48 protein-coding genes and 1 pseudogene (2 of these 49 running past the window's edge) are annotated in these 57393 nt (G+C 60.5%); 23 read left to right on the top strand and 26 right to left on the bottom strand.

The window, feature by feature from the left end; all coding sequences use genetic code 11:
• Nucleotides 1-628 carry the 3' portion of a DNA-3-methyladenine glycosylase I gene (locus tag BMH52_RS20120; protein ID WP_073844828.1) on the top strand. It extends 23 nt beyond the left edge of the window, so 628 of the gene's 651 nt are visible here — the last part of the coding sequence; its start codon lies beyond the left edge, outside the window; its stop codon occupies nt 626-628.
• A 129-nt stretch (nt 629-757) separates the two neighbouring features.
• Here the strand turns inward: BMH52_RS20120 and BMH52_RS20115 are convergent, their stop codons facing one another.
• Nucleotides 758-1159, bottom strand: coding sequence for a cupin domain-containing protein (locus tag BMH52_RS20115; RefSeq protein ID WP_014718320.1), 402 nt, complete (start codon nt 1157-1159; stop codon nt 758-760).
• Between the two features lie 84 nt (nt 1160-1243).
• A complete protein-coding gene (locus BMH52_RS20110) occupies nt 1244-2677 on the bottom strand; it encodes a PLP-dependent aminotransferase family protein (protein ID WP_019820194.1) in 1434 nt (477 codons plus the stop codon).
• A gap of 160 nt (nt 2678-2837) precedes the next feature.
• Between BMH52_RS20110 and BMH52_RS20105 the strand changes: the two genes are divergently transcribed.
• Nucleotides 2838-6206: a calcium-binding protein gene (locus tag BMH52_RS20105; RefSeq protein WP_073844826.1), complete on the top strand. Its 3369-nt coding sequence runs from the start codon at nt 2838-2840 to the stop codon at nt 6204-6206.
• Between the two features lie 24 nt (nt 6207-6230).
• A complete protein-coding gene (locus BMH52_RS20095; protein ID WP_177345101.1) occupies nt 6231-7961 on the top strand; it encodes a hypothetical protein in 1731 nt (576 codons plus the stop codon).
• 51 nt (nt 7962-8012) lie between these two features.
• On the opposite strand, the gene BMH52_RS20090 is transcribed toward BMH52_RS20095, so the two are convergent.
• The 5 genes and pseudogenes from BMH52_RS20090 to BMH52_RS20070 all read right to left on the bottom strand — a co-directional run bounded on the left by BMH52_RS20090 (nt 8013) and on the right by BMH52_RS20070 (nt 12017).
• A complete protein-coding gene (locus tag BMH52_RS20090; protein WP_014718324.1) occupies nt 8013-8780 on the bottom strand; it encodes an SDR family oxidoreductase in 768 nt (255 codons plus the stop codon).
• A 21-nt stretch (nt 8781-8801) separates the two neighbouring features.
• Nucleotides 8802-9869, bottom strand: coding sequence for a phosphotransferase family protein (locus BMH52_RS20085; protein WP_034126012.1), 1068 nt, complete (start codon nt 9867-9869; stop codon nt 8802-8804).
• Between the two features lie 129 nt (nt 9870-9998).
• Nucleotides 9999-10952 (bottom strand): 2-hydroxyacid dehydrogenase, encoded by a 954-nt coding sequence (locus BMH52_RS20080; RefSeq protein WP_014718326.1) that lies wholly within the window; start codon nt 10950-10952, stop codon nt 9999-10001.
• Between the two features lie 148 nt (nt 10953-11100).
• Nucleotides 11101-11514 carry a hypothetical protein gene (locus BMH52_RS20075; RefSeq protein WP_073844820.1) on the bottom strand — a complete coding sequence of 138 codons (414 nt, stop codon included), beginning with the start codon at nt 11512-11514 and terminating at the stop codon, nt 11101-11103.
• 90 nt (nt 11515-11604) lie between these two features.
• A pseudogene (locus BMH52_RS20070) lies at nt 11605-12017 on the bottom strand (DUF4822 domain-containing protein).
• A gap of 415 nt (nt 12018-12432) precedes the next feature.
• Between BMH52_RS20070 and BMH52_RS20065 the strand changes: the two are divergent.
• Nucleotides 12433-13710, top strand: coding sequence for a serine/threonine transporter (locus BMH52_RS20065; RefSeq protein ID WP_014718329.1), 1278 nt, complete (start codon nt 12433-12435; stop codon nt 13708-13710).
• 52 nt (nt 13711-13762) lie between these two features.
• Here the strand turns inward: BMH52_RS20065 and BMH52_RS20060 are convergent, their stop codons facing one another.
• The 5 genes from BMH52_RS20060 to acnB form a co-directional block, all read right to left on the bottom strand.
• Nucleotides 13763-14341 (bottom strand): acyl-homoserine-lactone synthase, encoded by a 579-nt coding sequence (locus BMH52_RS20060; protein WP_072434521.1) that lies wholly within the window; start codon nt 14339-14341, stop codon nt 13763-13765.
• 28 nt (nt 14342-14369) lie between these two features.
• Nucleotides 14370-15095 carry an autoinducer binding domain-containing protein gene (locus tag BMH52_RS20055; RefSeq protein ID WP_073844818.1) on the bottom strand — a complete coding sequence of 242 codons (726 nt, stop codon included), beginning with the start codon at nt 15093-15095 and terminating at the stop codon, nt 14370-14372.
• A gap of 117 nt (nt 15096-15212) precedes the next feature.
• On the bottom strand, nt 15213-16484 hold the full coding sequence (locus BMH52_RS20050; RefSeq protein ID WP_019820177.1) for a glycosyltransferase: 1272 nt from the start codon (nt 16482-16484) through the stop codon (nt 15213-15215).
• 25 nt (nt 16485-16509) lie between these two features.
• Entirely contained in the window at nt 16510-17403 is an 894-nt protein-coding gene (locus tag BMH52_RS20045; RefSeq protein ID WP_014718333.1) for an alpha/beta fold hydrolase, read from the bottom strand.
• 364 nt (nt 17404-17767) lie between these two features.
• Complete coding sequence (gene acnB / locus BMH52_RS20040; protein WP_003190828.1) at nt 17768-20377, bottom strand: bifunctional aconitate hydratase 2/2-methylisocitrate dehydratase; 2610 nt, start codon at nt 20375-20377, stop codon at nt 17768-17770.
• 395 nt (nt 20378-20772) lie between these two features.
• Between acnB and BMH52_RS20035 the strand changes: the two genes are divergently transcribed.
• Nucleotides 20773-21240 (top strand): DUF1289 domain-containing protein, encoded by a 468-nt coding sequence (locus BMH52_RS20035; protein ID WP_003190830.1) that lies wholly within the window; start codon nt 20773-20775, stop codon nt 21238-21240.
• A 134-nt stretch (nt 21241-21374) separates the two neighbouring features.
• Here the strand turns inward: BMH52_RS20035 and BMH52_RS20030 are convergent, their stop codons facing one another.
• Complete coding sequence (locus BMH52_RS20030; protein ID WP_014718336.1) at nt 21375-22238, bottom strand: universal stress protein; 864 nt, start codon at nt 22236-22238, stop codon at nt 21375-21377.
• A gap of 150 nt (nt 22239-22388) precedes the next feature.
• On the opposite strand from BMH52_RS20030, the gene BMH52_RS20025 reads away from it, so the two are divergent.
• On the top strand, nt 22389-22991 hold the full coding sequence (locus tag BMH52_RS20025; RefSeq protein WP_014718337.1) for a tRNA-(ms[2]io[6]A)-hydroxylase: 603 nt from the start codon (nt 22389-22391) through the stop codon (nt 22989-22991).
• Here the strand turns inward: BMH52_RS20025 and BMH52_RS20020 are convergent.
• Complete coding sequence (locus tag BMH52_RS20020) at nt 22947-24146, bottom strand: MFS transporter (protein ID WP_073844816.1); 1200 nt, start codon at nt 24144-24146, stop codon at nt 22947-22949. The two genes, BMH52_RS20025 and BMH52_RS20020, sit on opposite strands and share 45 nt — an antisense overlap.
• Nucleotides 24147-24303: 157 nt before the next feature.
• Here BMH52_RS20020 and BMH52_RS20015 point away from each other — a divergent pair, with 157 nt between their 5' ends.
• On the top strand, nt 24304-25011 hold the full coding sequence (locus tag BMH52_RS20015) for a response regulator (RefSeq protein WP_014718339.1): 708 nt from the start codon (nt 24304-24306) through the stop codon (nt 25009-25011).
• On the top strand, nt 25012-26289 hold the full coding sequence (locus BMH52_RS20010; RefSeq protein WP_014718340.1) for an ATP-binding protein: 1278 nt from the start codon (nt 25012-25014) through the stop codon (nt 26287-26289).
• 136 nt (nt 26290-26425) lie between these two features.
• On the opposite strand, the gene BMH52_RS20005 is transcribed toward BMH52_RS20010, so the two are convergent.
• The 3 genes from BMH52_RS20005 to BMH52_RS19995 form a co-directional block, all read right to left on the bottom strand.
• Nucleotides 26426-27217, bottom strand: coding sequence for a MipA/OmpV family protein (locus BMH52_RS20005; RefSeq protein WP_032902151.1), 792 nt, complete (start codon nt 27215-27217; stop codon nt 26426-26428).
• A gap of 16 nt (nt 27218-27233) precedes the next feature.
• A complete protein-coding gene (locus BMH52_RS20000) occupies nt 27234-29057 on the bottom strand; it encodes a serine hydrolase (protein WP_069868454.1) in 1824 nt (607 codons plus the stop codon).
• 116 nt (nt 29058-29173) lie between these two features.
• A complete protein-coding gene (locus tag BMH52_RS19995) occupies nt 29174-30073 on the bottom strand; it encodes a LysR family transcriptional regulator (RefSeq protein ID WP_014718343.1) in 900 nt (299 codons plus the stop codon).
• Between the two features lie 274 nt (nt 30074-30347).
• Between BMH52_RS19995 and BMH52_RS19990 the strand changes: the two genes are divergently transcribed.
• The 8 genes from BMH52_RS19990 (at nt 30348) to dctM (ending at nt 38982) form a co-directional block, all read left to right on the top strand.
• Nucleotides 30348-31166 (top strand): MaoC family dehydratase N-terminal domain-containing protein, encoded by an 819-nt coding sequence (locus tag BMH52_RS19990; protein WP_073844842.1) that lies wholly within the window; start codon nt 30348-30350, stop codon nt 31164-31166.
• Nucleotides 31167-31194: 28 nt separating this feature from the next.
• Nucleotides 31195-32358: an acyl-CoA dehydrogenase family protein gene (locus BMH52_RS19985; protein WP_060767458.1), complete on the top strand. Its 1164-nt coding sequence runs from the start codon at nt 31195-31197 to the stop codon at nt 32356-32358.
• A 10-nt stretch (nt 32359-32368) separates the two neighbouring features.
• Nucleotides 32369-33718, top strand: coding sequence for an MmgE/PrpD family protein (locus BMH52_RS19980; protein ID WP_019820158.1), 1350 nt, complete (start codon nt 32369-32371; stop codon nt 33716-33718).
• A 10-nt stretch (nt 33719-33728) separates the two neighbouring features.
• Nucleotides 33729-34922 carry a CaiB/BaiF CoA-transferase family protein gene (locus tag BMH52_RS19975; protein WP_073844814.1) on the top strand — a complete coding sequence of 398 codons (1194 nt, stop codon included), beginning with the start codon at nt 33729-33731 and terminating at the stop codon, nt 34920-34922.
• Between the two features lie 14 nt (nt 34923-34936).
• Nucleotides 34937-35755 (top strand): CoA ester lyase, encoded by an 819-nt coding sequence (locus BMH52_RS19970; RefSeq protein ID WP_073844812.1) that lies wholly within the window; start codon nt 34937-34939, stop codon nt 35753-35755.
• A gap of 131 nt (nt 35756-35886) precedes the next feature.
• Complete coding sequence (gene dctP, locus BMH52_RS19965; RefSeq protein WP_014718349.1) at nt 35887-36870, top strand: C4-dicarboxylate TRAP substrate-binding protein DctP; 984 nt, start codon at nt 35887-35889, stop codon at nt 36868-36870.
• Nucleotides 36871-37069: 199 nt separating this feature from the next.
• A complete protein-coding gene (locus BMH52_RS19960) occupies nt 37070-37702 on the top strand; it encodes a TRAP transporter small permease (RefSeq protein ID WP_019820154.1) in 633 nt (210 codons plus the stop codon).
• Nucleotides 37702-38982: a C4-dicarboxylate TRAP transporter large permease protein DctM gene (dctM, locus tag BMH52_RS19955; RefSeq protein ID WP_003191042.1), complete on the top strand. Its 1281-nt coding sequence runs from the start codon at nt 37702-37704 to the stop codon at nt 38980-38982. Before BMH52_RS19960 ends, dctM begins: the two co-directional genes overlap by 1 nt.
• Before the next feature lie 47 nt (nt 38983-39029).
• Here dctM and BMH52_RS19950 read toward each other — a convergent pair whose 3' ends face one another.
• Complete coding sequence (locus tag BMH52_RS19950; RefSeq protein ID WP_019820153.1) at nt 39030-40664, bottom strand: methyl-accepting chemotaxis protein; 1635 nt, start codon at nt 40662-40664, stop codon at nt 39030-39032.
• Between the two features lie 226 nt (nt 40665-40890).
• Between BMH52_RS19950 and BMH52_RS19945 the strand changes: the two genes are divergently transcribed.
• The gene (locus BMH52_RS19945) at nt 40891-41721 is read left to right on the top strand and encodes an undecaprenyl-diphosphate phosphatase (protein ID WP_073844810.1); all 831 of its coding nucleotides are present in this window, start codon (nt 40891-40893) and stop codon (nt 41719-41721) included.
• A complete protein-coding gene (locus tag BMH52_RS19940; RefSeq protein ID WP_014718353.1) occupies nt 41718-42101 on the top strand; it encodes a DUF1294 domain-containing protein in 384 nt (127 codons plus the stop codon). Before BMH52_RS19945 ends, BMH52_RS19940 begins: the two co-directional genes overlap by 4 nt.
• Here the strand turns inward: BMH52_RS19940 and BMH52_RS19935 are convergent.
• Together BMH52_RS19935 and BMH52_RS19930 are read right to left on the bottom strand one after the other, a co-directional pair.
• A complete protein-coding gene (locus BMH52_RS19935; protein ID WP_014718354.1) occupies nt 42090-42446 on the bottom strand; it encodes an MmcQ/YjbR family DNA-binding protein in 357 nt (118 codons plus the stop codon). The genes BMH52_RS19940 and BMH52_RS19935 overlap by 12 nt on opposite strands.
• Nucleotides 42443-43351, bottom strand: coding sequence for a LysR substrate-binding domain-containing protein (locus tag BMH52_RS19930; protein WP_073844808.1), 909 nt, complete (start codon nt 43349-43351; stop codon nt 42443-42445). Before BMH52_RS19930 ends, BMH52_RS19935 begins: the two co-directional genes overlap by 4 nt.
• Nucleotides 43352-43476: 125 nt before the next feature.
• Between BMH52_RS19930 and BMH52_RS19925 the strand changes: the two genes are divergently transcribed.
• Both BMH52_RS19925 and BMH52_RS19920 read left to right on the top strand, forming a co-directional pair.
• Nucleotides 43477-44088, top strand: coding sequence for an FMN-dependent NADH-azoreductase (locus BMH52_RS19925; protein ID WP_073844806.1), 612 nt, complete (start codon nt 43477-43479; stop codon nt 44086-44088).
• 191 nt (nt 44089-44279) lie between these two features.
• The gene (locus tag BMH52_RS19920) at nt 44280-45317 is read left to right on the top strand and encodes a dienelactone hydrolase (RefSeq protein WP_032874017.1); all 1038 of its coding nucleotides are present in this window, start codon (nt 44280-44282) and stop codon (nt 45315-45317) included.
• Here the strand turns inward: BMH52_RS19920 and BMH52_RS19915 are convergent.
• From BMH52_RS19915 to BMH52_RS19900, 4 genes are all read right to left on the bottom strand, one after another.
• Nucleotides 45311-46483 (bottom strand): MFS transporter, encoded by a 1173-nt coding sequence (locus tag BMH52_RS19915; protein ID WP_019820141.1) that lies wholly within the window; start codon nt 46481-46483, stop codon nt 45311-45313. The two genes, BMH52_RS19920 and BMH52_RS19915, sit on opposite strands and share 7 nt — an antisense overlap.
• Nucleotides 46484-47036: 553 nt before the next feature.
• The gene (locus tag BMH52_RS19910) at nt 47037-48623 is read right to left on the bottom strand and encodes an ABC-F family ATPase (RefSeq protein ID WP_003191057.1); all 1587 of its coding nucleotides are present in this window, start codon (nt 48621-48623) and stop codon (nt 47037-47039) included.
• Between the two features lie 142 nt (nt 48624-48765).
• Nucleotides 48766-50004: an MFS transporter gene (locus tag BMH52_RS19905; protein ID WP_014718358.1), complete on the bottom strand. Its 1239-nt coding sequence runs from the start codon at nt 50002-50004 to the stop codon at nt 48766-48768.
• A gap of 290 nt (nt 50005-50294) precedes the next feature.
• A complete protein-coding gene (locus tag BMH52_RS19900) occupies nt 50295-50681 on the bottom strand; it encodes a TIGR03067 domain-containing protein (protein WP_019820134.1) in 387 nt (128 codons plus the stop codon).
• A gap of 340 nt (nt 50682-51021) precedes the next feature.
• Between BMH52_RS19900 and BMH52_RS19895 the strand changes: the two genes are divergently transcribed.
• A complete protein-coding gene (locus tag BMH52_RS19895; protein ID WP_014718361.1) occupies nt 51022-52347 on the top strand; it encodes a Wzz/FepE/Etk N-terminal domain-containing protein in 1326 nt (441 codons plus the stop codon).
• Nucleotides 52348-52610: 263 nt separating this feature from the next.
• Nucleotides 52611-53510, top strand: coding sequence for a lipid A hydroxylase LpxO (lpxO, locus tag BMH52_RS19890; RefSeq protein ID WP_014718362.1), 900 nt, complete (start codon nt 52611-52613; stop codon nt 53508-53510).
• 18 nt (nt 53511-53528) lie between these two features.
• Here lpxO and ligD read toward each other — a convergent pair whose 3' ends face one another.
• Complete coding sequence (gene ligD / locus BMH52_RS19885; RefSeq protein WP_038450033.1) at nt 53529-56042, bottom strand: DNA ligase D; 2514 nt, start codon at nt 56040-56042, stop codon at nt 53529-53531.
• A 24-nt stretch (nt 56043-56066) separates the two neighbouring features.
• Nucleotides 56067-56906 carry a Ku protein gene (locus tag BMH52_RS19880; protein ID WP_014718364.1) on the bottom strand — a complete coding sequence of 280 codons (840 nt, stop codon included), beginning with the start codon at nt 56904-56906 and terminating at the stop codon, nt 56067-56069.
• A gap of 185 nt (nt 56907-57091) precedes the next feature.
• Between BMH52_RS19880 and BMH52_RS19875 the strand changes: the two genes are divergently transcribed.
• Nucleotides 57092-57393 carry the 5' portion of a hypothetical protein gene (locus BMH52_RS19875; RefSeq protein ID WP_014718365.1) on the top strand. Its footprint extends 7 nt past the window's final position, so 302 of the gene's 309 nt are visible here — the first part of the coding sequence; it begins with the start codon at nt 57092-57094; the stop codon falls past the right edge of the window.

Below are 57393 nucleotides of genomic sequence, written 5' to 3'. Positions count from 1 at the left end.
CGACGAAGCAGGGCGCATGTATTGCGCCTGGCGCACTGCAGCGCCTGCGTACCTGCATTACCACGACCACGAGTGGGGTGTGCCGGTGGCGGATGACATCGCGCTGTACGAGAAGATCTGCCTGGAGGGGTTTCAGGCGGGGATGGCGTGGATTACCATCCTGCGCAAGCGCGAAAACTTTCGGCAGGCGTTCGAGGGTTTTGATTTTCGCCGGGTGGCGCAGTACGGCGAGACGGACATCGAGCGGTTGATGAGCGAGCCGGGCATCGTGCGCAATCGGGCGAAAATCATCTCGGCCATCAACAACGCACGCCGGGCCTGTGAGCTGGTGGAGGAGACCGGTTCGCTGGCGCGCTGGCTGTGGGCGTTCGAACCCGGCGCGCAAGAGCGGCCGGCAGTGGTGGACATGGCTTACTGGACGGCCAATCCGACCTCAGCGGCTTCGGTGCGCTTGTCCAAGGCCCTGAAGAAACGCGGCTGGACCTTCGTCGGCCCGACCACGATGTATGCGTTGATGCAGGCGATGGGAATGGTCAATGATCATCTGGAGGGTTGTGAGTGCCGCCAGCGCATTGAACACCAGCGCAACCTGTTCAAACGTCCCTGGACCACTGGCAGAGCAGGTTAAAACTGTGGGAGCGGGCTTGCTCGCGAAAGCGGTGGCTCAGGCAACACATCTGTGACGGATATACCGCATTCGCGAGCAAGCCCGCTCCCACACAAGCCAGCTCCCACATGGGTTTTGTGGTGTTGCTGATTACTTGGGAAGCGGGGTGAGTACCTCAGCTTTGTCATCCAGCACCATCACCACCAGCAGCTTGGCCGGTTGGGTCTGGCTGGCATTGCTTGACTCAAAATGCCGCGAGCCGGCCGGCTCGTAGAACGATTGCCCGGCTTTGTAGGTGATCGCCTTTTCATCATTGACCCGCGAGGTGATCTCGCCTTCGAGCACATAAGCCACGGCGGTGCCGGTGTGGCTGTGGGGCACGGTGGCCTGGCCGGGGGCGTAGTCCACGGTGAGCATGATGGTTTTCTTGCCCGGCACGTTGGTCAAGGCGTGCTCTTGCAGCACCTTGAGCGTTTCCTGGTTGTAGACCGGGTCGTGGGCAAATGCACTGAGGGAGGCGAGCATCAGGGTGGCAGCGAATAAGCGTTTCATGATGAGGGTTCCATCGGGTGAAAGACCGCTTCACCCTACGCCGCCGAGGGCTTGCCACCAATGACCAATGCGCCGGAAAACTGCCTAGCCAATCTGCAGCAGAATATCGCGGACCTTGTCCAGCGCCGGGTCGATGTCCAGGGTCTCGATGGCGCCGAACCCCAGAATCAGCCCCGAGCGCACCGGTTTGTCGTGAAAAAACACGTCCAAGGGATATAAACCCACCTCAACCTGGCGCGCCCGTTCCATCAGCAATGGAATATTCACCGGCACCTTGCACAGGGCCGCCAGGTGAAAGCCCGCCACCGTCGGTACTGCCTCGAACCACGGCGACAGATCGCCCGCCAGACGCTGCAGGATGCGTTCGCGACGCCCCGCATAGACCCCGTGACAGCGGCGAATATGCTTGAGCAGGTAGCCTTCGCTGATGAACTTGGCCAGTGCCCACTGCGGCAAGGTAGCGCTGTGCTGGTCGGTCAATTGCTTGGCCTTGAGCACCGCACCATAAATGGCCGGCGGCAGCACCGCGTAGCCCAGGCGCAACTCCGGCGACAGGGTTTTGGAAAAGGTGCCGACGTAGGTGACCACGCCTCGGGTATCCATGCTTTGCAGGGAGTCGGTGGGGCGGCCTTCGTAGCGGAATTCGCTGTCGTAATCGTCTTCGATGATGATCGCGCCGAGCGCAATGGCGCGGTCCAGCAGGGCCTCGCGCCGCGCCTGGCTCATGGGCATGCCGAGGGGGAACTGGTGGGACGGCGTCACATAGATCAGGCGCGTGCCATCCGGGATCTGGTCGACCTGCAGGCCCTGTTCGTCGACGGCAACACTGGCGACGCGGGCGCCCATCGCGACGAACAATTGGCGTGCGGGGCTATAGCCGGGGTCTTCCATCGCGACCAGGCTGCCGGGTTCAAGCACCACGCGGGCAAGCAGGTCCAGCGCCTGCTGTGCGCCGTTGGTGACTACGATATCGCGGGCGCTGCATTTGACCCCGCGGGAAAACGCGATATGCCCGGCGATGGCATCGCGCAGGGCGGGCACGCCTTCTGGCTGGCTGTAAAAACCACTGTTCTGGGCGATGCGACGCAACGCATCCTGGGTGCAACGCCGCCATTCATCCTGTGGGAATTGGTGGCGTGTCGTCGCGCCACCGATAAATTCGTAGCGCAGGATCTCCTCGCGGGCGGGGTGGCCCATGGGTGAGGGCAGTGCCGCCCATTTGCCCAGGTTGGCGGCACACGCCAGGTCGGTGGCGGTTTGCACGCGGTCGGGCTGTGGCGCCCAGGCATTGACGAAAGTACCGCGGCCGATCTTGCCAATCAGCAGGCCCTCGTAGGTCAAGGTGGCGTAGGTGTCCGACACGGTCTTGCGCGAGATGCCCAGTTGTTCGGCGAGCAGTCGGCTGGGGGGCAGCTGTGCGCCTGCGGACAGCCGCCCGGTGGCGATGGCTTCGCGCAACTGCTGGTAGAGCTGTTCGGCCAGGTCCTTGCGGCCATTGATTACCACGTGCAGTTCCATGTTTCATCCCAAGGCTTCACTCCGCGCCAGATTACTCGCTTGCGCTATGGGCTCAAACTATCTCTGCGTCAATTGCCGGTACGCATAAGCATCTACCGTTGCCTGGGTCCTGTTGGCCGCCACTATCCCTGTTTACGTCGTGGCATAGGGAGGCGGACGCATGGCGACAATCGAAACACCTGCGAAAAAAAGGCAAGCAGCATTGCTTGCCCTGGATCAGAGCCTGGGGCCATTGGTTGTGGGCGAGCTGACTGTCCAGCGTAGAGACCTTGCCGCCATGGGGGCCTACATGGCGGGAAAACCGGTAAAGGCCCATCACCTGGCGGTACGCGAAGCAGACCAGACGCTGCTTGATGCGATCCGATTCTCGGCATCCAGACTGCATCGGTGTCTGCGCAGGAATGACTCGGTCAGTGACAACAGTGCCGCGCTGTTATTCGAGTTCGCGGCATTGCGTTCGCTACAGGCACCACCTCTGCTGTTGGCGAAGCCGGGAGACGAACATCCTGGTGCAGTCGGCAAGCTCGATAACCTGTTGCGTTCAGTACAGAAAACCAATCTCAACCAAGCGGCGCAGTTGGAGGGAATGCCTCGCTGGGTCGAGCCGAAGAAAAGCCGAAGCCTGGCGGTCATGGGCGCGGGGCTTGCAGCTTACGGGTATTACAGCGCAATCAGCGCCTTGGCCGAGGCGATCAAAACCGGCGACATCAATAGGTCGGTGGTCACCGGCGCTGAGTTATTGGCCAACCTCACAGGGGCTGCACTGGAGCTGGCGCTGGAAAAATTCGGCAGACGGCTGCTGGAAAACGGTCGCAAGGTATTTGCAGGTTTCAGCACCAGTTGCCTCGGCCAGGCCCTGCGACGGGGGGCCAGCCTGTTTGCGTTGGTGCTGACGTTGCCCTTTGATTATCTCAATGCCAAGGAGTCGTTCGCCAAGGCAGCCAAGAGTACCGGCAAGGAAGCCATGGACCATTACGTCAATGCCGGCTTCAGTATTGTGAGCGCCAGCGTGGCTGTGGCCCTGAGTGCCGCTGCGTTGGCCGGGTTCAGCGTGGCCGGCCCGCTGGGCATTGCCGCCGCTGCCGTACTGATCTTTGGCACGCAACTCTATGCTGCGGTTCGTCAGGTGGATGACATTGATGATTACATCGAACTGAGTATCTTCGAGCGCCTGCACGCGGGCTGGTTGGCCTTTCAAGGCAAGGAGCAGGAGAGGGCCATACGCGATCGGTACGTCGTGGCCCGGATGGAACAACAGTATGCGCAGCAACTGGAGGAGCAGGCCGATGCCTGGCTTAAAGGCGCGCTCAAAGGCACCGTGCAGGCGGTGGTCAATGGCGGGTTTGAGGTGCGGTTGAGGCCAGTCCGCCATTGGAAGCGCCGCTGGAACGAGGCCGAGGGTGAAGATCCGTACATCGACACCACAGAGCCCACGGTGATTGACCAAGATGATGAAGTCGATGCGTCCAATACCCCGGTTGACCGTCTGCCGGGTGCGGTGTTTGAGAGTACTGCCGTGGATGCGGCTGTGCTCTGGCAACTGGGGGGAGGTAATGACAAGGTCAAAGGTTCGACTGGCAACCCGAACATTTTCCGCTTCGGTGAAGGCCACAAGCAGCTCACCGGGGGCGCCAAGAACGACCTGTTCAGGTATGACATGCCGACGGCCATACTTGACGAAACCGATGCGAATAGCCCGGCCAGCGAGCTGCGTGGCGAGGAGGGCAGCGATACGCTTTACCTGGCCAACTCGACAATTTATGAGGACGGGACGGCAGGTTATGCCATCGACCTGCAGGCGGGCACTGTGGTGCGGCGCAAGGATATCGACAAGTCGCCGCCTTATCCTTCGATCAGCCTGGACTCGATAGAAAATATCTACACCCCAACCGGGCTTGCCAACCATCTCAAGGGTTCAGCACAGGCCAATACCCTGGTCGCCGCCGGTCACAACGATCGGATCGAAGCCGCAGAGGGCAACGATACAGTGATTGTGCTGGGCGCTGGCGCCTGGGTGGACGGTGGGGCGGGCAAAGACCGTTATGTGATTGCCAGCAACCCTGGCGCGGTGACATTGCATGAGCAGGACTGGGCCGAGGGCTCTGTGATTGAGATGCGCTGGCCGTTGGCGTCTATCAGCAGTTGGCGTATCCAGGGCTGTGCGCTGGTCATCGTGGCGTGGAGGGGCGTGGACGGCGAACTGCCGGAGCAAGTCATCAAGCTTGAGCAGCTCTATACGTCCAGTGATGAGCAGCGCCGCTTGAACAAGCACAACCTGCTGTTTCTCACGGAGGACGGCTATACGCTTGAGCCGATCCTTGAACCGGTGTTGATGGGCAGCGAGGACACTAACGTCACCGTTGCCGTGAGAGCGGGCGGCCAGGACGTCAGCCTGGACAAGGTGTTGGGCGCCGGCACGTTCGTGGTGCCCCATGGGCGTTCTACGCGTGGGTTCGTCGAACGCGGGCCAGGTGCAAAGGTGCTCGATGTTCGCCTCAAGGGCGACACCACCGCGTGCGTGCTGTACGTGGACTATTCGTCGCGGGAGATTCTCCAGGCCTTGGCCCATTACCGCGTGACCCTGCGCAGGAGGGGACACTTCGATTCGCTGACCTACAGCGACGTGAGATTGACCATCAGGTTCATCGACGGCAGCCAATTGGTCCTCGCCCACTATGCCAGCGATCGTTCTTCGGCGCGCACCAACGTGACCTCAAACATCATCGCGGTGGCTTTGACGCTGGACTGCCGATTCGTGCTGGTCATGAATGACGGCGTCTCATACCGCGTGCAGGCGGCCCAGCAATCCTATATCCAAGACCGTGCCTCGCCCGGGTTCAAGACCTTCGACGGCAGCTCTGCCTTGATAGAAAAGCCCGGCGTGCACGGGTTTTTTCGACCGCACAGCGCCAAGGGCATCTGGTTGCAATCGGTGCAACAGAAAGTCGTTATTCCTGTACCGCCCCATTACCAGAGGCTTTATGCGCTGATGGGGCGCTCATCGACCTACGAGGTCGTGCCCAGCGCAGGCTCAACGATTGCCCTGTCCACGCCGGGGGCGTTGGCCAAAACGGCGGACGCGTCGTTCTGGCGGATCAATACCGCCGGTCTTGGCGAGTTGATTGAGCGGGCGCATATCGCCCTCATCAACGACACGCTGACCGTTGGCAGCGTGACAGTGTTGCTGCCTCCCGTGACAGACCCTTCGATACCGCTGGAACAGGTCAGCGTACACACCCTGCAGGGCGAGCAGTACGACATTCGCCAGGACCTGGGCGCGATCTGCCTCGTGCAACTGGATGCTTGCCGTTATTCGAGCATCGATGAGGTACTGGGTGCGCTGCGCCGTTCTCGCCAGTGGACGACCGTGATGGTGCGTCAGTTGCGTATCGTCGGCCTTGAGCTGGAGGACGGTACGGTGTCAGGTATTCATTACGATGCAGGTCGCGATTGCTGGGGAGCGGACGCTGATCCCCAGCGCACTGTGACGTCTGCGCAACTGCGGTTTATCGGTGCCGATTCAGTTTGATAGATCATTGAAAAGGGATTTTTTATGCAGCAAAAACCTCAATCACCCAGGACCGCGCATGTATCACCCTCACGTATCGGCTTGGGTGCCGACACCGTCATGGTCAGGGACTATGGCCGTCTGGTTCCTTCCCTTCAACCTGTGAATCAAGGCGTGCAGCGCACCGGGCACGGCGACGCGCTTGGGGTCGCGCACATAAGTGCGCTGGATCTGCCTGGGCCGCTGCCGCCGCAGGCAGTGTGGGTAACGGGCGATGCGCTTGGGCCCGCAAATGCCGAGGGTATTCGTCAGGCTGCCGGCCGCAGTTACATTGATCTGGATACCGGGCAGACAGTGCAAGTGGACTATCACCCGGCCAGCGGCACTTATCACCCGCGCTTGGCTCATCAACTGGCGGCCAGCCCATCTGCTGTCAGCAGAGTGGGGGGCACTTGGACCTGGACCGGCGTGACGACGGCGGCTCATGCCAGTGCACCGGTGTCGATGCCGATGGCCGCCCCCGTGCCGCGGGATCCACGGTTGGATCTGCAGCTTTACGATGCACGAGGTGGGGGCGCAACGACGGGGCCGGCTATCCAGGGGAAAAGACAGTACGTCATGGGCGGGCAGAGCTACTACGGCGATGCCCGGTTCTCGTTGGCGTCCTTCAAAGTGGGCGATAACAAACTTTACGTACCTGACGCGCGTGGGGTGTGGCAGCAAAGCGGGGCCATCACCGAAGACGGCATCATTCAGATCTCTGGTGACTCAATCGCCAGCTATCTGGAGGTGGGGGGCGTAGTGGTTCGCGTCGATCTTGATAGCACGAGAAATAAATACCAGATGATTCCCAATGCACACAGCCATGCGCCGGGTGTTTACCTGGATACCGGTGGCAGCCGTGCTTCGTGGGTGCCCGAGATGCGCTTGGGCAGCATCGGCGCCATCATTCGCGCGGCCCGCAAGGTTCTGGGCTACACCACTGTTACCAGTGATATGAGCCAGGGCGTGATGTCGACGCAGGACAGGCAAACGTACTGCTACATGCGCCAGTATGCGCGGCAGATGATTGCATTCGATAACCCGGCTATCCGCAATGCACCCGCGCACCTGCAAGATCGCAAGATTGATACGCACATCTGGACCCACGGTTATCCCTATGGTCGGCTGTTACAGGGGATACAGGCCAAGGCCGACGGCCACGCTCTACCCATGGGCATTGTGCAGTTTGATCCGTTTCAAGGCATGGCCACCGTTGCGGTACGCCGTGAGGGCTCGTTCAATGTCGACGCAGTGGCCGCCAACGACCAGTTTCATTATCCCCATCGGCAAAGGCGCGCGGATGAAATAGCGTTGTTTGATCATTGGAAGACGCTGAGTATTCAGGATGCAAAGGGCCGTGGGCTTGCCAATGAGAAGATGTACCGCGCACTACTGGTCAATGATGGCTATCAAATCATCCCTGGTGGAACCTACGGTGGCGGTCAAAACGGTTTCGATCTGGTGTTCAAAGGGCCCGCGGGCGATGTCTACGTGCTTGAGGTCAAGCATGCCAAACCGCGCAATGTCAGCATGCAGAGGGTCTATGAGCATTTCCAGATGGAGGATGGCTGGGTTAGACGCGTGTTGAAGAAGTTGGACCGCAGTGATCCAGGGGCCAGGCAACAGGTAGCGGATGCGCTGGACCGTCAGCGGCTGTTCAAAGTGATTGGCGCGACCCTGCCAGACGGCAAACTGGTGCTATTCAAGATCGATATGAGCGGCGTGCGAGTCTGAGTCTGATGGCAGACGGCTCAGCCCCGTCTGCCACCGATGGCGCCTGGGGCGTCAGGACAAGAAACCACCGTCCACATTCAGCGAAACCCCAGTGGTATAGCTCGACGCATCACTGGCCAGGTACAGCACCGCGCCAGCCATTTCGCTGGGGTCGGCCACGCGCTTGAGCGGGATCTGGGCCAGGGCCATTTTCAGGATGGAATCATTCTTGACCAGCGCCGAGGCAAACTTGGTATCGGTCAGGCCCGGCAGCAGCGCGTTGCAACGGATTCCAAAGGCCGCACATTCCTTGGCAAACACCTTGGTCATGTTGATTACGGCGGCCTTGGTCACCGAGTAGATGCCCTGGAACACGCCGGGCGAGATGCCGTTGATCGAGGCCACGTTGATGATGCTGCCGCCGCCGTTCTCGCGCATCAGCTTGCCGGCTTCCACCGACATGAAGAAGTAACCACGGATATTCACGTCAACGGTCTTCTGGAATGCGCCCAGGTCGGTGTCCAGTACATTACAGAACTGCGGGTTGGTGGCGGCGTTGTTGACCAGGATATCCAGGCGGCCGAACTGTTCACGAATGCCGGCGAACACCTGGGTGATCTGTTCCATTTCACCAATATGGCAGGCAATGGCCGTGGCTTTGCCGCCCTCGGCGATGATCGCATCGGCCACGTGCTGGCAACCCTCCAGCTTACGGCTGGAGACAATCACATGGGCGCCTTGCTGGGCCAGCAACTTGGCGATGGCTTCACCGATGCCACGGCTGGCGCCGGAAACAAACGCAATCTTGCCATCGAGGTCGAACAGGTTGGTCTTGGACATGAGGGTTCCTTGTAGTTGCACTCAGAGCGCTGATTTGCCGATGACATTCAGGCTCATCTGCTCCAGCAGTTTGTTCATGTGGATGAACTGCGCGAAGCGTTTGTCCTGGGTCTGGCCATGGAAGAAGCGGTAGTAGATCTGCTGCACAATCCCGGCCAGGCGGAACAGGCCGTAGGTGTAATAGAAATCGAAATTGTCGATCTGGATGCCGGAGCGCTCGGCGTAGTAGTCGACAAACTGGCGGCGGGTGAGCATACCGGGGGCGTTGCTCGGCTGGCGGCGCATCAGTTGCACCGGCGCCGGGTCCGCAGCCTCGATCCAGTAGGCGAGGGTGTTGCCCAGGTCCATCAACGGGTCGCCCAGGGTGGTCAGCTCCCAGTCCAGCACGCCGATGATCTGCATCGGGTTGTGCGGGTCGAGGATCACGTTGTCGAAGCGGTAGTCGTTGTGCACGATGCTGGAGGTGGGATGATCGGCTGGCATCTTGTCGTTGAGCCAGGCGCGTACCGCCTCCCATTTTGGCGCATCGGGCGTCAGGGCTTTTTCATAGCGCTCGCCCCAGCCGCGAATCTGCCGCGCCACGTAGCCTTCGGGCTTGCCCAGGTCGGCCAGGCCGCAGGCGTGGTAGTCGACCTGGTGCAGTTCGACGAATTTGTCGATAAAGCTCTTGCACAAGGCCTCGGTGCGGGTGGCGTCCAGGCCCAGCTCAGCCGGCAGGTCGGAGCGCAGGATGATGCCGTTGACGCGCTCCATCACATAGAACTCGGCGCCGATCACCGATTCATCGGTGCAGTGCACATAAGCCTTGGGGCAGTACGGAAAGCCATCTTTGAGCTGGTTGAGAATGCGGTATTCGCGGCCCATGTCGTGGGCAGACTTGGCTTTGTGACCAAACGGCGGGCGACGCAGCACAAATTCCTGGTCGGGGTATTCCAGGAGGTAAGTCAGGTTCGACGCGCCACCAGGGAACTGGCTGATTTTGACGGTACCGCTCAGGCCTGGAATATGAGCTTTGAGGTAGGGATCGATCAGGCTGGCATCAAGTTCTTCGCCTGGGCGAATCTGGGTCGATTGGTCGTTCAGCGCCATGCTTATCCCTTCTGCTTATTCTAAAGGCCTTGGACTATTTCCTAATCTAATGCGCACAGCCGCCCAGCGACAAGGCCGGGGCGGCTTAATAGGTTAGCGTGTTGAAGGGTGATCAGCGTGCCTGATCGGTCATTTTGCAGGCGCTGGCAAGGCCACCGGTGTAAGCACGGGGCGGCCGGCAAAGTATTCCACCAGGTTATCAGCGACGCGCTGCACCGTGTCATGGGCCGCTTCCGGGGACAGGCCGGCCACGTGGGACGTCAGCACGGTATTGCTCAGGCGCTTGAGGGCATCGGGCACTGCAGGCTCATCGTCAAACACGTCCAGCGCGGCGCCGCCGATGCGGCGCTGCTCCAGCGCGGCGACCAGGTCGGCGGTCACCACTACGCTGCCGCGGCCAATGTTCACCAGATAGCCATTGGGCCCCAACGCATCCAGCGCATGTTTATCGATCAGATGGCGAGTGCCGGCCCCACCGGGCGTGGCCAGGATCAGGAAGTCCGAAGTGCGCGCCAGTTCGACGGCCGTTGAGCAGTAGGTGTAATCCACGTCATCGCGAGGTTGGCGGTTGTGATAGCTCACTTCCATGCCAAACCCGAGGGCGGCGCGCTTGGCGATTTCCATGCCCACGGCCCCCAGCCCGAGAATGCCCAGTTGTTTGCCGGCCAGGGAAGGGCGCATGACCTTCGGCCACTCGCTGCGGCGAACAGCGGCGTCGGTCTGAGGAATCCCGCGCACCAGTGACAACAGCAACGCCATGGCGTGATCAGCCACCGAGGGTGCGTTCACGCCGGCACCGTTAGTCACCACTATCCCGCGGTTGCTTGCCGCTTGCAGGTCCACATGTTCGTAGCCGGCGCCAATCACGCAGATGATCTCCAGTAATGGCAACGCGGCGATCTCTTCGGCATACAGCCCAAGCGGCCCGCGGGTCAGCACGGCCTGAATCTGCCCCCCATGGGTCTTGATTGCTTGGGCGCGTTCAGTAGGCGTCGGCGCCAGGATCACATGAAAGTCGTTGCTCTCGATGATTTGCAGGTATTCGTTGATGGTTTCAACCAGGACCAGAACAGTGGTGGGCATCGCAAGGCTCTTCCTGAAGGGTTTGAGAGCATGAGTATGCGCCGAACCTACCCGTTATTGCGCTGACCTCCTGCAAGATTTCCGGATACGTCAAACCTGGCTGCGCAACCCAAACCCGCGCACCCAGGCTCCTTCTCTGTCGCGCCAGCTACTGAGTAGTCCCCGGTTGCCGTGCCTGGGCCCGCTCTCTTTGTGCAATCGGCATGAAATCGTAGGTCGGGAAGAATTCCGTCTTGTAGACACCCCACGCCGTGTTCTCGATGGCCAGGTTGACTTGAGCCAGGCGAGACGCCGGTAAACGCAGCACGATGACTTGCCCGATACCCATGGTGATATTCCAACTGACGACTTCGACACCTTCCGGCGGGAAGGCCTTGTGAAATTCCTGCTTGGCCAGTTGGGCTTTCAATTCGCCCAGCGGGCGTGATTGATCGTGTTTAAGAAACACGGTCAACATGACGGTGTTATCGGACGTGGCGGCGATGCTTTTGGTGGGCAGTGTCGTGTTGGCCTGTACCGTGATTGCGCTGGGCAACAGTACGGCTACCAGCAGTGCAGGCATGAATAGATATCTGAATGAAGCGTATGGATTCATCACAAGTGCCTCGTTTGTTATTGGTTTTTTATGGCTGGATATAAATAGGGTGTTTAACTAGTTTGACATCTGAGTCTTTATTGGTCCCGTGTAAGGCGCATGTGCCACATAGATTCTAACGGGAGGGTTGGTCGCTACCATGTCGCGAGGGACTTCACGAGAATAGGTGAATTCGGTGTTGTCCAATTTTTCCAGCCTTCTGACGATGGTGCGATGCGTGCCAAGGTCGGGCACCAGGATGTGGGTCTGCTTGTCGCCAGTGACCAGGAAATAACCGCCCCCGCCACGCCGGGGTATTTGGCCTTGACGTCGTTTTCTGGCTCGCCCTCTATATAAACCTTGGTGGTCAACCATTGAGGCGAAGAGGCCAGGGCACGAACATCAGCCTCAACCGGTTTCGCGTAACTTGACGGCGCGCCTAATAAACCCGCGAAAAACAGGCCGGTAAAAGCAAGGGTGAATCTTCGCATTATCAAACTCCTTACTGGTTGGTTAAGTGTTGTTATCGTCTTTGTCGGTCAGTGCGCGAAGATATTAGTGTGTGAATTTACGCGTGCTCAATAGCTATGTATGGTCCTGTAACAGTTGAGGGGTTGTATGACTAAGAATATGATTTTGAAGCGGGCTGCTTCTGAACTTGTTGTCGGACTCTTCTCGCAATAGGTGGCCTATTAAAACTAAGACGTAATGTTTGTACGACGTCTCAGCCATCCAAAACCTTCACGGGGGCGGCCACATGAACAGCTGCTCCGCCTAACCATTCCTCAGCTAAGTCTTTGCTTCTCCAAGAGAATCCCGGACAATCCGGCCCTTGTTTCGGCCAGGGCGCTGCCTGTCAGGTTTTTCTGACTCGTGCTGGCCGTGTGAATGCGGAGATCCCACCGGATGAATGATCAGGCCAATAGCGTCGACGAACGCTATGCAACGACACCTGCAACGCTCACAAGCTGGAGCCGCCAGGACACTACCTGGATGCTCGGGCTATTCGGTACCGCCATTGGCGCCGGTACTTTGTTCCTGCCTATCAACGCGGGCCTGGGGGGCTTCTGGCCGCTGGTGATCCTGGCGTTGCTGGCCTTCCCGATGACGTTCTTTGCCCACCGTGGGCTGACCCGTTTCGTGCTGTCCGGCCGTGAAGGTTCCGACATTACCGACGTGGTTGAAGAGCATTTCGGTATCAAGGCCGGTGCACTGATCACCTTGCTGTACTTCTTTGCGATCTTCCCGATCCTGCTGATCTACAGCGTGGCGCTGACCAATACCGTCAGCAGCTTCATGGAGCACCAGCTGCATATCCTGCCGCCGCCCCGGGCCATCCTGGCGTTTGTGTTGATCTTGGGTCTGCTGGCCGTGGTGCGTTGCGGTGAGCAAGTGATCGTCAAGGCCATGAGCTTGATGGTGTACCCGTTTATTGTGGCCTTGCTGTTCCTGGCGGTGTACCTGGTACCGCACTGGAATGGCGGCATTCTCAGCACCGCCAGCGAAGTGCCGGCACCCTCGGCGCTGCTCAACACGTTGTGGCTGGCGATTCCGGTGATGGTGTTCTCGTTCAACCATTCACCGATCATCTCGGCCTTCGCGGTGGACCAGAAGCGCCAGTACGGCGCACACGCCGACGAGCGCAGCTCGCAGATCCTGTCCCGCGCGCACTTGCTGATGGTGGCGATGGTGCTGTTCTTCGTGTTCAGTTGCGTGCTGACCCTGTCGCCCGCGCAGTTGGCCGAAGCGAAAGCGCAGAACCTGTCGATCCTGTCGTACCTGGCCAACCACTTCGATAACCCGACGATTGCCTTTGCCGCACCGTTGATTGCGTTCGTGGCGATTGCCAAGTCGTTCCTGGGCCACTACATCGGCGCCAGCGAGGGCCTCAAGGGCCTGGTGGTCAAGACTGGCCGCCGCCCGGCACCCAAGACCCTGGACCGCATGACCGCCGCCTTCATGTTGGTGGTGTGCTGGATCGTCGCCACGCTCAACCCGAGCATCCTTGGCATGATCGAGACCCTGGGCGGGCCGATCATCGCGTCGATACTGTTCCTGATGCCGATGTACGCGATCCGCAAGGTCCCGGCCATGGCCAAGTACCGGGGGCAGGCCTCGAATGTGTTCGTGACGCTGGTCGGTCTGGTGGCCATTTCCTCACTGATTTACTCGCTGATTCCCTGAGGCGTTCGCAGCCGATGCCCCGGCTTTAAGCACAGGTGGGGATCACCCATCGCTAGGCAACGGCCGACTCTGCGTGTAACGCGATTTGGCCGTTTTTCTGCCAGGCCGGAAAACTCAGCGCTACCACATGGTCTTTATTCACGCGTTGCGGAGAACCGAGGCGGCTCAACTGCACGCCATGCCTGAGAAAATAACGTTCCAGCGCGGGTGTGGTCACCGCCACTACCCGATTGGCGCCCTGGCTCCAGGCATGGTTCAGGCTGTTCCACCAGACGCGCATCGGTAAGGTGCCTTCCTCCAGCGCGCGCGCGGCAAAACGCGACACCTCCCAGGTGTCGCTGCTTCGCGGGGTTGGCTGGTCGCACAGAAAACCGAACACTTGCGCCAGCAGATAAGGTTGCGTGGTCGGCAAGAGCCGCGCGCAACCGCAGACTTGGTGCTCGGCATCCAGGGCGAGGATATGACGAGCATCCGCGTGGTCGAACTGGTCGAATTCGCGTTGGGGCCGGGCGTGCGTGGAATTCAGTTGCCAGCCCAATTGCTGGATGAAAACTTCGTGTCGGTAGCGGCCCAGGTCGTCCTCAAGCGTTGCAGACAGTTCATGGTGACGACGGGTGATGATGCTGATCATTGGACGTCCTTATCGCAATTGTCGGGCCCTAGATAAGGCCCTGTGCAGCGGCGTAGGCTGCCGCCAGTGTTTTGTTGCCAGCCCCGAATTTCTTCTGAATGGCTTTGAGGTGAAAGTTTACGGTGTTGACGGAAATAGTGAGGATCAGCGCGATTTCTCCTGAACTCTTGCCGTCGGCGGTCCACTGCAGGATCTCCCGCTCACGCCGGCTCAGGCAGACCAATTGGTGGGCGCGTTCGCTATCACCCAGGTCTGTCAGGCGCAGTGTCACCCGTTCAAGGATGCAGCGCAGGCGCACTTGAATTTCGTTGTTTTCAGCCTGCGAAATAATGTCTTGGCGCCGAGCCACGGACAGTACCCGCAGTGAACGGTCGTGGCTTCGAATCGGCAGTGTGGCGCCGATGCACAAGCCCCAGTCCCGAGCTTCCTGCCACAGCGTGCGGCTGTTATCAAACAGTGCGTCGTTCCATACCACCATCTCGGTAGAGCGCAAGCCACTAAGGATTGACGGATCGACAGCCGCGTAGTTTTGCTTCTCGTAATGTGCCAGCCAGCTTGCGGGGTAGGACCCGCATATCTCGGTTCTGGGGCGTGTAAAAGGGGTCAGGTGACGTACGCCATAGGCGTAGTACTCGAACCCCAGTTGCAACACTTCACGCTCCAGAAGCGCTAACACTTGAGTCTCATCCTGTTGCTTGCACATCTCGATGCGCAAGCAATCCCACCAACGAATGAGGTCGTTTTCCTTCTCCATGGACAGTCGCCTCGATTACTGCATTCTTGGCAATCTAGCCCACAAGCTATTTCTGTCAAACTTTGCCGAGGCTTCCCGACCGCTCTGGCACGGTGCTTACACTTGGACGTTCGAGGTTTATGAGGCCTGGCGCAGGCGAGGCATTGAATGCCGCGCGTGGCACTGCTCAATGGCGTTGACCGCTGTTTCACAAGAGGCAGCGTCGCAGGGCATCAGGCTGCTCGCTCGACGACAGGCCGTTTGCAGCCGGCTGTCGTGCAAGAGCGTGGTGATCGCATCGTCCAGGTCCTGTTTGTTTAACGGTAGGGCAAGGCGTATGCCGCATCCCATGCGCACCAGGCGTTCGGCGTTATCGAACTGGTCATGAGCGATAGGCAGCACAATCTGCGCAATGCCGGCCGCCAGCGCCTGGCTCATGGCGCCAATGCCGCCGGGGTGGACCAGACCGGCCGCGTGGGGCAACAGCGAACTCATCGGCAAAAACGGGCGCTGTATCACGGTGGGCGGCAGGTCCGTGAAGAGCGGTCGATCACCGCTCAGAAAAATGCCGCGGGCACCGACCCTGTGCAGCGCTGCCAGGGCGAAACGATAAAACTGCTGGTCAAAGTGCTCAGTGGAGCCTTGAGTGAAGACAATAGGGGGCGCTCCGGCAACCAGAAAGGCTCGTGTGGGCTCATCGAGCCCAGGGGCGCCACCGTCGAACAGAGGGAAACCGGCCATGTGCAAAGGCTGTGGCCAGTCTTTCTGTGCGGGGGCGAACCATTCGGGGAACAGGCATATCACCCCCTGGGGCGCATGCATCCATTGACTGAAGATGTTCTTCACCACGCCTGGTAGCCCATGTTTGTGGCGTAGTGCGTTGATTTGGGGAGCACAGGTACGGTCCAGGCTCAGGTATTCGATCCCGCGCCAGAGCAGCTTGCGCAGAGTCAATGGCAAGCGCCGCGACACATTGAAGGTGGGGTGCACGGGCGGCAAATGTGCAGAAAGCAACGTGGATGGCGACACTTGGACGGACAGATAAGGGATGCCGTATTTTTCATGGGCGATACGTGCACCCAAGGCCCATAGTGAGCCGACAACCACCGTATCGTCGGTATTGTGAGTGGTTACATAGTCGTAGACGGGTTCCAGCAGGCCGGCGATGGCTTGCCACAACACGGCGAATGAGGTCTTCGGGTCCCACAATAGGGGATCGCCCATGGCGGCGCTGTAGGTCGCCTCATCGCATAACGGCACGAAGTTCAGCCCCTGCGCCTCAATGGCGCGCTGAAACGTCGGCATGCTGCACAAGGTGACCTGATGACCGCGCACAGTCAGGGCAGCCCCCAGGCCGATAAAGGGAAAAACGTCACCGGCCGAGCCGATGGCAACCATGATTACTCGCATCATCTACGTCCTTGTTGAAGAGTATTTAGGCAAAGCTCAGCCGCGCTCGTTGAGCCGACTGCTCGCAAAACGCCCCTGGCTGGGCATCGCATGCCCTCAGCAAATGCCCGAGCAACGCGCGGTGCACGCCGTTGGCCGCGGCCTTGGACTCCAGGTCCAGAAAATGTCCGCTGCTCTGGGCAATGGAGAAGCTGCAATCGCGGATGTACTGCTTGAAGGACTGCACGTCCATGGCGCTGGTGTATTCGTCCCAGGCGCCATTCAGGAAGTGCACATGACTGTCAATGTTCAAGAGTTGCGGCAAGTAGGCCCCTTCATTGAGCTTGAGTGCCTGTTCGATATGGAAGCGCGCTTGATGCTGCTCGGCGTTGATCAACTGCGCCATATGCTGTTGATTGGCGGTCTTGAGTCGAGCCGGGAGATGCTTGCCCAGCGTCTGGTTGAGCAAATGGCCGATCCCTGCGTTGTCATCCCGGGCCATGAGTGCCTGCGCCCCGCTGACGTAATCGAGCATCGGCGCGTTGAGGCCAGGCGCAAACGACATCACCACTGAGCTTTCAACGCTGTCTGGATTTTTGGCAAGTGCCAGCAGGGTGGACAGGCCACCCCAGGACACGGAAACCAAGTGGTGAATGTTGAAGCGCTCGATCAATGCCAGCAGGATCTGGACTTCGTCGTCCTTGGTCACCAGGCACCGGTCAGGGTTGTGAGCGCGGGAGTTGCCAGCGAACGGCAAGTCAAACAGCACCACGTTGAAGTGTTCGGCCAGGCATTTACTGGTACGGGCAAAGGCCGACGTCGTGGCCATGGCGCCGTTGACCAACAGGACGTTCTTTCTATCAGGCGCATCGCCGATGTGTTCCACCGACACCGAATAATGCTTGAAGATTTTCTTGATCACATATTGGCTACGCGACATAACACACCTCCAGTCAGCACAAAAAACAGGCGAGAGCGCCCCTGGCACCGGGCTTGGGTGTCGAGGGCAGGGTTTGTTTTTTTTATTAAGGGGTACGGCTTACAGCGCGAAGTACATCCAGAGCTGGTGGGTTCCGTGATACAGGCGTCAGGGTGTAGAGAGTTTTAGCCTTCAAGGCGTAGAGGGACAACTACCTGATCTGGTAGGTCGTCGTGCAAAGGCTGTCGGCGGCCAGTACTTTTCAGTCTGATACAACTCTTTAAGGGGGAGCGGGAGCCTGGATTGACATCCGTTACCCTTTTGGCGCACGCAAAAAAACGCCGCGTACCTTGCGATACGCGGCGCCTTTCACATCAACACACCGTTAGGCTTGAATCACCGGGATGTTGGCGCTTGCTGCGATCTTGCGGAACTCAGCGATCTGGTCGAAGTTCAGGTAGCGGTAGACGTCACTGGCCATGGTGTCCAGTTTCGCTGCGTAGCCCATGTACTCTTCGACGGTTGGCAGGCGGCCCAGGGTAGAGGCCACGGCAGCCAGCTCAGCCGATGCCAGGTAGACGTTTGCACCATCACCCAGGCGGTTCGGGAAGTTACGGGTCGAGGTCGACACGACGGTGGAGTTCGGCTCAACGCGTGCCTGGTTGCCCATGCACAGCGAGCAGCCTGGCATTTCCATACGTGCGCCAGCCTTGCCGTAGATGCCGTAGTAGCCTTCTTCGGTCAGTTGGTGAGCGTCCATCTTGGTCGGCGGCGACAGCCACAGACGGGTAGGCAGCTGGCCCTTGACCTGCTCCAGCAGCTTACCGGCAGCGCGGAAGTGACCGATGTTGGTCATGCACGAACCGATGAACACTTCGTCGATCTTCTCGCCAGCGACGCTGGACAGCAGACGGGCGTCGTCCGGGTCGTTTGGCGCGCAGAGGATCGGCTCGTTGATTTCCGACAGGTCGATTTCGATGATTTCGGCGTATTCGGCGTCGGCATCGGCTTCCATCAGCTCCGGGTTGGCAACCCAGGCTTCCATCGCTTGGGCGCGACGTTCCAGGGTGCGTGCATCGCCGTAGCCTTCGCCGATCATCCAGCGCAGCAGGGTGATGTTGGAGTTCAGGTACTCGGTGACGGACTCTTTGGACAGCTTGATGGTGCAACCGGCAGCCGAACGTTCAGCCGAGGCGTCGGACAGCTCGAAAGCCTGTTCCAGCGTCAGGTCGTTCAGGCCTTCGATTTCCAGGATGCGGCCAGAGAACGCGTTCTTCTTGCCTTTCTTCTCTACGGTCAGCAGGCCAGCCTGGATCGCGTAGTAAGGAATGGCATGCACCAGGTCACGCAGGGTGATGCCAGGTTTCATCTTGCCTTTGAAGCGCACCAGAATCGATTCCGGCATGTCCAGTGGCATTACGCCAGTGGCTGCGGCGAACGCGACCAGGCCAGAACCGGCCGGGAACGAGATGCCCATCGGGAAACGGGTGTGGGAGTCGCCACCGGTACCGACGGTGTCCGGCAGCAGCATGCGGTTCAGCCAGCTGTGGATGATGCCGTCGCCTGGACGCAGCGATACACCGCCACGGGTCATGATGAAGTCAGGCAGGGTGTGGTGGGTGGTCACGTCGATCGGCTTCGGGTAAGCCGCGGTGTGGCAGAAGGACTGCATCACCAGGTCGGTCGAGAAGCCCAGGCACGCCAGGTCTTTGAGTTCGTCACGGGTCATTGGGCCGGTGGTGTCCTGGGACCCCACGGTGGTCATCTTCGGCTCGCAGTAAGTGCCAGGACGAACGCCTTTGCCTTCTGGCAGGCCACAGGCCTTGCCGACCATTTTCTGCGCCAGGGTGAAGCCCTTGCCGGTGTCGACAGGCGCTTCAGGCAGCTTGAACAGGTCGGTAGGGCCCAGGCCCAGCTCAGCGCGTGCCTTGTCGGTCAGGCCGCGGCCGATGATCAGCGGGATACGTCCGCCGGCGCGAACTTCGTCCAACAGCACCGGGGTCTTCATTTCGAAGGTGGTCAGGACTTCGTCGGTGCCGTGCTTGCAGACTTTGCCAGCATGCGGGTACAGGTCGATCACGTCGCCCATGTTCATGTTGGTAACGTCGAATTCGATTGGCAGTGCGCCGGCATCTTCCATGGTGTTGTAGAAGATCGGAGCGATCTTGCTGCCGAAGCAGAAACCGCCAGCACGCTTGTTCGGCACGTAAGGCACGTCGTCACCGAAGAACCACAGCACCGAGTTGGTTGCCGATTTACGCGACGAACCGGTACCGACCACGTCACCGACGTAGGCGATCGGGAAGCCTTGGCCGCGCATCTCTTCGATCTGCTTCATCGGGCCGGTCTTGCCTTGCTCGTCCGGCACGATGCCTTCACGCGCCATTTTCAGCATGGCCAGGGCGTGCAGCGGGATGTCAGGGCGGGACCAGGCATCAGGCGCAGGCGACAGGTCGTCGGTGTTGGTTTCGCCGGTGACCTTGAAGACGCGCAGGCTGATCTTGTCGGCCAGGGTAGGGCGGTTGCGGAACCACTCGCCGTCAGCCCAGGACTGGATCACGCCTTTGGCGTGCTCGTTGCCGTTGCGGGCTTTTTCGGCGACGTCGTGGAACGCATCGAACATCAGCAGGGTGTGCTTGAGTTGGGCGGCCGCGACGGGTGCCAGTTCGGCGTCGTCCAGCAGCTCGACCAACGTCACGATGTTGTAGCCGCCTTGCATGGTGCCGAGCAGTTCAACAGCGCGTTTCTTGTCGATCAGGGGGGAAGTGGCTTCGCCCTTGGCCAGGGCAGACAGGAAACCGGCCTTGACGTAAGCGGCTTCGTCAACGCCTGGTGGAATGCGGTTGGTGATCAGGTCAACGAGGAATTCTTCTTCGCCAGCCGGAGGATTTTTCAGCAGCTCGACCAGGCCTGCGGTTTGTTCGGCGTTAAGCGGCTGGGGAACGATACCCAGTGCGGCACGCTCTTCGATATGTTTGCGGTAGGCTTCAAGCACAGTTATTACCCTCATCAGTGGTCCCACGGGACGCTCATCCAGAAATGAACGGCACGCATGCGCTCGGGGGCTTTTTGGGCCGCAAAGCCAGCGCTGCCGCCATTTCTTACAGAAGCTGCTTTCAAAGTTTTACGCCTGCAGAACGGAGCTGATGAGGGTTGGCGCGGGCTCTGACCTACCGGGTCGAACCTGCGCCAACACCGTTCTGAAGGAACGACTGTGCTCGTGACGCTTTGAAAACAGCTTCCAGCGGATTATTGGCGCCTTACAAGGCCGGGTGATTCTACGGCAAAAAAAATCTAAAGGTAAGTTGCCTACTCAAGTTTGCTGGGTGATCAACCTTAGACAAAGGGCTAACATGGCGCACTGTTTCGCTGATTTGCGTGTTGCTGCCCATGCCCAACCAAACCATCAAGACCCCCTGCGTCGGCCTGTGCTCTACGGTCTACGGCGATCTCGTGTGCCGTGGATGCAAGCGCTTTCACCATGAAGTGATCCAGTGGAACGGCTATAACGAAGAAGAAAAGCGTGCGGTCTGGCTCAGGCTTGAGCAGCTGTTGGTGCAGGTCATGGCCGGCAAAGTGGAGGTTTTCGACCCCAAGACACTGCGCGGGCAGTTGGAGCAACGCAAGATTCGCTTTGTGCCACACCAGTCCGAGTATTGTTGGGCCTACCAGTTGATCGCCCGTGGGGCCCGGGTGATCAATAACCTGGAGGCGTACGGCATGGTGCTGTTGCCGGAGTTTCGCGACTGGGCGCTGCCTGAACTGCGCGATGCCATTGATCGCGAGTTCTTTATCTTGTCCGAGGCGCATTACCAGCGCTATATCGCGCCTGGGTTCTTGAAAGATGCGCTGGGTTAATTGACTGGCGAGGTCAATGTGGGAGCTGGCTTGCCTGCGATAGCGGTGTATCAGGAGCAAATGCGCCAGCTGACCCACCGCAATCGCAGGCAAGCCAGCTCCCACATTTGATCCACATTGCCTGAAGGTCGGTGTCAGGGCTTGGTCGCCAGCTCTTGCAGATGGTCCATGAGCGTCTGCGGTTTAAGCACCAGCACATCGCTTTGCACCGCATCCAGCACCACCTCCGCCGTATTGCCGATCAACGCGCCGGAAATCCCCGTGCGTGCCACCGTGCCGATAATGGTCACCGCCGCCTGCAAGCGATGGGCAATATGGGGGATCAGCACATCGGCCGGGCCTTCCTCGATATGCAGGTGCCTGTCGTCCACGTCGAACTCGGCCTGGAAGGCCTTGCATTGCTCGCGATAGCGCGCCTCGATGGTTTCCTTGAGCTGAAAGGTCGGGTCTGCCGCCGACAGCATGGGCGAGGGGTGAGCACTGATCACATGCAACTGCGCTTTGGCGAGGCTGGCGATATCAAAGCCATGGTCGATGATCGAATTATGCAGCGAGCGGTGTTCGCCGTCGGCGTTGCCCACATCGATGGCCGCCAGGATCACGCCGCCTGCCCAGGGGGTGGCGGTCTTGACCAGCAACACCGGCGTCGGGCAATAGCGCAGCAACTTCCAGTCCGCCGGGGTCAGCAGGGCTTTTTTCAGAGGGTTGTCGGGGAAGTGCTGTTTGATCACCAGGCCACAGCCTTCGGCTTGCTGCACATCGATGATGGTTTCATGCAGGCTGTCGTTCCAGGCCTGCTCGGTGGTGACGCTGTAGCCGTCTTCTTTCAAGCCTTCCTTGAGCAGGCTCAGCAGCGCCGAATGCTCGTGCTTCTTGTCACAGACCAGCAAGTGCAGGTGCGCGTCGGTCACTTTGGCAATCAGCTTGGCACGCTTGAGGGCCAGGCTTTCCGAATGCTCGGGTTCGATGACCACCAGGATGCTGCGGATGGCTTGCATGGTCGGGATCTCCAAAAGGGCGGGGCGTTGGATAACTATAGTTGCTGGCCGGCAGCCGTCATGTTGATACACATCAAGGCCGGTGGCTGGTGGTCTGCGGCGGGGTCGGTATAATCGGCGCCCTTTTGTGATCTTTTGCCCGTGAGCCCGATGAACCTGCCCGAAATCCATGAATTCCTCGGCTGCCGCACCCCCGATGCCTGGGTCCAGGCCGCGTTGGCCGATCAGGAAACCCTGCTGATCGACCACAAGAACTGCGAATTCAAAGCCGCCAGCACCGCCTTGAGCCTGATGGCCAAGTACTACGGTCACGTTGACCTGATCAACATGATGTCGCGCCTGGCCCGCGAAGAGTTGGTGCACCACGAGCAGGTCATGCGCCTGATGAAAAAGCGCAAGGTCGAACTGCGTCAACTGCACGCCGGCCGTTATGCCTCGGGTTTGCGCAAGGTGGTGCGCAGCCATGAGCCGGTCAAGCTGGTAGACACCCTGGTGGTGGGCGCCTTTATCGAAGCGCGCAGTTGCGAGCGTTTCGAAGCGCTGGTGCCGCATTTGGACGAAGAACTCGGCAAGTTCTACTTCGGCTTGCTCAAAAGCGAGGCGCGGCACTTCCAGGGTTACTTGAAGCTGGCTTACCAGTACGGCGACGCCAAGGACATCGCCCAGGTGATCGACCGGGTGCGAGCCACCGAGCAGGACCTGATCGAATCACCCGACGTCGAGTTCCGCTTTCACAGTGGCGTGCCAGCCTGAGGCCACGGCCACACCGATCAACGCGGTGATCCCCGCCAGCAGCAGGATCACCGTTGGCGTGCCCAAGGGTGCTGCCAGCACGGCAATCATCAAGCCCGCCAAGGGCTGGGCCAGGTTGTTGAGCAAGGTCATCACACCGACTGTCTTGCCGAAGTCCTGCACCGGAATCACCCGTTGTCGGGTGCTGCGCAGGTACACGTTGAACATCTTGTCAAAGCCGGTCAGCAGCAGGAACCCCACCGCGTAGGCCCACACGCCGGGGCTGAGCGCTGTGATCAGCGCGCCGACGGTGATCATCGAGTACGACAACCCGCCCAGTACCTTCAGCTTCAGTGATGAATGCGCCAGGTAGAACAGAATCGCGATGGTCACCAGCGCCCCGGCGGCTTGCAGCAGGGCATAGGTGTCTTTGCCCGCTGCGTAGTGGCCGGTGACCATGGCAGCCGAGGTGGCCAGCGTCACGCCGACTATCAGGTTCACGCCGACCGCCAGGACGATGATGCGCTTCAACTCCACCCGGTTGAGGATGTGGCCAAAAGCGGTGCGCAGGGGTTGCAGCCAGTTACCCGGCTGTTGTTCATGGATGTGCAGGTCCACCGTGGTGTGGCGCTGCCAGATCAGCATCGCCAGGTCCGCCAGCACAAACAGCACGGCGACCCCCAGCACCACCCAAGGCCACGCCCAGACTTCCAGCATCAGCGCCGCCACCAATGGCCCGAGCACCAGCCCGCTCTGGTCGGCGATCTGCGAATAGGACAAGGTCTTGGCGTAGGTGTAATGCTCGAAGATATGCGGCATCACCACTTCCCGCGCCATGATGCCCTGGGTGGTCAACACGCCGCATACCGCGGACAGCATGACCAGCCAATGGATACCGTCGAACAGCCCATACAGCGCCATCGCCACCACGCAGGCCACGGCCCGATACACCTGGCTGATATGCAGGATACGCACCGGTGAAAACCTGTCGCACAATGCCCCGCACACCGGAAAAGCCAGGTAGCGCGGCAGTGATTCGACAAAAAACGCCAGCCCCGCCCACGACACGCTTTGAGTGGTCTGGAATACGATCAGGGGCACGATAAACAGCAAAACCTGGTCGGCCAGCCGTGAAAGGAACAGCGAAATGAAGAACGCCAGGTAATCCTTGCGCATAGAACTCCCTGTCAATGGCGTTAAAAAGTGCAGGCTATTTGTTAAAAACTCTTAAAAGCATGAAGCTTCTTCGCTGTGGGCTGGTCAGCCACATCTGTCGGCCAGCTTGCCACCTATAATGGCCCCATTTCAATCCGCGCATCCACACTGAGAACTTATGGAAAACCTGGGTCTGGGCAAGGTCTTGCTCGTTGAGGACGATGAAAAGCTGGCAGGGCTGGTCTCGCATTTTCTGTCGCAGCATGGTTTCGAGGTACGGGTGGTGTACCGGGGTGATGAAGCCTTGGCGGCGTTCCTGGATTTCAAGCCGAAGATCGTCGTGCTCGATCTGATGCTGCCGGGTCAGAGCGGGCTGCATGTCTGCCGCGAGATTCGCAACGTGTCGGACACGCCCATCGTGATCCTCACCGCCAAGGAAGATGACCTGGACCATATCCTTGGCCTTGAATCCGGTGCTGACGACTACGTGATCAAGCCGATCAAACCGCCGGTGTTGTTGGCGCGCCTGCGTGCGCTGCAGCGCCGTCAAGTGCCCGAGCCCACCGTGCGCGGTGCCCTGGAATTTGGCCGCTTGTCGATTGATCGCAGTTGCCGGGTGGTCCGCCTGGGCGGCGAGACCATTGACCTCACCACCATGGAATTCGAGTTGCTGTGGTTGCTGGCCAGCAGCGCGGGCAAGATTCTCTCTCGCGACGACATCCTCAACCGCATGCGCGGCATCGCTTTTGACGGCCTGAACCGCAGCGTAGACGTTTACATCAGCAAACTGCGCGGCAAGCTCAATGACAACCCCCGCGAGCCGGTGTGCATCAAGACCATCTGGGGCAAGGGCTACCTGTTCAATCCGTTCGCGTGGGAGGTGTAGATGCTGCGCTTGTATCTGCGCCTCTATCTGATTCTCGCGCTCGGTCTGGCCGGGTCGATCTGGTTGGTCAACTACGGCCTGGACGCCTACATGCCCGAGTCCAACGAAACCTATAACCGTGAAGCCCTGCGCGGCCCGGCCTGGGCCCTGGTGGAGCAACTGCGCCCCGTGCAGGCAGAGGCACGCCAGGCACGCCTGGACGAGCTGCAACCGCATTACGGCTTGCGGCTCAAATTGGTGCAGCGCGACACCCAGGATTTGAGCGAACGGGAACAGAAACTCCTGGCGGCTGACCAGGTGGTGGTGCGCGAAGACTTCATGAAATTTCTCGCGCCTATCGACGACGGCCCGCAACTGCTCGAAATCAGATTGCCGGAAGAACCCAAGTGGTTATACCTGTGGGCCTATGGCTTCCTGGGCGTGAGCCTGGCCATCGTCCTGTATTTCTGGGTGCGTCCACACTGGCGCGACCTGGAGCACATCCGCCTGGCAGCGCAACGTTTCGGTGACAATGACCTGGGCTCGCGCATCTTGCTGCCGAGTCGCTCCACCGTGCGCTCACTGGCCGGGCACTTCAACCAGATGGCCGAGCGCATCGAAGGTTTGATCGCCAACCAGCGCGAACTCACCAACGCGGTCTCCCACGAATTGCGCACGCCGATTGCGCGGCTGTCATTCGAGCTGGACCAGCTCAGGCAGCAGAGTGACCCACGGCAAAGCCGAGCGTTGATCAACGACATGTACGCCGACCTCGGTGAACTGGAAGAAATGGTCTCCGAGCTGTTGACCTATGCCAGCCTTGAGCCAGGCGCTACCCAGGTCACCCGCGAGCAAATCGAGGCCCACAGTTGGCTCGACAGTGTGATCGGCAGCGTGGCCCTGGAGGCCGAAGCAGAAGGGGTGCAGTTGTCGTTGCGCACCTGCGAGGTGGACGTTATCCAGATCGAGCCACGCTTTATGGCGCGGGCCGTGATCAACCTGCTGCGCAACGCGATTCGTTATGCCGATCGTCGCGTGGAAGTGTCGCTGGTCAAGTTTGGCAGCGGTTACGAAGTGCGGGTCAACGACGATGGGCCGGGGGTACCGCTGGAGGGTCGCACCAAGATATTCGAACCCTTCCTGCGCCTTGACGCCAGCCGCGACCGCCGCACAGGCGGATTTGGCCTGGGCCTGGCGCTGGTCAAGCGTGTCAGCCAGTGGCATGGCGGGCAGGTGGAAGTGCAGGATTCGGAGTGGGGCGGGGCGTCGTTTCGAATGACGTGGGCCTATGCAGAGTAAGGCGGCTTGCCCCATGCCATCCTGTAGGAGCGAGCTTGCTCGCGAAGAACCTCAACGATAACGCGTGTTTTCTGGATAAACGCGGCGCCTGCGAGTTTTTCGCGAGCAAGCTCGCTCCTACAGAGGGCAAGTCAGATCAGAAGGTGTACTGCAGCTCCCCCAACACCGACGCCTGCAGCCGCTGCTCCACAATCGGGCTCTTGCCTGCTTCATTCGCCAGGTATTGCACATCGAGCAAGGTCGAGAACTGCGTGTGTTCGTTGATCGGCACGCTCCATGAGAGGTTCATGCCATTGCTGATATTGCCGGCACTTGCCTTGTATTCCTTGAAGCGGCTGCGGGTGGCCTGGTCGGCAGTCACGCCGTACCAGGTTTGCAGGTAGTTGCGGTCACCGAAGTGGCTGTTGATGGCGGCATCGACGGAGCCGTAGCGGCCTTCATAGAGATGGGTGCCCAGGCTCAACTCCAGGTGGGTAAAAGCCTTGCCGGTTTCCTTGTGTTTATCTTCTTCAAGCGCATGTTCCAGGGTGGCGCCGATGATCACACCGCCGAGGTTGTAGGCGGTACTTACCCCCAATTGCGGACGTGACTTGATCTCGCCCATGCCTTTGAGGCGTTTGGAGCCGGCATGCATGCTTTCATTTTTATCCTTGCGCGAATCGCTTGCGCCAACGTATGCGCTGAAGCTCAGGGCATCACCTTCGTAACCCCAGCCCAAGCCCGTATCAGTGTCGAGGAAGACGCCCCAGGGGCTGATGATTTTGCCGCCGAGCACAGGCGCCGTCATACGTTCGTCGCTGCCACTGTAGCGGGGTGCGTTGGCCATGCCGGCCTTGAGGCTGTATTGCCAGTCTTCGGCAAGCGCCGTATCGGCGGCGGCGAGCAGGCACAGTGAGGTCAATGACAGGCACAGGTTTTTTGAGTGCATCAGGGTGTTTTCCTGGTTAGAGGTTCAAGGGTGTGTGGGGTGAATGGGTGCGTTTGAACGAGTAGCCCGAAGCACTCAGGCCGTTGACCTGGCGGCTGACGGTATCGCCCAGGCCGTAGCCGTTGCCGGCCAGCACCGCATGGGCGTTGTCGATGGGCAGCAGGATGTAGTCGGTCAGCGGCTCGCCGTTTAATTGGCCGCGAATCACCAGGAAACCGTCCTCCTGGCGCACGCTGATGCCACTCAATGGCGCGTCGGGTTCATGGCTGCTGAGCACCTGGTAGGTGCCGACCGTGTTGGCCCACGCGGCGGACAAGGGCGGCGGCTCGATGCGCTCGCCGATGGCAATGCGTTGGCCGTGGCTGCGGGCGGTGAGCATTTGGCGGCCTTGTACCGTGAGGACATCCAGCTGCACGCGGCCCAAATCGCCGAGGTCCTTGCGCCAGAACCCCAGTATCTTTTTCTGCGCCCGCAGCCAGCCTTGCTCATCACGCAATAGCTGGAAATCGTAGCCGGCCAGTTCACCGCTCAAACGGGCATGCTCATCCCTGATGCGGAACACGCCCCAGGCGGTCGCATAGAAGCCGGCCAGGCGCTTGCGATCCACCGCCGCCGGTACATGGCGCAGCTTGAGGCCGTGGCTGGGGGCCTGGCAGTCGTCGGCGCATACGGGCTTGCCGGTCTGAGCCTGGAGCATCAGGCGCAGGCTGTCGGTGGTCAGCGACACCACCATGTCTTCGGCGTTGCTGTCGTTGGCCATGATGACCACGGCCAGTTGCTGATCCGGCAGCAGGGTCAACTGGGCCACGAAGTCGTCGCCGCCACCGCTGTGCTGGTAGGTGCGCACACCGGGGCCGATGGGCTCGTCACCACAGGGCGCCAAGAACCAGCCCAAGCCCATCTGGCAGTCGAAATCCAAGGCGTTGCCGGTGTTTTGCTGGGTAAACATGGCATCGATAGAAGCGCTGCCGAGGATCTGACTGCCCTTGTAGGTGCCCTTGGCAAACAGCATGCGCACGTAGCGGCTGAGGTCTTTGGGGCTGGTCCACAGGCCACCGGCGGCGAGGTCACGCACCTGGGGGTCGGTGCTGGCCTTGCCATCCTCGTAGCCGTGGGCGCGATAGCTCATTTGCGCACCGGTACCCAGGAAACTGGACTGGTTCATTCGCAAGGGTGTGAGCAGGCTGCTTTGTAACTGGGCTTCGAAGCTTTTGCCGCTGCTACGCTCAATGGCGGCGCCCACCAAGGCATAGCCAAGGTTGGAATACGCCACCTGGGAGCCCGGCAGGCTGCTCAGCCACACACCCGACACACGCATCGGCATCTGCCCCATGGCATAGGTGCTGCGCAGGTCGCGCAGGTGCTCGCTGGGCAAACCGGATTGATGGCTGAGCAAGCGCCGCAAGGTGATCGCTCGATCCGCCTCGGCCTGGTCGCTGTGAAAGCGGGAGCGTACGTAGAACTCACGCAGGGTCTGCTGGATCGGCGCATCCAGCGCCAGGTGTTGCTGCTCCACCAGTTGCAGCGCCGCCGTGGCGGTCAGCAGCTTGGAGATGCCACCGGCGCGAAACGCGGTATTGGGCGTGACCGGCACCCCCAGGTCTTTGTCAGCCAGGCCAAAGCCGCGGGCCCAGATCAGCTCCTGGCCATTGACCAGGGCAATCGACAATCCCGCCACATTGTCCCGCGCCATCTCCTGGGGAATGCGGGTTTGTAGGTAGCGGATGATTGCGCCGTAATCACCTTTTTGAATCGGCGGCGGGGCAGGCGGTTGCGAGTGGCAACCGATACTGCCCAACAGGCAACCCAATAGCGGAATACCGCGCAGTCTGCGAAACATCAAGAGCACCCGAATGATGATTTGGATGCTGGAATGCTAGGGCGGCGGGTGCTGAGAATCTTTGAGTGCTTTGTCGGGAAACTGTCAAAGACTGTTAACGGCCGCTTATAAAAACATCAGGATTTGCCCAGGGGGGCAGGCATCAACGTGGCGATCAGGGCGCGTATGGTCCCCGGCAGCGCTTCCAGCTCGCGTACCAGGATGCTGCGCTCGCGAATCGCCCAGGGCTCGTCCAGTTTCACCGTCACCAGCTGCATGGTGCGGCTGTGACGCAGGGCGGCGGACTCTGGAATGATGCCAATGCCCACGCCGGCCTCGACCATCCGGCAGATCGCCTCGAAGCTCGAGACCTGGATACGCAGCGACAATTGCTTGCCCAGACGCTCGACGTGTTCACGCAGGAAACTCAACAGCGTGCTGCCTTCATGCAGGCCGATATGCTGATACGCCAGGGTCTGCTCGAGGGTGACCGAAGGCAGTTCGGCCAAGGCATGCCCGACGGGCACCATCAGCACCAGTTCATCGGTGCTGAAATGCAACACTTGCAGGCCGGAGGCTTCCACGGGGCCGGCGATGATACCCATGTCACTGGTGCCATCGAGCACCCCGCGCACGATGTCTCGTGACAGGCGTTCCTGCAGGTCGACGGTGACGCCCGGGCGCTGTGACAGAAAGCCTGCCAGGACTTCCGGCAAAAACTCGGTGACCGCCGTGGTGTTGGCGAAGATACGGATATGCCCGGCCGAATCCACGCCGTATTGGGTGAACTCGCTTTTGAGGTAATCCACCTGGCGCATGATCAACCGCGCGTGGTGTAACAGGCGCTCGCCTGCCGGAGTGATTTCCACGCCCCGGCTGTCGCGGTACAACAGGCGCGTGTCGAGCTGTCCTTCCAGGGCCTTGATCCGCGCACTGGCGGCAGCCGGCGACAGGAAGGCGCGCTTGGCACCCTGAGTGAGGCTGGGGGATTCGGCGATATGGATAAACAGGCGCAGGTCGGCGAGATCGAAGTGCATGCAAGGCTCCCGGTATAAACACCAAACCTCATCACAATGAAGACCCAAATGTGGGAGCGGGCTTGCTCGCGAAAGCGGTGTATCAGGCAATGTATTCAGTGACTGACACTGCGCTTTCGCGAGCAAGCCCGCTCCCACAGGGATGTACGGTGTTTTCCAATTAAATTGGCGTTCAGCATAACCGAACGCTGGTTTATTGAAATGCAAATTCTCAGAACGGGCTGGCCCTTGCATGATCCTCGGCAGACACCCACTGCCTGAGGACCTGCACCCGATGAGCGCCACTGATTGGATCGGCCGAAGTGAGACCGCCTACGACCACCTGAGCCATAACCTGCTCAAGCGCATCGCCGCCACATTAGGTGAAGAGGTGCCTGCCGACGGCGACGCTGTGCCTGCGTTGTGGCAATGGTGCTTTTTCCAGGACCCGCTGCCGGAGGTGGCGTTGGGCAGCGACGGCCACCCGGCACGCGGCGGGTTCCTGCCGCCGGCCGATAACCGCAATCGCATGTGGGCCGGTGGGCGTCTTGAATTTCTGCACCCACTGCGGGCTGGCGAGGCGGCTACGCGCGTGTCGACCATCACCCAGGTCGAAGAAAAGACCGGGCGCACCGGCTCACTGCTATTTGTCACCGTGCGTCATGACTACTCCCAGGAAGGGCGCCTGGCCATCCGCGAGGAGCAGGACATCGTCTACCGCGAACCCACGCCACCCAAGCCTGGCAGCGGCGACGCGCTGGCCCGGGGCGAATGGACAGAGGCCGTCGAGCCGACGCCGACCCTGTTGTTCCGCTACAGCGCCGTCACGTTCAACGGCCACCGCATCCACTACGACTACCCCTATGTCACCGGCACCGAAGGCTATGCCGGCCTGGTGGTGCATGGCCCGCTGATCGCCACCTTGAACCTGCGTGCGTTTTGCCGAGCGCACCCTGAGGCGACCTTGCTCCGCTTTGCCTATCGCGGCGTGCGCCCACTGATTGCGCCACAGCCTTTTCAGGTCGGCGGGCGCATCACCGCCACCGGCGTCGCAGAACTGTGGGCTGGCAACACTGAAGGCCTGGCACAGACCGCCCAGGTGCATTTCGAATAACCCGATAACAACAGGCGGAGAGCCGTAGATGAATGCCCATGACAACGAAGAACTCAATGCGATCCGCGACGGCGTGCGCGCCTTGTGCGCCGAGTTCGATGCCGCTTACTGGCGCAAGATCGATGAAGAAAAAGGCTTCCCCGAAGCCTTCGTCAAGGCCCTGACCGACGCCGGTTGGCTGTCGGCAATGATCCCCGAGGAATACGGCGGTTCCGGCCTGGGCCTGGCCGAAGCCTCGGTGATCCTTGAGGAAGTCAACCGCTGCGGCGGCAACTCGGGCACCGTGCACGGCCAGATGTACAACATGTTCACCCTGCTGCGTCATGGCAGCGAGGCGCAAAAACGCTACTACCTGCCCAAGCTGGCCAGCGGTGAATTGCGCTTGCAGTCGATGGCCGTCACCGAACCCACTACCGGCACCGACACCACCAAGATCAAGACCACGGCGATCAAGCGCGGCGACAAGTACGTGATCAACGGCCAGAAAGTCTGGATCTCACGGGTACAGCATTCCGACCTGATGATTCTGCTGGCACGCACCACGTCCTTGGCCGACGTAAAGAAAAAATCCGAAGGCATGTCGATCTTCCTGGTGGACCTGCGCCAGGCCATCGGTAACGGCCTGACCGTGCAGCCCATCGCCAATATGGTCAACCATGAGACCAACGAGCTGTTCTTCGACAACCTGGAGCTGCCCCTGGACAGCCTGATTGGCGAGGAGGGCAAGGGTTTCAAATACATCCTTGATGGCCTGAATGCCGAGCGCACGCTGATTGCCGCCGAGTGCATCGGTGACGGCCGCTGGTTCATCGAAAAGGCCAGCGCCTATGCCCGCGACCGTGTGGTGTTTGGCCGGCCCATCGGGCAGAACCAGGGCGTGCAGTTCCCGATTGCCGAGGCGCATATCGAGATCGAGGCGGCCGACCTGATGCGCTGGCGTGCCTGCGAGGAATACGACAGCGGCAAGAACGCCGGGGCCAGTGCCAACATGGCCAAGTACCTGGCGGCCAAGGCGTCCTGGGAAGCGGCCAATGCCTGCCTGCAAACCCACGGCGGCTTCGGCTTTGCCTGCGAGTACGACGTGGAGCGCAAGTTCCGCGAGACCCGCCTGTACCAGGTGGCGCCGATCTCCACCAACCTGATCCTGTCCTACGTGGCCGAGCATTTGCTCGAATTGCCACGTAGCTTCTGAGGGCCTGAGCATGAGCCCTACCCAAGCCCTGTGCCGGTTCCTGGCCGAGCTGACGTACTCACAATTGCCCGAGCCCGTGCTGGCGCGCACCGAAGAGCTGTATCTGGATTGGCTCGCGTCCGCTTTGGCCAGCCAAGGCGCGCACCCGATCCCCTTGTTTGAACGCTACGCGCAGAAGATGGGCCCGAGCAGCGGCCCGGCCCAGGTGATCGTCAACGGCACCGGCACCAGCGCGTATTTTGCCGCACTGGTCAACGCCGCTTCCTCACATCTGGTGGAGCAGGATGACCTGCACAACAGCTCCGTGCTGCACCCGGCCACCGTGGTGTTTCCCGCTGCATTGGCGGCTGCCCAGGACCTCGGCAAGTCTGGCCGTGAGCTGTTGCTGGCTTCTGTAGCCGGCTATGAGGCGGGGATTCGCATCGGTGAGTTCATGGGCCGCTCCCACTACCGCATCTTCCACACCACGGCCACGGTCGGCACCCTGGCGGCGGCGGTCGCGGTGGGCAAGTTGCTCGACTTCAACGAAGAACAATTCATCAACCTGCTCGGCAGCGCCGGCACCCAGGCTGCCGGGCTGTGGGAGTTTCTGCGCGATGCCGCCGACTCCAAGCAACTGCACACGGCCAAGGCGGCGGCGGACGGCTTGCTGGCGGCTTACCTTACGGCCGATGGGCTGACCGGCGCGCGCAATATCCTTGAAGGTGAGCAAGGTTTGGCGGCCGGGATGTCCAGTGATGCCCAACCGGGCAAATTGTCTTCCGAGCTGGGCAGCCGTTGGGCGCTGGTGGAAACCTCGTTCAAATTCCACGCCTCCTGTCGCCACACTCATCCTGCTGCCGATGCGCTGCTGGACGTGATGCAGCGTGAAGGCCTGAGCGCTGCGCAGATCTCCCAGGTGCAAACCCACGTGCACCAAGGCGCCATTGACGTACTCGGCCGAGTGACGGTGCCGACCACCGTGCACCAGGCCAAATTTTCCATGGGCACGGTGCTTGGGCTGATCGCTGTGCATGGCAAAGCCGGTTTGCCTGAATTCCATGAGCTGGCGTTGACCGATCCTGCGGTCGCGGCGTTTCGCGACAAGGTCTGCATGAGCCTGGACCCCGAAGTCGACAACGCCTACCCGCAACGCTGGCTGGGCCGCGTTACCGTCACCACCACCGATGGCCGCACGCTGCACGGTGCCATTGATGAACCCAAGGGCGACCCGGGCAACACCCTGAGCCGTGCCGAGCTGGCGGACAAGTTCCAGCGCCTGGCCGACTTCAGCGGCGCCCGCACCCCGGCCCAGGCCAACCGCCTGATCGAGCAGGTGTGGAACCTGCGAACTACCGCGTCCATGGCCCATTGGCTTTGAGGGATTTGTCATGACTGAACAACGACCGCTGGACGGCATCACCGTCGTCAGCCTGGAACACGCGATTGCCGCGCCGTTCTGTACGCGCCAACTGGCCGACCTCGGTGCCCGGGTCATCAAGGTAGAGCGCCCCGGCACCGGCGATTTCGCCCGTGGCTATGACGAGCGGGTGCGTGGCCTGGCGTCACATTTCGTCTGGACCAACCGCTCCAAGGAAAGCCTGACCCTGGACCTCAAGCAGGACGAGGCGGGCGCCATTCTGGATGCGCTTTTGGCCGATGCCGATGTGCTGGTGCAGAACCTTGCCCCCGGCGCGGCGGCGCGCATGGGCTTATCGTTCGAGACGCTGCACGTGCGCTTTCCACGCCTGATCGTCTGCGATATTTCCGGCTATGGCGAAGGTGGGCCCTATGAGAAAAAGAAAGCCTACGACCTGCTGATCCAGAGCGAGGGCGGCTTCCTCTCGGTGACCGGAGGCCCAGAAGAAGAACAGATGGCCAAGGCCGGTTGCTCCATCGCGGATATCTCCGCCGGCATGTACGCCTACAGCGGCATTCTGTCGGCGTTGCTGCTGCGCGGCAAAACCGGCCAGGGCAGTCGCATCGATGTAAGCATGCTCGAAAGCCTGGTGGAGTGGATGGGCTACCCGATGTATTACGCCTTCGACGGCGCGGCGCCGCCACCGCGTGCGGGTGCCGCGCATTCGACGATTTACCCCTATGGGCCGTTTCCCACCGGGGGCGGCGGCACCGTGATGCTCGGCTTGCAGAACGAGCGCGAATGGGCGGCGTTCTGCGACAAAGTGCTGCTCACCCCGGCGCTGGCCATGGACGAACGCTTCAGCGCCAATTTCAAGCGCTCGGCCAACCGCGAGGTGCTGCGCCAGATCATCGTGGAGCGCTTTGCCCAACTGGACGTCGAGGCGGTGATCCAGCGCCTGGAAGACGCGCAAATTGCCAGCGCCCGGGTCAACGATATGCAAGGCGTGTGGGACCACCCGCAACTCAAGGCCCGCGACAGCTGGCGCGACGTCGACAGCCCGGCGGGGCCGTTGCCGTCGCTGCTGCCACCGGCCCGTAACGCCGCGTTTACCCCGCGCATGGACGGCGTGCCAGCGCTGGGGCAACACAGCCAAGGCATCCTCGATCAGCTGGGTTACTCCGTTGAGGCCATTAACCACCTGCGCGAGCGCGGCGTTATCTAATCAGGAATCAAGTGATGCCAAAGCCTTTAGTACGTTCTGCGCTGTTTGTGCCGGGCAGCCGCCCGGAGCGGTTTGCCAAGGCCCTGGCCAGCGGCGCCGACGCAGTTATTGTGGATTTTGAAGACGCGGTGGAAGAACCGCTCAAACGTCAGGCCCGGGATAATCTGGGAGCATTCCTGTGCGCCCATCGCGAGGCCCAGGTGTGGGTGCGCATCAACGCGCCGCAACATGCCGAACATTTTGAGGACGTGGCCTTCTGCAAGGCCCATGCAAATGTCGCCGGGGTATTGCTGCCCAAGGTCGAAAGCGCGGCCCAGGTGGCTGTGGTGGCCGCTACCGGCAAGGCTATCTGGCCGATTATCGAAAGCGCACGCGGTTTGCTGGCACTGGCGCAGATTGCCCAGGCGCCCCAGGTGGAGCGCCTGTCGTTCGGTGGCTTGGACCTGGCGCTGGACCTGAACCTGAGCAGTCACTCCCGCGCGGCCGAATTGGCCCTCGACCAGGCGCGCCTGGCGTTGATCGTGCATTCGCGCGCGGCGGGCCTGGCGGCGCCGCTGGACGGCGTGCACCCGGCCATCGACGACCCCGAAGGCCTGCACCGCTCGATCCGGCACGCTTATGAAATGGGCTTTGCCGGGGCATTGTGCATTCACCCCAAGCAAGTCGCGGTGATCCATGCCGCGCTGGCGCCGAGCGCTGAAGAGCTGGCCTGGGCCAGGCGGGTGGTGGAGGCGGGTGCTGATGGGGCAGGGGCTTATCAGATTGATGGGCAGATGGTGGATGCGCCGGTACTGCTGCGCGCGCAACGGCTGCTCACTGCCAGCTCTGACTGACGGAACCTGGAGCCAGCTCCCACACTGGGCGCGTTCGGCCAGGCCGAACGCAGGTATCTAAAATTCGAAATTCACGACACGCGTTACATCAGGCACCTTGCCTTTAACACAACAATAAGAAGGTGATTCCCATGCTCAAGCTTTCCCGGGCGCTGCTGTGCGCCGCCACCTTGTTTACCGCTGGCCTGGCCCAGGCGGCAGACCCGATTGTGATCAAGTTCGCCCATGTGGTGGCCGAAAACACCCCCAAAGGCCAGGGCGCGCTGCTGTTCAAAAAACTTGCTGAAGAGCGCCTGCCCGGCAAGGTCAAGGTCGAGGTGTACCCGAACTCGTCGCTGTTTGGCGATGGCAAGGAAATGGAAGCATTGCTGTTGGGTGACGTGCAAATGCTGGCGCCGTCCCTGGCCAAATTCGAGCACTACACCAAGCAAGTGCAGATCTACGACCTGCCGTTCCTGTTCAACGACCTGGCCGCCGTCGACCGTTTCCAGGCCGCTCAGGGCAAGCAACTGCTGACCTCGATGCAGGATAAGAACATCCTCGGCCTGGCCTATTGGCACAACGGCCTCAAGCAACTCTCCGCCAACAAGGCCCTGCATGAACCCAAGGACGCCCGTGGCCTGAAGTTCCGCGTGCAGGCTTCCAGTGTGCTCGAAGAACAGTTCAAGGCGATCCGCGCCAACCCGCGCAAGATGAGCTTTGCCGAGGTTTACCAGGGCCTGCAGACCGGTACCGTGAATGGCACCGAGAACACCTGGTCGAACTATGAAAGCCAGAAGGTCAATGAAGTGCAGAAGTACTTCACCGAGTCCAACCATGGCCTGATCGACTACATGGTGATCACCAACGCGAAGTTCTGGAATGGCCTGGCGCCGGATGTGCGCAGCACCCTGGAGCAGATCATGGCCGAGGTCACCGTGGAGGTGAACAAGCAGGCCGAAGCGCTGAACCAGTCGGCCAAGCAGAAGATCGTCGACGCCAAGACCAGCGAAATCATCGAACTGACCCCCGAGCAACGTGCGCTGTGGCGCGAAGCCATGCGCCCGGTGTGGCAGAAGTTCGAGGGCGAGATTGGGGCTGACCTGATCAAGGCGGCGGACGCTTCCAACCAGTAAACCTCTGTGGGAGCGGGCTTGCCCGCGACTGATCGTTCCCACGCTCCGCGTGGTAATGCATCCCGTGACGCTCCGCGTCGCCTTACGCACGGCGTGATACAGGACGTGGAACGTCCGGGGCGGCATTACCACGCGGAGCGTGGGAACGATCTACAGGTTGACCTGGTTTTTACCTATCTCTGCCTCGTGAGGTTTTGCCATGCAAACGCTAAGGCGCGTCTGGGAGCACCTGGAGGAAGGCTTCATTGCTTTCCTGCTGGCCGCCATGACCCTGGTGACATTCGTCTACGTCATGCTCAACAACGTCTACACCCTGTTTTTTGCCCTGGCCGACAAATGGGCCTGGAGCAGCGCCTTCTTCAATGCCCTGGGCGACGGCACCATGGCCTGGGCCCAAGAGATGACCTGGAGTGTGGCGCTGACCAAGGCCATGTTCGGCTGGTTGATTTTCTTCGGCATTTCCTACGGCGTGCGCACCGCTGGCCACCTGGGCGTGGACGCGCTGGTGCGGCTGACCCGGCGCCCGGTGCAACGCCTGCTCGGCATGCTCGCCTGCCTGTGCTGCCTGGCCTATGCCGGGCTGTTCATGGTGGCCAGCTACAAGTGGGTGAGTGCGGTGATGACCGCGCATATCGGCGCCGAAGACCTCGACCAGTTCGGCATCGATGTCGGCGACATCGTGGTGATCGTGCCCATTGGCTTTGCCTTGGTCTTGATCCGCTACCTGGAAATTTTCTACCGCATCTTTACCCACCGCCAGGTCGGGTTGGGCCTGGCCGACGAGGCCGGCGAGGCCAGCAAGTTGGCCGGCAGCCATGAGGAGCGTCACTGATGGCCGTGCTCTGTCTGTTTCTCCTGTTGTTCGTGTTCATGTTTCTGGGCGTGCCAATTGCGATTGCCCTGGGGTTGTCCGGTGCGGTGTCGATCCTGATGTTCAGCCAGGACTCTGTGAGTTCCCTGGCGATCAAACTGTTTGAAACCAGCGACGCCTATACCTTTCTGGCGATTCCGTTTTTTCTGTTATCCGGCGCCTTCATGACCACCGGCGGCGTGGCCCAGCGGCTGATCGACTTTGCCAACGCCTGTGTCGGGCATATCCGCGGTGGCCTGGCGATTGCGGCGGTGCTGGCGTGCATGCTGTTTGCGGCGCTGTCCGGCTCATCACCGGCCACGGTGGCAGCGGTGGGCTCGATTGCCGTGGCGGGCATGGTGCGTTCCGGTTACCCCAAGGAGTTTGGGGCGGGCATCATCTGCAACGCCGGGACCTTGGGCATTCTGATTCCACCGTCGATCGTGATGGTGGTGTATTCGGCGGCGACCGAAACCTCAGTAGGCAAATTGTTCATGGCCGGGGTGATTCCGGGCTTGCTGCTGGGCCTGATGTTGATGGTCGCGATCTACATCGTCGCCCGCATCAAGAAGCTGCCGGCGCAACCCCGGGCGACATTCCGTGAGTGGCTGAGTTGTGCACGCCGAGCGTTCTGGGGGCTGTTGCTGCTGGTGATCATCCTCGGCGGCATTTACAGCGGCATGTTCACCCCGACCGAAGCGGCGGCAGTGGCAGCCGTGTATTCAGCATTCGTCGCGCTGTTTGTCTACAAGGACATGAAGCTGCGCGACTGCCCCAAGGTGCTGTTGGAGTCGGGGCGCTTGTCGATCATGCTGATGTTCATCATCGCCAACGCCATGCTGTTTGCCCACGTGCTGACCACCGAGCAGATCCCGCAGGAAATCACGGCCTGGGTGATCTCCGAAGGGCTGACGCCGATTGGCTTTTTGATCATGGTCAACGTGGTGCTGCTGATTGCCGGCAGCTTTATGGAGCCTTCGGCCATTGTGCTGATCCTGGCGCCGATCTTTTTCCCGATTGCGATGAAGCTGGGGATTGACCCGATTCACCTGGGCATCGTGATGGTGGTGAACATGGAAATCGGCCTGGTGCACCCGCCGGTGGGGCTGAACCTGTTCGTGACCTCGGCGGTGACGGGGCTGACTCTAGGGCAGACCATTCGCGCCGCGATGCCGTGGCTGATGATTCTGTTGGTGTTCCTGATCATGGTCACCTACCTACCGTTCATTTCCCTCGCGCTGCCGCAGTGGCTGGGGATGTGAGGCCGCTAGACGGTGGGAGAGGGCAGCCCTCCCACCGCTGAGGGATGTCAAACCTTGAACTGACGCAAAAGCCCATCAAGCTGTTCACTCAAACCACGCAACTGTGCACTCGCCACGCTCGATTGCTCCGCTGCCAGCGCGGTGCTGTGGGACAGCCCCGCCGCTTGGGTGACGTTCTGGTTGATGTCTTCCACCACGTGGGCCTGTTGCAGGGTGGCGCTGGCAATCGAGGCGTTCAGGCCGTTGAGGTTGTGCAGCGCCTGGCCGATGGCGGTGAGGCTTGCGCCCGCCTGGCCGGCTTGTTCAATGGTCAGTTGCGAGGCGCTGTGGCTGTCGCTGATGACCTTGACCGCCGCTTCGGAGTGGCCTTGCAGGCGCTCGATCATCACCTGGATCTCAGCGGTGGATTTCTGCGTGCGCTGGGCCAGCAGGCGCACCTCATCGGCGACCACCGCAAACCCGCGGCCTTGCTCGCCCGCACGGGCGGCTTCGATGGCGGCGTTGAGGGCGAGCAGGTTGGTCTGGTCGGCGATGGAGCGGATCACCTCCAGTACCCCGCCGATCTGCGTGCTCTCGCTGGAGAGCGTGCGGATCACCTCCACGGCCTGGCTGATAGTGGTGGAGAGCTGGTCGATCTGCTGCAAGCTGCCGTCGATATTGACCTGGCCCTGCTGTGCCTGGGCCTGTGCATCGCGCATTTCGCTGGCGGCGTGCTCGGCATTCTTGGCCACGTCCTGCACGCCGTAGGTGACTTCGTTGATGGCGGTGGCCACCAGTTCCATCTGCTGCGACTGCTGCTGGCTGCGGTCATGGGCCTGGCTGGCGTTGTGGCCCAGCTCGCTGGACGACTGGCCCAGCGCGTTCGCGCACACCTGCAACTGGCCGACCACCTGGCGCAGCTTGGCGGTGAAGCTATTGAAGTGCTGGGCCAGTTGCGTCAATTCGTCACGGCCGTGGGTATCGAGGCTGTGGGTCAGGTCACTTTCGCCACTGGCAATATTGCCCATGGCATTCACCGCGGCCTGCAACGGCTGCACGATGCTGCGGGCAATCAGCACCACCAGCACGGCCATCATCAGCGCAATGCCCAGGCCAATGGCCGAGGCTTTCCACACCTGGCCCCTGAATTCGGCCTGCACATCGTCCACGTAGACCCCGGAGCCGATAATCCAGCCCCAGGGTTCGAACAGTTGGATGTACGAGGTTTTCTCTACCGGCGCTTCGGCGCCGGGCTTCGGCCAGCGGTAGTTGACGATGCCGGCGCCCTTGGCCTTGGCCAGGCTCACGAATTCGTTGAACACGGCGAAACCGTCCGGGTCGCGGATCGCCGAAAGGTTCTGGCCGTCGAGCTTGGGGTTGGCCGCGTGCATGATCATCACGGGGGTGAGGTCGTTGATCCAGAAGTAGTCATCGTGGTCATAACGCAGCCCGCGCACCGCGCTCAGGGCCTGTTGTTGCGCGGCGTCGCGGGTCAGTACGCCGGTTTTTTCCAGGCTCTGGTAATAGCTGAGTACGCCACTGGCGGTCTGCACCACGTGCTGGGTTTGCTGGCGCTTGGCCTGGTAGAGGTCGCCGTGGATCTGGTTGAGCATTAACAGCCCCAAGGCCAGCAGCATCAACACGGCGACTATCAGGATCAGCCAAAGGCGGCGGCTGATCGACATGCTGCGCAAACTGTTCATCGTCCTGTCACTCCCTGCTCTTTATAATTGTGGTGCTGCTTCGAGATTTCCGGCGTGTCTGATAGGCTTTCGGCCCGGAATCGAAAAACCTGAGTACTGCCTGATTTTTCACGGAATTTTTGCAGACCGGCGTTGAGAATCAACTGCGGGCGCTTGTGTGCGCTCGTCGTCAGTGAACTTAAAAAAGACTAAGAGGCATGCCACGCGCATGACCTTTGGAGACAGCATGGATTTTTGGACCGCCATACAGGCATTGATTCTCGGCATCGTCGAGGGGCTTACGGAGTTCTTGCCGATCTCCAGCACTGGCCACCAGATCATCGTCGCCGACCTGATCAATTTTGGCGGCGAGCGTTTCGAAGCCTTCAACATCATCATCCAGCTGGGCGCGATCCTGGCGGTAGTCTGGGAGTTTCGGCGCAAGATCTTTGACGTGGTCATCGGCCTGCCGACCCAGCCCAAGGCCCGGCGCTTTACCGTCAACCTGATCATCGCCGTGTTGCCGGCGGTGGTATTGGGGGTGATTTTTGCCGACCTGATCAAGCACTACCTGTTTAACCCGATCACTGTAGCGACTGCCCTGGTAGTGGGTGGCGTGATCATGTTGTGGGCCGAGCACCGCCAACATGCAGTGCGGGCTGAAACCGTCGACGACATCACCTGGAAAGACGCCCTCAAGGTCGGCCTGGCCCAGTGCCTGGCGATGATCCCGGGCACTTCGCGCTCCGGTGCAACGATCATCGGCGGCCTGTTGTTCGGCCTGTCGCGCAAGACGGCCACCGAATTTTCATTCTTCCTGGCCATGCCGACCATGGTTGGGGCGGCGGTGTACTCGGGTTACAAGTACCGCGATCTGTTCCAGCCGGCGGATTTTCCAGTGTTCGCCATTGGTTTTGTCACCTCGTTCATCTTCGCGATGATTGCGGTCAAGGGCTTGCTCAAATTCATCGCCAGCCACAGCTACGCGGTGTTTGCCTGGTACCGGATTGCCTTTGGCCTGGTCATCCTGGCGACCTGGCAGTTCGGCTGGATCGACTGGACTGCGGTCAAGCCATGACTATCCAGCACCCACGCCTGAAGGCGCTGATCTTTGTACTGCTGTGTGCCGCGCCGCTGCTGGGCTCGGCCTTGCTGTGGTATCGCGGCGAAACGGCGATTCCGTTGATGGCCTACGGCGTGGTCAGTGTGGTGGCGTTCTTTCTTTATTGGAGCGACAAGCGCAAGGCGCAGACCGAAGGCTGGCGCACCCCGGAAAACATCCTGCATGCGGTGGAGCTGGCGGGCGGTTGGCCGGGGGCGTTGATTGCCCAGCAGGTGTTCCGGCACAAGACGCGCAAGGTGTCTTACCAGGTGCTGTTCTGGGTGATTGTGCTGTTGCACCAGGTGTTCTGGCTGGACCAGCTGTTTCTTGGCGGCACCTTGCTGTCAATCCTCTAGCCACAAGCCAATCTGTGTGCGCTTGGGCAGCTTGCTCACCACCAACTGGTGGGAGCGCTGCAACAAGCCACGCAGTTCCTCTGCGCCCAAAGGGTAGGGCGTGTTCATGATGACCCACTGCGCCCTCGCCAGGTAAGGCGCCGGGTGAATGCCCGGGCGGTCGACGTGACCCAGGAACAGTTCTTTGTCGACCTTGAAGGCCAGCGACTCACCGCGCAGGTTCTGCAAGGCGAACATCTTGTTGCCAGCAACCGAGAACACCCGCACGCCGCCCCATTTATAGTCTTCCCGTGCGCCTGGCAGGCTCAGGCAAAAACGTGCGACTTGTTCTTCCGTCATGCTCATAACAGCCGATCTCCACAGCCTTTGAAGCCTTCTTCCAGGTAGTCGATCCAGGCCCGGATGGCCGGCAGCACGCCGCGCCGGTGCGGGTAGACCGCTTGCAGCCAGCCGCCTGGTAATGACCATTGCGGCAGCAGTTGCACCAGGCGGCCGCTGGCCAGTTCTTCTTCGCAGTACATCATTGGCAGCACCGTAAAACCCACGCCCATCATTGCGCTGGCCTTGCGCACGATAAAGTCTTCGATGCCCAGGCGCGCCTCCATCACTAGCTCGTGCATGTTGCCCTGGGGGTCGATGATGCGTTGGTGCACCATTCGGTCCGCCTCGAGTGCGCCAAGGATTGGCAACTGCTTGAGGTCTTCCAGGGTTTCGACCCGCCGCTCACGCATGAAAATGGGGCTGGCCACCAGCACGGTATGCGCCTGGCGCAGGCGTTTGGTGACCAGTAACGGGTCTTCGTCGCCCAGTTCGCGTACGCGCAGCGCTACATCAATGCCTTCGGCCACCAGGTCGACGCGGCGATTCACCAGGGTCATGTCCAACTGCACCAACGGGTGCGCGGCCAGAAAACCGGCTACCAGCTCTGGCAGAATCTGCTGGGCCAGCCCCACCGGGCAACTGACCCGCAAGCGCCCCCGTGGCTCGCTGGACATGCTGGCCACGGCCTCGTCGGCCATTTCCGCCTCCAACAGCATGGCTTGGCAGTGGCGCAAGTAGCGCTCGCCCACGGCGGTGAGCGTCAGTTGCCGGGTGGTGCGTTGCAGCAGGCGTGCACCCAGGCGGTCTTCCAGCTCGGCAATGCGCCGCGACAGCCTGGATTTGGGAATGCCGAGTAGCCGGCCAGCCGCAGCAAAACCGCCGGCTTCGACGACTTTGGCGAAATAGTAGAGGTCGTTGAGGTCTTGCATGGTGGGCCTATTGTCCTGTCAGTGGGACAAACTATCGCATTTCAGGTGGCTTATCGACCATTGGTTTCATGCGTAGCATCACTACCATCTGATCGCCACTGTCGATCCCACCTCGGAGATCCATCATGAAACTCTTGCACATCGATTCCAGCATCCTCGGCGACAACTCGGCCTCCCGTCAGCTCAGCGCCGGTGTGGTCAAGGCATGGCAAGCCGCCCAGCCGGGTGTGGAAGTGACCTACCGCGACCTCGCCAGCGAAGGCATCAAACATTTCTCCGGCGCTACCCTGGGCGCCTTGGGCACTGCCGCTGAACTGCGTGATGCGGCGCAAAAGCACGAGGCTGAACTGAGTGCATCGTCGCTGGCTGAGTTCCTCACCGCCGATGCCGTGATAGTCGGTGCGCCGATGTACAATTTCACCATCCCCACCCAGTTGAAAGCCTGGATCGACCGCATCGCGGTAGCCGGCCAGACCTTCCGCTACACCGAAGCCGGCCCTGAAGGCCTGTGCGGCAACAAGAAAGTCATTATTGTTTCCACCGCCGGTGGCCTGCATGCCGACCAGGCCTCGGGCGCTGCCCACGAAGGCTACTTGAAGCTGCTGTTCGGTTTCCTGGGCATCACCGACATCGAGATCGTGCGCGCTGAAGGCCTGGCCTACGGTGACGAAGTGCGCAGCAAAGCCATAAGCGACGCCAACGTGCGCATCAACGAGCAACTGTTCGCCGCTGCGTAAGGCTTATGTAAATGTGCCCTGTCCTCGGTTTCATTCTGAAACCGAGCGCCTAAACTCTGTATTCTGATCGCCTGAACGCGAGCGGAGTACGGAGTTTTTTCGTTGTGGCCCAGGTTATGCAGACATCCATTCGATACCCTGGACTTTTTATTCGACAGGCCGGTTCTTATGCAGCAAAGGTGGACATCCCCATGATGCGTCTTTGTGCTGTTTTGGTTCTTTCGCTGTTGGGCGGCGTGGTTTCAGTGCACGCCGCACCGGCACCGCACCCCCATTGGAGTGTGGGGTTTCATCGCATGAGTTTTCTCGACCCGCTGGATGCGCAGCCGATGAAAGCCATCGCCTTCTATCCCTCTACCGATGCCGAGCGCACTACCGCGCTGGGCGCCTACCATGTGGCGGCCAGCGAAGATGCCAAGGTGGCGATCGGGCGTTTTCCGATGTTGATGTTGTCCCACGGCAATACCGGCACGCCGCTGGCCCTGCATGACCTAGCCACCGCCTTGGCGCGCAAGGGGTTTGTGGTGGTGGCGGTTCTGCATCCTGGCGACAACTATAAGGACCACAGCCGCCTGGGCACCGTGAGTAATCTGTATGGCCGGCCGATCCAGATCTCTCAGGCGATCACCGCCGCCTTGGCCGAGCCGATGCTGTCGCCCTTTGTGGATATCGATCAGATCGGCGTCATCGGTTATTCAGCCGGTGGCGAAACGGCATTGATCCTGGCGGGCGCCAAGCCGGATTTCGAACGCCTGCGCCGCTACTGCCAAGAGCGCCCCGAAGACCGCGACGCGTGCACCACCAAGGGCGAGTTGGTGGTCGATCGCGACGACTTGCAACCCCAGGCTGACCCGCGTATCCATGCGTTGATGCTGATGGCGCCGCTGAGCTTGATGTTCGGCCGCCACACTCTGGCGGATGTGCATGTGCCGGTGCTGCTCTACAGTGGCGATGGCGACCAGTTGGTGGCAGTGGACAAAAACGCCGCCGCCCTGGCGCGCAAACTGCCAGAGCCGCCGGACTTCAAGCTGTTGGCCGGGGCAGGGCACTTTGTATTCATGGCCCCGTGCGACAGTGATCAGCTGGCGACAATGCCAGGCATCTGCACCGATGCCGATGGTGTCGACCGTGAAGGGATTCACCGCGATATGGTCTCCGAGGCCGGGCGCTTTTTCAGTCGCACCCTCGGTGAGGCAACGCGTGCCGGCCTGCAGACGGCTGATCAGTAGGCGCGGCGCCTGAGCAGTACGGTCAGGCCGAGCGCGCTGACCGACAGCAACGCGGCGCAGAAGAATATCCAGCCGTAGCCAAGATTCAACGCCACGGCGCCCATCAACGGCCCGGCGATCGCCAGGGCCAGGTCGAAAAACACCGCATACGCACTCAGCCCCGCGCCGCGGCTGCTGTCCGGCACTTGCTTGATGGCTTCCACGCCAAGCGCCGGGTAAACCAGCGACAAACCAAAACCGGTCAACCCGGCGCCGATCAAGGCCACGCCGGTAGACGGTGCCAGCCACAACAGCGTCAGGCCCAGGGTTTCGATGAGCATGCAGGCGATGGCGGCGGTGAACCCGCCAAACCGGCTGATGGCTGAGATAAACACTAGGCGCGAGAGAATAAAGCACACACCAAATACCGTCAGGCAATACGCCGCACCGGCCCAGCCACGATTCAGGTAATACAGGGTGATAAAGGTCGTCAGCGTGCCGTAGCCAATCGAGGCCAGGCACAGGCTGGCGCCGAACGGCGCGATACGTCCAAACACAGCCCAGAACGGCAGCCGTTCGCCGCGTACCACCGGCACCGAGGGTTTATTGCGGATCAGCACCAGGCCCAACGCCGCCAGCACCGCCAGGGCAAGGCCGAGGCTGGCGTAGCCATAATCAGCCACCATCACCACGCCAAGTGGCGCACCAATGGCAATGGCGCCATAGGAGGCGATGCCATTCCAGGAAATCGAGCGTGCGGTGTGTTCGGCGCCCACTGCGCCCATGCACCAACTGATGGTCCCCACGCCAATCAGGCCCTGGGCCACGCCGAGCAACAGGCGACCGGCGATCAGAATACCCAGGCTCAAGCTCGGCAGGCTGTCCAGCAGCGTGGCGATAAAGGTCAGTACACCGCTGATCAGAATACCCGCCAGGCCCAGTACGATTGCACGCTTGGTGCCGACGTTATCCGACATTCGCCCGGCCATCGGGCGGCTGAGCAGCGTGGCGAGGTACTGCGAACCGATGGTCACCCCGGCCACCACGGCGCTGAAGCCCAGTTGCTCGTGCACATAGCCTGGAATCACCGCAATCGGCAGGCCGATGCAGATAAACGCAATGAAGGTGTAGAACACGATGGAAACGATCTGCAGGGTGATCGACAGGGAGGAGGGGGCGGCAGGCATGAATACTCAATCGCTGGCGGGCGGTGAAGCATCATGGCATATCCCGCACGACTGTAGGAGCGAGGGGACGCCTACAGAGACCCCTGGGGGAGCGCGCTTGCCCGCGAAGGTGGTGTGTCAGTCACTGAATCTGTAGCTGAACTACCGCTATCGCAGGCAAGCCAGCTCCCACACGGGTTATGTATTGCCTATAAAATCAGCGCCTGGCACCGATTCCCTGTGGGAGCGGGCTTGCCCGCGAAGGTGGTGTGTCAGTCACTGAATCTGTAGCTGAACTACCGCTATCGCAGGCAAGCCAGCTCCCACACGGGTTATGTATTGCCTATAAAATCAGCGCCTGGCACCGATTCCCTGTGGGAGCGGGCTTGCCCGCGAAGGCTGCCTGTCAGTCACTGCATCTTTAACTGAACCACCGCTATCGCAGGCAAGCCAGCTCCCACACTGGTTATGCATGGCCCATAAAATCAGCGCCCGGCACAGTGCGGATGCAAAAAGCCCTGTCACAGGGACAGGGCTTTTTTTGCAGCTTGTAGCTTGCAGCTCAGTGCTGCTCTTAGAACACCACACCCTGGCTACGCAGGTAGTCGTCATAGGTGCCGCTGAAGTCGATCACGCCGCTAGGGCTCAACTCGATAATGCGGGTGGCCAGGGACGATACGAACTCACGGTCGTGGCTGACGAAGATCAGCGTGCCCGGGTAGTTCTCCAGCGCCAGGTTCAGCGCTTCGATGGATTCCATGTCCAGGTGGTTGGTCGGTTCGTCCATGATCAACACGTTCGGCTTTTGCAGGATCAGCTTGCCGAACAGCATGCGACCTTGTTCACCACCGGAGATCACTTTGACCGACTTCTGGATCTCGTCGTTGGAGAACAACATACGGCCCAGGGTGCCGCGAATCATTTGCTCGCCTTGGGTCCATTGGCCCATCCAGTCGAACAGGCTCACGTCGTCTTCGAAGTCGTGGGCGTGGTCCTGGGCGTAGTAGCCCAGCTCGGCGGCGTCGGTCCACTTGATGCTACCGGCGTCCGGGGTCAGTTCGTTGACCAGGGTGCGCAGCAGGGTGGTCTTGCCGATACCGTTGGGGCCGATGATCGCCACGCGCTCGCCGGCTTCAACCTGGAAGCTGAAGTCCTTGAACAACGGCTTGCCGTCGAAACCTTTGGCCATTTTTTCGACCATGACCGCCTGGCGGTGCAGCTTTTTGTTCTGCTCGAAACGGATGAACGGGCTCACACGGCTCGACGGCTTGACTTCGGCCAGCTGGATCTTGTCGATCGCCTTGGCACGGGAGGTCGCCTGCTTGGCTTTCGAGGCGTTGGCCGAGAAGCGGCTGACGAAGGATTGCAGTTCGGAAATCTGCGCTTTCTTCTTGGCGTTGTCCGACAGCAATTGCTCGCGGGACTGGGTCGCCACGGTCATGTACTCGTCGTAGTTGCCCGGGAACAGGCGCAGCTCGCCGTAGTCCAGGTCAGCCATGTGGGTGCATACGCTGTTCAGGAAGTGACGGTCGTGAGAGATGATGATCATCAGGCTGGAGCGCTGGGTCAGGATGTTTTCCAGCCAGCGGATGGTGTTGATGTCCAAGTGGTTGGTCGGTTCGTCGAGCAACAGCACTTCCGGGTCGGAGAACAGCGCCTGGGCCAGCAGTACGCGCAGCTTCCAGCCGGGGGACACTTCGCTCATCGGGCCGAAATGCTGTTCCAGGGGAATACCCAGGCCCAGCAGCAGCTCGCCGGCGCGGGATTCGGCGGTGTAGCCGTCCATCTCGGCGAACTCGGTTTCCAGCTCGGCCACGGCCATGCCATCTTCTTCGCTCATTTCCGGCAGCGAGTAGATGCGGTCGCGCTCGGCCTTGACCTTCCACAGCTCCTCGTGGCCCATGATCACGGTGTCGAGCACGGTGAATTCTTCGTAGGCGAACTGGTCCTGGCGCAGTTTACCCAGGCGCACATTCGGCTCGAGCATGACCTGCCCGCCGGACGGGTCGAGGTCGCCACCGAGGATTTTCATGAAGGTCGACTTGCCGCAACCGTTGGCACCGATCAAACCATAGCGGTTGCCGGCGCCGAACTTGACCGAGACGTTCTCGAAGAGCGGCTTGGCGCCGAACTGCATGGTGATGTTAGCTGTGGAGATCAATTACTTTACCTATCAATGGGTTGCGAGCGTGACGGCAGGTGCCTTCAGGCATGCGTCAACAGCGACATCAAGGCGCGAAACCCGGTCGCTGAACACAAAATTTGGGATGTGTGTTGGAATTTGGCGCGCATTGTCGCATATGTCAGGCGACAGTTGTATGGCGAGCGAAGGATGGTTTTGCCAAGGTCTCCGGCATCGCCAGCCACAACAGCATCAAGGCAGCGGCTGCAACTGCCGCCAACGTCAGGAACGCCGCGTTGTAGCCAGCCTGCTGCACCACGAAACCGGCCAGGCTGCTACTGAGCGCCGCGCCGAGGCCAAATACGGTGGAGAGGGCGCCCAGGCTGACGTTGAAGCGCCCGGTGCCTTGGGTCAGGTCTTTGACGATCACCGGGAACAGGGCGCCGAAAATGCCGGCACCGATACCGTCGAGCATCTGCACCGCCACCAGCCAGTAGGGGTCGCTGGATAAGGTATAGAGCACGCCACGCAACGGCAGTATCAGGAAACCTACAAGCAACAGCGGCTTGCGTCCCCAGACATCGGCCTTGAGCCCGACCAGCCAGGCCATCGGCACCATCACCAATTGGGCGGCGACGATGCAGGCTGAAGTCAGCGGGGTGGCCATCTGCAAATTGATCTGCGCCAGTTTCTGGCTGACCAGCGGCAGCATTGCGGCGTTGGCCAAGTGAAACAGTGCGCAGCAGATGGCGAACAGGAGTAGCGGTTGGTTGGTCAGCAACGCTTTCAGGCCCGAGGGTTGTTCGTGGTCGGTGTGATGGGCCGGATCGAAACCACGGGCGACCTCATGATCAATTGCCTTGGCCGGCACGCAACTGACCGCAATGACACTGGCAACCGCCATAAACGCCATCAGGTAGAACACCACCACCGGTCCGAACAAGTAGGCCAGCCCGCCGGCCAGCAACGCGGCCACAGCATTGCCAGCGTGGTTGAAGGTCTCGTTGCGCCCGGTACGCCGGGTAAAGGCGCGGGGCCCAGTGATCCCCAGCGAAATGGCGGAAATTGCCGGGGCAAAGACAGAGGCGGCTACGGCGCTGGCAGCCTGGGTCAACGCTACCCAGCCAAACGAACTGACGAAGGGCAGCATCAGGCAACTGCCCGTCACCAATAGCGCAGCAATGGCAACCACCGCGCGTTTGTTGCGAGTGCGGTCGATCAGCGCACCCGCGGGGCCTTGGGTCAGCAAGGCAGCGATGCCTGCCAGGGTCATGACCACACCAATACTGGCCGGCTCCCATTGATGCACGGCCAGCAGGTAGATCGCCAGGTACGGTCCGAGACCGTCGCGTACATCGGCGAGAAAGAAGTTCAGGCTGTCCAGGGATAAAGCGATACGCAGGTCTGAATGACGGGCCACGATGCGACCTTCAAGAGCGGCGTTCAGGGGCTGAACACGCGTTGGGTTAATGACCTGTGGGCTGGGCGATAAGTTTCGCGGTGAACGAGGGTTTCAGCACGCAAAAAAAAGCCCGCGAGGAGAGGGCGGGCCAAGGGATTCACTGGAGTAGGTAGGCTTCACCCTATAGGTGGAAAAGTGAAGACCTTGTGAAAATGCCGTGATCAAATCGGATGGTCACGTCACCGCCTATCTCCCTGACGCCCCGCGTTCCAACATGTGGGAGCAGGCAAGCCAGCTCCCACATTTGATCAAGACCGCCGCACAAAGGTGCGCATGGTTTGCCCAGGGCCGGTGCTGAACACGGTGGGCCTGGGCATGCCTTCATCCGCTGCGATAAATACGAAATCATCGCCGTCGAGCCGGTAACTGGCGGGGAGTTGCTTGCCTGCATCATCGCCCATGTCGTCCGTCCAGGTAATGCTTTTGGGCGTGGTACTGGCGTCCAGTACGAAGCGTCCCGCCAATAATACTTCGCCACTGACCGTGGTCACTTCGAAGCGATCCCCCGCAATTGTCGTCGTTGCTCCCGGCGCGCTGTGGGCATCCACGGGGTTAAGCACGCCACTGTCTTCCAGGGCTGTTTGTTCCCAAGTGCCTTGCAGTGCGCGAAAGTCCGAAGCGGAAAGGGGTGACATGCAAACTCCTTATTGCTGTTCAAAAAAATGTTCAATTGTATTGAGGCTGACACTGTTCCGCCTGTAGGCGAAATTTTTTTCTTTATAAGACAGCTATTTGACAGCTTTTTCATGTTGTATTGACTACGCTTGCAACCAGATCAGTCTGACATGGCTGTGTCATTTGGCTTACTCACCGAAATGAAACCGAAATAATCCCTAAGTTTGTGGGATATTTCAGGGGACTGAGTGGTCACATCGCCATTGGTCTGCCGTATCCAGGGCGTTGTCCCTGATTTTTGAAGTCTTTTAGACTTCCGAGAGTGATGGCCTTTTAGTATTATTTTAAGGTGTTCTTATTTTGAATCGTACTTCCCCGCTTCCGCCTTCCGCAGCGTCTGATGAAATTGATTTATTTGAATTGTTTCACGCCATCTGGCGACAAAAAAAGCTGGTGATCGGGTGTACGCTTCTGGCCGGGGTATTAGGCGCAGGTTATGCCTTCCTGGCACCCAAGACCTATGAAGTCAGCAGTGTGTTGCGGCCTGCTGCAATCAACGAGCTAGACGCCTTGAACCGTTCGGAAGTGTATAAGTTGCCGCCTGCCGATGCGCTGCTCAAAGTGGGCGCGCAGTTGGACTCTTATGATGCACGCCTGGGGTTCTTCAAGGATCATGAGGAGTTGTTCAAGGCGTTCAAGAAACCGGGGCAAACCCTTGAGCAGAGCTTTGAGGCGTTCAACCGCAATTCGGTCAATCTGATTTTGCCTGACCCCAAGAAATCCGATTCGTTGAGCAGCTATATCCGTCTGGAACTGCAATACCCGACCGACGTCGATGGTGTTGCGATCCTCAACGGTTTTGTGGACTACGCCATTGCCGCCGAGCGCCAGCAAGTGGGGGCCGACCTCAAGGTGATCGTCAATAACCGCTTGAGCGAGCTCAAGGGCAAGATCGACGCCGCCCGCGCCAACTACGATACCGATAAAGAATCGAAAATCGCCAAGCTGCTGGAAGCGGACCGGCTCAAGCGTGCCCAACTGCAGGATGAACTCAGCGCCCTGCGCCTGCAGATGAAGATGGAACGCACCAACCGCCTCGCCGAGTTGGCCGAAGCCATCAGCATTGCCAAGTCCATGGGCATTCGTACACCAACAACGCCGTCCTCAATGGCCGACTCCACCCGCACGGGTTCGAGCCAGGTCATGCGGACCGAGGTGAACAACCAGAAGATCCCGCTGTATTTCATGGGGACCGAGGCGTTGGAAGCCGAACGCGCTGCATTGCAGCAGCGTACCAGCGACGATTTCACCAACCCGCGCATTGCCGAGATCGGCAAAGAGCTGCAACTGCTGGAAAGCAACCGCGAGGTTGAGGTGCTGCGCAAGCGTGGCAATGAAGACATCTTCTTGCAGGACGTCGAGCCGCTTCGCGCTGAAGTCGCCAGGTTGCGTGGTTTGAATATCGATATGAGCAACCTCAAGCTGGTGACGATTGACCGTCGAGCCCAGGAGCCTCTGTCGCCGATCAAGCCGAAAAAACCGCTGGTTATCGCGTTGAGCCTTGTTGGCGGCCTGTTGCTGGGCCTGATGATTGCGCTGATCCGCTACTTCGTTCGCAGCCGCACTCAGGCCGTGCCCTATACGGCATTAGGGGATCGCCGCGAGGGTAACGACTCGCCGCTGTAACCCTTCCAGCGCCCTCAAACAGGCAGGCTCAAGGGCCTGCCTGCTCCTACCCCCAGCACACTCAGTAGACAGCTTTTCACAATTCTTAGTTAACCTTTGGTTACAAAGTGTGGCTAAATAACTGCCAATGGTCGCACGCAGGCGGTTATCCGCCGGCCGTGTCGCCTGTATGTGAATTGTGATTTCAGGTGCTGCTTATCCATCCTCGGCCGTTGTGGGCCCGCAGGAGCAGCCTGTTCTCTCCCTGACGTGTGACGAATCCCTTGAAACTCATCATTGTTGCTCTCTACGTTGCTTCCATTGCGTATGTACACCTGCGCGGTCGGGTGCGACACAAGCTGGGTCGCCAGCTTAGCGATCACTCGACGTTCCTGGCGCCGATCAACTGTTTCCTGTACCTGTTCTCCAAGCAGCCCAGCCGTCCCTACCTCTCGCCCAGCGACTTTCCAGACCTGAGCCCGTTGCAGGAGCACTGGGAAGAGATCCGCGAAGAAGGCCAGAATCTGATGCGGGCGGGTGAGATCAAACGCTCGGAGCAATACAACGACGTAGGGTTCAACTCGTTTTTCAAGACCGGCTGGAAGCGGTTCTACCTCAAGTGGTACGGCGACAGTCACCCCTCGGCGATGAAGCTGTGCCCACGCACCACCGAGCTGGTGCAAAGCATCGGCTCGATCAAGGCGGCCATGTTCGCCGAGCTGCCACCGGGCTCCAAGCTGGTACGTCACCGTGACCCGTATGCGGGCTCGTACCGCTATCACCTGGGGCTGGATACCCCTAACGATCCAGGTTGCTACATCAATGTGGATGGCGAAAGCTATTACTGGCGCGATGGCGAGCCGGTGATGTTCGACGAGACCTACATTCACTACGCGGAAAACACCACCCAACAGAACCGCATCATTCTGTTCTGTGATATCGAACGGCCGATGAAGTACCGCTGGGCAGCTGCGTTCAACCGCTGGTTCAGCCGCAATGTGATGGCGGCCGCGGGTTCGCCCAACGATGAGGGTGACAAGACCGGCGGCCTCAACCGTGCCTTTACCCGTCTGTACAAGATTCGCCTGCGTGGCAAAGAGCTCAAGAAGCGCAATCGCACGCGCTACTACCTGGAAAAGTGGGCGATCTTTGCCGGTCTGGCGCTGATCTTCATTCTTATCTGACCTGGCTCAAGGCGCGGATCACCCAGGGGGTTGCGCGCCCAGCTTGTCCCACATCTTTTTGCTGATCTTCTGTCGATTGGCATACCCCGCCCAGGGGTCATCCTTCAACGTTTGCAGCCGCTGATGCAGGTTCGCCACTGTCCACTGCTGGGCGCCACGCAATCCTTTCAACTCCTCTCGACTCACCGGCACCGACACTGGCAGGCCTGGGCGGGCCCGCACGGAATACGCCGCTACGGTACTGGCGCCACGGGCGTTGCGCAGGTAATCGATAAAGATCTTGCCGACGCGGTTCTTGGGGCCACTGGTGGCGGTAAAGCGTTCGGGCAGTTGCCGGGTCATGAATTGGGCAATGGCTTTGGCGAACGCCTTCACGGTGTCCCAGCCGTCGCGCCGGGCCAACGGCACGATCAAGTGCAGGCCCTTGCCGCCGCTGGTTTTGACGAAAGCTTGCAAGCCCAGCTCATCGAGTACCGACAGGGTCAGTTGGGCCGCTTCCAGCATGGCTTTCCAGGGCAGGGCCGGGTCCGGGTCGAGATCGAGAACAAACAGGTCAGGCGTTTCAATCTTGTCTGCAGTGGCGCCCCAGGTGTGAAACTCGACCGTCCCCATTTGCACGGCGCCGACCAGGGCCTCCACGCTGTCTATTTCCATCAGGCGCGCATGGCCTGGGTCCAGCGCCTGGTCCAATTGCTTGATGTGGGGGATGGCCATACGCTCTGAGTGCTTCTGGAAGAACTGCTCACCTTCGATCCCTTCCGGCGCCCGCAGCAATGACACGGCACGTGCGCGCAGGAAGGGCAGGATCCATTCGCTGATATCGGTGTAGAACTGCGCCAGTTGCTGTTTTTGCGTGCCGCTGTGCTTGTCGATAATGCGCTCGGGGTGAGTGATTTTCACGCTCTTCACCGTTGCCTGCGCTTTACCGGCTTTCGACGTTTCGGGTGCCTTGACCGACTTGGCCGCGCGCGGCTGTTCATGAATGATCTGCGAGGCTGGCTTGTCGGTGCGCAGGCCCACAAACGCGGCTTGGCGCACCACGCCTTCGCGGGTCCATTCGGCAAATTGCACCTCGCCGACCAGGCTCGGCTCAACCCAATGCACGCCACGGGCCTGGGCACTGGTCAATGGTTTTTGCAGGGGCGAGTCCTTGCGCTCAAGCGGGGTGAGCTTGGCATAGATACTTTTCAGCGCCGCCTGGTCAAAGCCCGTGCCCACGCGCCCGGCATATACCAGGCCGGTGTCATCGTTGACCGCCAACAGCAGCGCCCCAAAGCCGCTACGCGAACCTTGGGGGCGGGTGTAGCCGACAATCACGAACTCTTGGCGCAGGCGGCATTTGAGCTTGATCCAGTCGGCACTGCGCCGCGACACGTAGGGGCTGCCGGCGCGCTTGCCGATCACGCCTTCGAGCGCCAGGTCACAGGCGCTCTCGAAAATATCGCGCTGGCTGGCGGCAAAGGCTTCGGAGAAGCGCAGCAGTTTGCTTCGGCTGGCGGACAACGCAGATTTAAGCGCAGCCCGACGCTCTTCGACCGGGTCTTCACGCTGGTCGCGGCCGTTCAAAAACGGTGCGTCGAACAGGTAATAGACAATGTCCAGGCTGCGGCCGATATCGAACGCGTTTTGCAGCGCCTGGAAATCCGGCAGCCCGTCGCCATTGAGGCTGACCACTTCGCCATCCAGCCAACTGTCCTTGAGCTTGAGGGCTTGCAAGGCTTTGCACTGACGTGGCAGGCGTTCGGTCCAGTCGTGGCCGTTACGGGTGAACAGGCGCACTTCGCCGTCGCGAATGCGCGCCATGATGCGGTAGCCGTCGAACTTGATCTCGTAGCGCCAATCACCTTCGGGCGCCCGGTCCACCAAGGTTGCCAATTGGGGGGCAAACTCATCCGGCAGGGCAGCGATGCGCTTGGGCGTTTTGGCTTTTGGCGCGGCCTTGGGTTTGGCCTTGGCCTTTGGCTTACCCACCACCGCATCGCTGAGCACGCTGGCGGGCTCGGCCTGGACGATATCGAACTCAGAGGCCGGGCGCGCCTGCTGATCGTTTTCCTTGATCAACAGCCATTGCTCCTTGTCGCCGCTGCCCTTGAGCCGGGTGCGTACCAGCGCCCAGTCACCGGAGAGTTTTTCACCGACCAGGGTGAATTTGAGCTTGCCCGCCGCGTAGGCTTTGCGCGGGTCATCGTGGGGCTGCCAAATGCCTCGGTCCCATACGATCACATCCCCCGCACCGTATTGGCCGGCGGGAATGCTGCCCTCGAAACTGCCATAGCTCAGTGGGTGATCTTCAACATGCACCGCCAGGCGTTTTTGGCTCGGGTCCAGGCTTGGGCCCTTGGGCACCGCCCAGCTCAGCAGCACGCCATCGAGTTCCAGGCGAAAGTCGTAGTGCAGGTTGCGCGCATCGTGCTTTTGAATCACGAAGCTGAGGGCCGAGACGTTGCGTTTGCTGGCGGGTGAGCTGCCGGCGGGTTCGGCGGTGATCTTGAAATCGCGCTTGCGATTGTACTCACTCAGGGGCTTTGCCATGTCATTCTCCCGTCAATGGCAGGCTCAAGAGGCCTTGTTATTGGACTTTTTCGCGGTGCTTTTTTTCGCCGCAGGTTTACCCGCCAGACTGCGTTTGAGCAGTTCGGTCAGGTCGATGACATCCGCGGATTTTCGCTCTTCGCCGCCTTCGACCGTTTCCACATCTTCGATCTTGCCGGCCTTGGCCTTCTTCGCCACCAGCGCCCTGATCTTGTCCTGGAAGCTGTCACGGTATTCATCGGGCTGCCAATCGGCGCTCATGTCTTCCACCAGGCGCTTGGCCATGTCCAATTCACCTTTGGCCAGGGTCGGCTTTGTCACATCGCTGCCCAGTTCCAACTCATCCAGGCTGCGCACTTCAGCGGGCCAGCGCAGCATGACCAGCACCAGAGCCGATTCCAGCGGCATCAACGCGGCCAGGTGTTGCTTGGTGTGCAGTACCACATTGGCCAGGGCCACCTTGCCGGTTTTTTTCAGCGCTTCGCGCAGCAGTGCATAGACCTTGCCGCCGCGTTTATCCGGAGCGAGGAAGTAGGGCGTGTCGATGTTTTGCAGGGGGATCTGGTCGCTGGCGACGAAGGCGATGATTTCGATGGTCTGGGTGGACTTGGGGTGGGCCGAGCGAATTTCGTCTTCGCTGAGCACCACGTAGCGTCCTTTTTCAAAGGCCACGCCCTTGACGATATTTTCCTTGGTGACTTCCTTGCCGGTGGTTTTGTTGATGCGCTTATAGCCCACCGGGTCCATGCTGCGCTTGTCCAGCCAGTCAAAGTCGACGCCTTGTGAAGAGGTCGCCGAGACCAGCGATACCGGGATGTGAACCAAGCCGAAACTGATGGCGCCTTTCCAGATTGCCCGTGGCATAGGTGTGATTCCTCAACGAAGAGCCTGTGTGCTGGTGACTCACAGGGCAGGGCAAAAGTTTCGGCGGATAGATGCTCGGACAGATCGTGTTACACCTGATGAGAAACTATTTAGTGTCACAACGCGAACCCGCGGCGTAGCGTGTTATCGAAAGCACGTAGTACTTGGCATAGAGAGGTTTGGCCATGAACCGTTGTGTACGTCATCTCGCAGCACTGGCGCTGGGCCTGGCCCTTGCGCCATTGGCCCAGGCGCAAAACCTGCCGGGGCGTAGCGACCACGGCCCTATTCACCGGGCCAACCCCAATAGCATGCAGGGCACCCAGCCCAATGCACCGGCTGTTCGCAGTATCCAGCCCGTCCCGGCCAACCCGCGGCCAACGCTGGAAAACGGTGGCATCGGCAACCGCTACCCCAAGCAGGAGGCGGCCCCCAGCCGCCCAGCCACCGCACCCAAAGCGCCCACCTATGATGCCAACGGCAATCG

Source organism: Pseudomonas sp. BTN1 (assembly GCF_001907715.1).
Taxonomy (GTDB): domain Bacteria; phylum Pseudomonadota; class Gammaproteobacteria; order Pseudomonadales; family Pseudomonadaceae; genus Aquipseudomonas; species Aquipseudomonas paracarnis.
This window is presented reverse-complemented; position numbering and strand designations above follow the sequence as displayed.

What these genes read in the sequence shown, in the direction of transcription:
- BMH52_RS20030 (WP_014718336.1), bottom strand. Translation starts at nt 22,238, where the DNA reads ATGCAAGCCATCCGCAGCATCCTGGTGGTCATCGAACCCGAGCATTCG.
- BMH52_RS20080 (WP_014718326.1), bottom strand. Translation starts at nt 10,952, where the DNA reads ATGCCCACCACTGTTCTGGTCCTGGTTGAAACCATCAACGAATACCTG.
- BMH52_RS19990 (WP_073844842.1), top strand. Translation starts at nt 30,348, where the DNA reads ATGAGCGCCACTGATTGGATCGGCCGAAGTGAGACCGCCTACGACCAC.
- BMH52_RS19940 (WP_014718353.1), top strand. Translation starts at nt 41,718, where the DNA reads ATGACTATCCAGCACCCACGCCTGAAGGCGCTGATCTTTGTACTGCTG.
- BMH52_RS19995 (WP_014718343.1), bottom strand. Translation starts at nt 30,073, where the DNA reads ATGCACTTCGATCTCGCCGACCTGCGCCTGTTTATCCATATCGCCGAA.
- BMH52_RS20005 (WP_032902151.1), bottom strand. Translation starts at nt 27,217, where the DNA reads ATGCACTCAAAAAACCTGTGCCTGTCATTGACCTCACTGTGCCTGCTC.
- dctP (WP_014718349.1), top strand. Translation starts at nt 35,887, where the DNA reads ATGCTCAAGCTTTCCCGGGCGCTGCTGTGCGCCGCCACCTTGTTTACC.
- BMH52_RS19980 (WP_019820158.1), top strand. Translation starts at nt 32,369, where the DNA reads ATGAGCCCTACCCAAGCCCTGTGCCGGTTCCTGGCCGAGCTGACGTAC.
- BMH52_RS19900 (WP_019820134.1), bottom strand. Translation starts at nt 50,681, where the DNA reads ATGTCACCCCTTTCCGCTTCGGACTTTCGCGCACTGCAAGGCACTTGG.
- BMH52_RS19945 (WP_073844810.1), top strand. Translation starts at nt 40,891, where the DNA reads ATGGATTTTTGGACCGCCATACAGGCATTGATTCTCGGCATCGTCGAG.
- BMH52_RS20060 (WP_072434521.1), bottom strand. Translation starts at nt 14,341, where the DNA reads ATGATCAGCATCATCACCCGTCGTCACCATGAACTGTCTGCAACGCTT.
- BMH52_RS19925 (WP_073844806.1), top strand. Translation starts at nt 43,477, where the DNA reads ATGAAACTCTTGCACATCGATTCCAGCATCCTCGGCGACAACTCGGCC.
- BMH52_RS20085 (WP_034126012.1), bottom strand. Translation starts at nt 9,869, where the DNA reads ATGGCGCTGAACGACCAATCGACCCAGATTCGCCCAGGCGAAGAACTT.
- BMH52_RS20095 (WP_177345101.1), top strand. Translation starts at nt 6,231, where the DNA reads ATGCAGCAAAAACCTCAATCACCCAGGACCGCGCATGTATCACCCTCA.
- BMH52_RS20075 (WP_073844820.1), bottom strand. Translation starts at nt 11,514, where the DNA reads ATGCCTGCACTGCTGGTAGCCGTACTGTTGCCCAGCGCAATCACGGTA.
- BMH52_RS20050 (WP_019820177.1), bottom strand. Translation starts at nt 16,484, where the DNA reads ATGCGAGTAATCATGGTTGCCATCGGCTCGGCCGGTGACGTTTTTCCC.
- BMH52_RS20105 (WP_073844826.1), top strand. Translation starts at nt 2,838, where the DNA reads ATGGCGACAATCGAAACACCTGCGAAAAAAAGGCAAGCAGCATTGCTT.
- BMH52_RS19920 (WP_032874017.1), top strand. Translation starts at nt 44,280, where the DNA reads ATGATGCGTCTTTGTGCTGTTTTGGTTCTTTCGCTGTTGGGCGGCGTG.
- BMH52_RS19975 (WP_073844814.1), top strand. Translation starts at nt 33,729, where the DNA reads ATGACTGAACAACGACCGCTGGACGGCATCACCGTCGTCAGCCTGGAA.
- BMH52_RS20115 (WP_014718320.1), bottom strand. Translation starts at nt 1,159, where the DNA reads ATGAAACGCTTATTCGCTGCCACCCTGATGCTCGCCTCCCTCAGTGCA.
- BMH52_RS19970 (WP_073844812.1), top strand. Translation starts at nt 34,937, where the DNA reads ATGCCAAAGCCTTTAGTACGTTCTGCGCTGTTTGTGCCGGGCAGCCGC.
- BMH52_RS20020 (WP_073844816.1), bottom strand. Translation starts at nt 24,146, where the DNA reads ATGCGCAAGGATTACCTGGCGTTCTTCATTTCGCTGTTCCTTTCACGG.
- BMH52_RS20010 (WP_014718340.1), top strand. Translation starts at nt 25,012, where the DNA reads ATGCTGCGCTTGTATCTGCGCCTCTATCTGATTCTCGCGCTCGGTCTG.
- BMH52_RS19935 (WP_014718354.1), bottom strand. Translation starts at nt 42,446, where the DNA reads ATGAGCATGACGGAAGAACAAGTCGCACGTTTTTGCCTGAGCCTGCCA.
- BMH52_RS20090 (WP_014718324.1), bottom strand. Translation starts at nt 8,780, where the DNA reads ATGTCCAAGACCAACCTGTTCGACCTCGATGGCAAGATTGCGTTTGTT.
- BMH52_RS20015 (WP_014718339.1), top strand. Translation starts at nt 24,304, where the DNA reads ATGGAAAACCTGGGTCTGGGCAAGGTCTTGCTCGTTGAGGACGATGAA.
- BMH52_RS20000 (WP_069868454.1), bottom strand. Translation starts at nt 29,057, where the DNA reads ATGTTTCGCAGACTGCGCGGTATTCCGCTATTGGGTTGCCTGTTGGGC.
- BMH52_RS20065 (WP_014718329.1), top strand. Translation starts at nt 12,433, where the DNA reads ATGAATGATCAGGCCAATAGCGTCGACGAACGCTATGCAACGACACCT.
- BMH52_RS19950 (WP_019820153.1), bottom strand. Translation starts at nt 40,664, where the DNA reads ATGAACAGTTTGCGCAGCATGTCGATCAGCCGCCGCCTTTGGCTGATC.
- BMH52_RS20055 (WP_073844818.1), bottom strand. Translation starts at nt 15,095, where the DNA reads ATGGAGAAGGAAAACGACCTCATTCGTTGGTGGGATTGCTTGCGCATC.
- BMH52_RS20110 (WP_019820194.1), bottom strand. Translation starts at nt 2,677, where the DNA reads ATGGAACTGCACGTGGTAATCAATGGCCGCAAGGACCTGGCCGAACAG.
- BMH52_RS20035 (WP_003190830.1), top strand. Translation starts at nt 20,773, where the DNA reads ATGCCCAACCAAACCATCAAGACCCCCTGCGTCGGCCTGTGCTCTACG.
- BMH52_RS19930 (WP_073844808.1), bottom strand. Translation starts at nt 43,351, where the DNA reads ATGCAAGACCTCAACGACCTCTACTATTTCGCCAAAGTCGTCGAAGCC.
- ligD (WP_038450033.1), bottom strand. Translation starts at nt 56,042, where the DNA reads ATGGCAAAGCCCCTGAGTGAGTACAATCGCAAGCGCGATTTCAAGATC.
- BMH52_RS20025 (WP_014718337.1), top strand. Translation starts at nt 22,389, where the DNA reads ATGAACCTGCCCGAAATCCATGAATTCCTCGGCTGCCGCACCCCCGAT.
- BMH52_RS19985 (WP_060767458.1), top strand. Translation starts at nt 31,195, where the DNA reads ATGAATGCCCATGACAACGAAGAACTCAATGCGATCCGCGACGGCGTG.
- dctM (WP_003191042.1), top strand. Translation starts at nt 37,702, where the DNA reads ATGGCCGTGCTCTGTCTGTTTCTCCTGTTGTTCGTGTTCATGTTTCTG.
- BMH52_RS19880 (WP_014718364.1), bottom strand. Translation starts at nt 56,906, where the DNA reads ATGCCACGGGCAATCTGGAAAGGCGCCATCAGTTTCGGCTTGGTTCAC.
- BMH52_RS19960 (WP_019820154.1), top strand. Translation starts at nt 37,070, where the DNA reads ATGCAAACGCTAAGGCGCGTCTGGGAGCACCTGGAGGAAGGCTTCATT.
- BMH52_RS20045 (WP_014718333.1), bottom strand. Translation starts at nt 17,403, where the DNA reads ATGTCGCGTAGCCAATATGTGATCAAGAAAATCTTCAAGCATTATTCG.
- BMH52_RS19915 (WP_019820141.1), bottom strand. Translation starts at nt 46,483, where the DNA reads ATGCCTGCCGCCCCCTCCTCCCTGTCGATCACCCTGCAGATCGTTTCC.